The sequence below is a fragment of the Enterococcus avium genome (assembly GCF_002891025.1).
GTDB lineage: Bacteria > Bacillota > Bacilli > Lactobacillales > Enterococcaceae > Enterococcus_A > Enterococcus_A avium.
The window spans coordinates 942501-1000171 of the sequence record NZ_NBSL01000002.1 but is presented as its reverse complement, the minus strand read 5'-3'; the positions used below and the strand labels follow the sequence as shown (position 1 = coordinate 1000171).

Here is a 57671-nt window from a genome sequence, read left to right as displayed (position 1 = left end):
TAACACTGCCCTTTTGATCGAACTCACCAAGATCATAAAGATCGTAAGTTCCATAACCAACATCATTGGCGCCCTCTGATCCCTTATAAGCGGGTGGCATCCAAACAGCATTGATTCCAAAGCTACTTAATTCTTCTGCTTTTTCTGCTAATGTTTTCCAATGGTTGCCATCGTTAGGCAAATACCACTCAAATCCTTGTAAAATCGTTTGTTTTCCCATAACCTTCACCTCTTATATCTATCATACCGAAATTAATGAAAGCTTCAAAATAAGACGAACCATATTATTAAGTTTAAACGTTTTTGAATGTTTTTGGTCGTTTTTGATTGTCTTTTGAAAATATTTATGTTACTATTTCAGTTGAAGGAGGATTGAAAATGCTTACAGAAGAAAGACATAGAAAAATAATCGAGTGGTTGGAACGTGATGGATTAGTGAAATCTCAAGATTTGATTCAATGGTTGGACTCTTCCGAATCAACAATACGTCGAGACTTACAAGAATTAGAAAATTTGCAAATGCTGGAGCGCGTTCACGGCGGTGCTAAACGTCCACAGCATCTTGAACAAGAACTAGGCATGTTCGAAAAATCATCCAAAAACGTTCAACAGAAAAAAATGATCGCTGAATATGCAGCTGAAAGTATTACTGAGGGTGATGTCATTTATTTAGATGCTGGAACGACAACCTCTGAAATGATTCCATTCCTTAAAAATCGCACAATTACGGTTGTTACAAACTCAGTTGGCCTCGCCGCTCGACTAGTTGAAGCACAAATCGCAACAATTGTACTAGGCGGACGCATCAAACTGACAACTGACGCAGTCGTTGGCTCACAGGCCTTAGAACAATTGAAACAGTATCGTTTTAACAAAGCGTTCATGGGAATGAACGGAGTCCACTTAGATAGCGGCTATTCCACTCCTGACCCTGAAGAAGCAATTCTAAAAAGAACAGCTATTCAACAATCTGAAGAAGCATTTGTTTTAGTTGATCACAGCAAATTCAATCAAACAAGTTTTGTCAGTGTCGCTTCATTGTCAGCAGCTTCGATCCTCACCGACACCTGTCCTTTGGTTATCCATGATCAAATCACAGAACAAACTACCTTGAAGGAGGTTTCTGTATGATTTATACAGTGACACTAAACCCATCAATTGACTACATCGTCCATGTCGATCAACTAACTATCGGCGATGTTAATCGGATGAAAAGCGATTTGAAACTGCCAGGAGGAAAAGGCATCAATGTTTCACGTATTTTAAAACGTATTGATAACGATTCTACCGCCTTAGGCTTTGTTGGTGGATTTACTGGACATTTTATTGAGAAATGGCTAAAAAAAGAAAGCATTCAAACAAACTTCACACCAGTTTCCGACGATACACGAATCAATATCAAATTGAAAGCAAATGAAGAAACCGAAATTAACGGACTAGGTCCAATCGTTTCAACTGAAGAAATGCTTGAACTGAAAAAAGTTTTAGGAAGCTTAAATGCAAACGATATAGTGGTTTTATCAGGAAGTAAGCCTGCTAGTGTTCCAACAGGTTTTTATCAAGATTTAATTGAAATCATTAAAGCACAAGGAGCCTCATTTGTTATTGATACCACTGGTGCAGATTTGATGGATGCCTTAGAAAAGAAGCCTTTATTAGTCAAACCAAACAATCATGAATTGGCTGATCTATATCAAACGACTTTTACGTCTGTTGAAGACATTTTTCCATTTGGTCAACGTTTACTAGATGAAGGTGCGCAGCATGCACTCGTTTCAATGGCTGGTGATGGCGCATTATTATTTACTAGCGAAGGAGTCTATCAGTCAAATGTACTAAAGCGGGCAGTGAAAAATTCAGTTGGCGCTGGAGATTCAATGATTGCGGGTTTTGTTGGAAGCTTCACTAAAACTCAAGATCCTGTCGAAGCCTTTAAATGGGGAGTGGCCTGCGGTAGTGCTACCACTTTTTCAGATGATTTAGCCACTGCAGATTTTATTCAAGAATTACTACCAGAAGTTGAGATCACCAAAGTAAAATAATTCAGATCTCCCCTTCTGTTTGAACACATTTTATAACAATTGGAGGAACTATAATGGATATTAAGGACTTATTGATCAAAGATGCCATGATTATGGATTTGCAGGCGACGACTAAAAAAGCCGCTATCGATGAAATGGTTCAAAAAATGTATGATGCTGGGCGAATTTCTGATGTTGATGTCTACAAAGAAGGTATTTTAAATCGTGAGGCCCAAACTTCAACTGGCTTAGGTGATGGCATCGCAATGCCTCATGCAAAAAACAGTGCCGTCAAAGAAGCTACCGTTCTATTTGCAAAAAGTAAAAATGGTGTGGACTATGAATCCCTAGATGGGCAACCTACCTACTTGTTTTTCATGATTGCTGCTCCAGAAGGTGCTAATGATACGCATCTGCAAGCTTTGGCTGCCTTGTCTAGACTGTTGATCAATCCTGACTTCGTCGCTAAATTGAAAGCTGCCGAAACACCTGAACAGGTTCAAGCAACTTTTGATGCAGCAGAAAAAGCGAAGGAAGCTGAAGAAAAAGCAGAAGCTCATTCGGAGGCTGAAGAAAAAAGCAAAGATACTAACCGTCGATATATTGTAGCGGTTACAGCGTGCCCTACCGGAATTGCTCATACTTATATGGCCGAAGATGCTTTAAAGAAAAAAGCAAAGGAAATGGGTGTTGATATCAAGGTTGAGACCAACGGATCTGAAGGAATCAAACATCGCCTCAGTGATGAAGATATTGCTCGAGCAGATGGTGTCATTATAGCCGCTGATAAAAAAGTGGAAATGAATCGTTTTAATGGCAAAGAATTAGTCAACCGTCCAGTTAGTGATGGTATTCGGAAGCCAGAGGAACTAATCAATTTAGCATTAAGTGGAAGTGCCCCTGTCTACCATGGTAATGCTGAAGAATCTTCAGCTACGGAAGAGAAGAGTGATAACGGAACTTTAGGCCAACGTATTTACAAGGATTTAATGAACGGTGTTTCCCATATGCTGCCATTTGTAATCGGTGGAGGAATCATGATCGCTTTATCATTCATGATTGACCAATTTATGGGAGTTCCTCAATCGGAATTGGCAAACCTTGGTAATTACAACCAAATCGCTAGTTGGTTTAACCAAATCGGCGGCGCCGCATTTGGATTCATGCTTCCTGTACTTGCTGGTTTTATCGCATCAAGTATTGCTGATCGTCCTGGCTTAATCGCTGGATTTGCCGCTGGAGCGTTAGCAAATACTGGGGGTGCTGGATTTTTAGGCGCATTAATTGGTGGATTCTTAGCTGGTTATGTCATCATTTTCTTGAAAAAGATCTTTAAAAACTTGCCGAAATCACTTGAAGGTATTAAAGCAATTCTTTTCTATCCGTTCTTTGGTTTGATGATTACTGGATTCTTAATGCTCTTAGTCAATGTTCCAATGAAGGCAATTAATGATGGGTTAAATGGCTTTCTAACTGGGTTAAGCGGATCAAATGCAATTTTACTTGGTGCTTTGCTTGGCGGAATGATGGCTGTCGATCTGGGCGGTCCTATTAATAAAGCAGCTTATGTATTTGGTACAGCAACACTTGCGACAAGTGTCGCTCAAGGTGGGTCAATCGTAATGGCAGCTGTTATGGCTGGTGGAATGGTTCCTCCTTTAGCAATCTTCGTTGCAACTCGTTTATTCAAAAACAAGTTTGAAAAAAGTCAAGTAGACGCAGGATTAACGAACATTGTAATGGGGCTCTCATTCGTAACAGAAGGAGCGATACCCTTTGCAGCTGCCGATCCAATTCGTGTAATTCCAAGTTTCGTAGTTGGTTCAGCTTTAGCTGGTGGTTTAGTTGGTGCTGTTGGTATTAAGTTACTCGCTCCTCATGGTGGTATCTTTGTTGTTCTTTTATTAAGCCACCCACTACTTTATCTTTTGTTTATTATCATTGGAGCGATTGTTTCAGGTGTTATCTACGGTTTAGTAAAAAAACCTATTACTAAATAAAAAGAAATCCACTCTCACAAAAAATTGAGAGTGGATTTTTTTACATCCAGCGATCTTTTCTACGCGCTCTGACTGGCTGAGGTTTTGGTTTGATAGAAAAAAGAATCATCCCAATAAAGAGGACAATAATTGACAAAGGAATTTCTAGTGACGGAAGCGGCAACGCAAAAATTACTCCTACAATCAGTAAGCAACTACCCATAATCTTAATATACCTGTGATCCATAGATAACCTCTCCTTTTCGTATTCGTATGAATGAAATAATTTTTTAAGTTACATACCAACCATTACTTACTAGGAAATTCAAGTTCCTCTATATTTCAAGTATGTCTAATTGATTTTTTGCGGACACTTTCTTTTGATCAATAAAGGAAACAATCAGATGTTTGGCTTCTTTTTCTAACGAGAATGTCAACGAATCATTTTTACGACTAACTTGATGAATCGTCATATCTTTTAGTGCGGATTTCAACTCTTCTAAAGGAAAATCCAAAAAAGCTTTTTTCGGAATAAACAATTGTAAAACAGCAGTATAGTCTTTATAACGCATATCCTGAATTTCAAATTCGATTGAATCACGGATATAATATTCAAAAGCGGCTAAACCCTTATCCAAGGTTAGCTCAGGATATAAAATATGATAATTCATCATTCGTTCACTTTCATCATCAATCCAAGGAAAATAGGCTAGAGCATTTAGACCACCTTTCATTCGATTCACGCGATATTGGTTCGTTAAAAAATTGTAAGTGCGTGTCACAAAATAAGATGCCTCACTCTTCTCAGTTGGTTGAAATTGTTCATTTTGATATTGAACAGTTTGAATCACAGTATCTTCAAAAGCAAATTCAATGTAGGGCTGTTTTAATAACCCAACTCCATTGGTATAGGATAATTGTGAAATTCCAAGTTGATCTCGGAATAATTGTTGAAATTTCAAGTTTGCCTTTTCTTGCCATTGAAAAGGGTCTTTGTACAATTCGAAGAAAACACCAGATCCTAATTCAGCTACTCTTTCCACTTGCTGAATCTCTAGCAATAGTTGCTTAGCGAATAATTTTTTATAAGGTGCTCCTAAAAATAGCCACCAGCAAGCGGTTAAACATACTCCCTTATAAAACACATCATAGCCGGGAAATACGTTACAATCGACGACTATATCTCCATTAAGGCCTTTCATCTTTGGTAGCACATTTGTTTCTTTAGCTGTTTCAAAAGAACGACGTTCAGATAAATCACTTGTATTATGATAAAGATATTCATTATAGGAACGAATGTAAGCAAAAAAACCATGGTCAATCAAGCGGTTCTTCAGGTAATCCAGATACACTCTTTCCCAATAATAAAAATTCTTTTCCTTGATGATATACTTTTCAAATAACGTATCACTTAAAAGATGTAGAGTTGTTTCCTCTTCAGAATTCTTCAACTGCAACCAGAAATCTTCCTTCATGCCAAAGCTCGAAATCACCCGCTTCAATTGATTCTGATCAAATAACTGCTCTTTTCCGTTAATCAACATTTTGTCTGGTTCCAGCAATAGGCGACTCATGACTAACCAATCATTTATCTTTGATTGGATGTCGGCTTGCTTCAAATCGTAAAGCTGGCTGACACTATAAATCTTTTGATTTTTTTCCATTGCTTTCCCCTTTCTCATCACTCTATTATAATTATATCGTAAAGATTTAAAAAACCCTATGAAATTGATTACTAAGTTTTAAAAAATTGTATACTATAGTAGAATATGATAAAACTAAAATGGAGGGGTTCAGATGGGCCTGAAATTTGAAAAAACCGATGATTTAGATAAATTATTTGAATCTTTTGCGGTAGATCCAGACAAAAAAGTTCAAAAAGACGAAGATATCCAAAAATTTCTAAAACCAAAAAATGAACAAACTGATAAAAAAAAGGATTAGGCTTCTTAGGCCTAGTCCTTTTCTAGGCTCTATAATATCTAGTGTTGGTGACGCCTTCTGTTGCCAATACTTTTTCTTTTTTCTAATAAACGCAAACAGACACCTTGAAATCCTTTAGAATAAAGTCGACGAAAACCATTCAAAGGAGTGTTTCAAGATGTCCTATTCAGAGTTTACCAAAGAGTTACTAGATATTCTAGACCTAAATCTTACCTTTCATGAAGATGCCTTTCGCAAAGAGCGCATCAATGACGAAACATGTTTTGTTTTTGATGGCACATTGACCTATCAACCAGAGGAATGCTTTCATTGCCACTATGAAAATGAGCAAACGATCATTAAATGGGGCTGGAAAAAAGTATCCATCTTATTGAATGATGTCAGTAACTACAAGACCATTCTTCGGATTAACAAACAGCGCTTCAAATGTAAACACTGTGGAAAGACTTTTTTAGCAGAAGATTCAGTTAGTGATCGTCGCTGCTCCATTGCTCGCAGAGTCAAACAAGCCATTCTTGAGCTATTAAGCGAACCACTTTCTATGTCTTTGATCGCACGTATGAAGCACATTTCTCCGACCACTGTCATTCGAATACTTCGCAGCCTTCGGCCTAAAACCGTTTCTTTGAACCAGCCGTTACCAGAAGTGGTGTGTTTCGATGAATTCAAATCGGTGAAAAACGTCTCGGGAGCCATGAGCTTTGTCATGATGGACGGCAAGACCCATCAACTGATTGATATTGTGGAAAATCGGCAACTCAATCCTTTACGCGACTATTTCTTGCGCTACCCTAGAAAAGTCCGTGAACAAGTACGTCTAGTGGTTTCAGATTTCTATACACCCTATCGCACATTGGTGAAAGAGTGTTTTCCGAATGCCAGAATCGTCGCCGATCGCTTTCATATTAGCCAACACATCGGTCGGGCCTTTACCAACCACCGAATTCAAGTAATGAAGACCTTTAAAAAAGGGGATCGTCGGTCGAAGCACTTAAAGAAATACTGGAGACTACTTCAAAAGAATGCGTGGGAATTGAATGGTCAGCATCGCTACTGGCGTCCGTCATTTCGAGATCATCTGACAGAAGCGGAGATAGTCGATCGGCTATTATATTATGATGACTCCTTAAAGCGAGGCTACGAAGTCTACCAGGTTTTTCTTTCCGCTATCAGAAGACAAGATGTTCCTGAATTCGTCGCGCTCCTAAAAGAAGACTACAAGGAGTTGCCAGAGCACTACCAACCAGTGTTCACGACCTTCAAGAAATATCGAACAGAAATCAAACGAGCGTTGCGAGTTCCCTATTCCAACGGCCCTATAGAATGTTTGAACAACCATATCAAAGTACTAAAACGAATTGCCTATGGCTTTAGAAACTTTCAAAACTACCGAGAACGAATCTTTTTATATCGAGGAAAATATTTCAAGAAAACTAAGAACACTACCCAACTAACTAAAGCCAGAACAACAACACGGCTAGACAAAATAGCTGTCTAGCCGTGTGAGTATCTCGATTATTCTATTGAATTTCTTCACCAACACTCATTGACGAAGAGCCCTTTTCTATTGCTGCTTCAATTGCTGCCCATGCTTCTTCTTTTCCTTTTTTTGTCTCAGATGAGAAAAGGATGAATGTATCCTCAGGATCAAAATCTAATTTTTTCTTGATTGCACTAGTATGCTTGTTCCATTTACCACGTGGAATCTTATCTGCTTTTGTCGCAACCACAATCACAGGAATATTGTAGTATTTCAAAAATTCATACATTTGAATATCTTCCTTACTTGGATCATGGCGTATATCAACTAAAGAAACTACCGCACGTAACTGTTTGCGGCTGGTAATATAGGTTTCAATCATCTCACCCCACTTCGCTCTTTCTGTTTTCGATACCTTCGCATAGCCATATCCAGGTACATCAACAAAATGTAGCGCATTTTCGATGAGATAAAAGTTTAAAGTTTGAGTTTTCCCTGGTTTCCCTGAAGTCCTCGCTAAATTTTTTCGATCAATCAACGTATTGATAAAAGAAGATTTCCCAACATTTGATCGTCCTGCTAACGCAATCTCAGGTAAATCAGTTTCAGGATACTGTTTTGGCGAGACCGCACTAATAACGATCTCTGCATTATGCACTTTCATTCCTTCACGCCTTTCAAAAAGAGGTGGTGACAGAGGTGGTCAGCTTCAAGAAATAAGAAGGAATTTCCGAAAATTATTTCTCAAATTTTTGTGAAATTTCGACTTATTTCCGAAGAAGCTACTTCTGGAACACCGTTTATTCGGAAAAAGAAGCTATGACAAGACTTTTGTCACAGCTCCTGCTTTACTAACCAGCTTTTTTCTTATTGTTATGGTATTCAATAATCGGTTTACCCGAGCCTTCGACAGAATCCTTCGTAACTATTACTTTTTCGATCGATTCATCAGAAGGAATATCAAACATCACATCCATCATAACATCCTCAATGATAGAACGCAGACCACGAGCACCTGTATTACGTGCAATCGCTTTGTCCGCAATTGCATTCAACGCATCCGCATCGAAAGATAAATCTGTATCATCATAGGAAAGCAATTTTTGATATTGCTTCACTAAAGCATTTTTCGGTTCCGTTAAAATTCGAACCAGATCCTCTGTTGTAAGTTTTTCTAACGCAGTTGTAACTGGCAAGCGTCCGATAAATTCTGGAATCAGACCAAATTTCAATAGATCTTCTGGAATAATCTGCTGCATGATACTTGCATCTTCATCAATTTTTTTATTATTTTTACCAAAACCAATAGTTTTTTCACCTAAACGATTTTTAACAATCGTTTCGATTCCATCAAAGGCTCCACCAACAATAAACAAAATATTGGTCGTATCAATTTGAATAAACTCTTGATGTGGGTGTTTACGTCCCCCTTGAGGCGGAACACTAGCAACCGTTCCTTCAAGAATTTTAAGTAACGCTTGTTGAACACCTTCGCCGGAAACATCACGAGTGATTGAAACATTTTCGCTCTTACGCGTAATCTTATCAATTTCATCAATATAGATGATTCCTTTTTCAGCACGCTCAACATTGTAATCGGCCGCCTGTAACAGCTTCAACAATATATTTTCAACGTCTTCACCAACATAACCTGCTTCAGTTAAACTTGTTGCATCTGCAATGGCGAATGGAACATTTAAGGTTCTTGCCAAAGTTTGTGCCAAAAATGTCTTACCTGAACCTGTTGGTCCAATCAAACAGATATTACTCTTTTGTAATTCAACTTCATCTAGTCCATCGTTTTCAGTATTCACTCGTTTATAATGATTGTACACCGCAACCGACAAGGCCTTTTTTGCCCGATCTTGACCGATAACATATTGGTTTAGAACATCTAATAATTCTTTTGGTTTTGGTACATCAATAAATTCACGAATAGCTTCTTCATGGAATTCTTCATCTATAATCTCTTTACAAAGGTCGATACACTCATTACAAATGTAAACTCCCGGACCCGCAACAACTTTTTTTACTTCTTCTTGGGTCTTTCCACAAAATGAACAGCGGACTGTTTCACCTGCGCCTGTGCTCTCATACATGGCTTTCACCTCTTGCTTCTTTCTCTACAAGTGTTTCCACGATTGCAGTCTTTATCTATAATAACACAAAGCATTAAAAAGACAAAGAATCCAAGTGGAATTAAAAAGGATTTCTAAAGAAAAAAGTTCTCGAAAATCGAGAACTTTCCTTTATTTTGCATACCAAGCTAAGCCTTCATATTTCCAGCCCTTTTGCACTAAGTTATTCTTTTCATTTGTATTCAACGTATAATGGTGAGAACCTGCTTTTGCATTTGGGTTATAAAGACGGTGCAATGCATTTGGTCCCCCAGAATACCACGAAATACCTTCATAACGCCAGCCTTTTTTAATCAAGTTGTCTTTCTCATAAGCATGTAATGTATAATGATGATCTCCCGCGTTCGGATTATACAGACGGTAAACTGGATTCCCTGATGTTGGTCCATTCCAGCCTATACCTTCGTATTTCCACCCTTTTGAAACCAAATTATTTTTTTCTGCGACATTTTGTGTATAAAAGTGCTCGCCACTATTCGGATTATAAAGTCTGTACATCTGAATTGAATTTGCAGGTGGAGTCGTTTCAGGATTACTGAATGTTTTCGTATAATCTGCATTAATATCAAAATTTCCGCTGATACCTGGGAATGATAGTTGTGAAGACCATTGCCATGCTCCATATTGTGTATAGAAATTTGTTGTAGAAAGATTATATGGATACGCAGCGACCCATATATTTTTATTCCCAATTACAGAAGCATTGATTCGTCCTGTTGTTAACCAGTTCAAGCCAATATAGTGACGAACATTTCCATAGCCTAAGCTTTTCAATTGATTCTCAAAAGCTCTAGAATTATTGGTATGATTCCCTTTACCAAGAATTTGAGGTTCTTCAATATCATTAACCATGACAGTACCGCTACTCAAACCAAATTTCTTAGCCGCAGCCGCAAAATAGTTTGCTTCTGCCTTAGCCTGTGCATCAGTAGTAAACCAACTATAATGATAGGCGGAAACTTTCATTCCAGCAGCCATAGCGTTATTGATCTGTGATTGCGCATAAGGATTCGTATAACTGGTTGCTTCCGTTAATTTGACAACCACGCCTGTGACACCGTAACCTTTCATTTTTTGAAAGTTTGCAACAGAAATATTTCCATTATGCGAAGAAATATCTATAAAGCTTTTGCTTGGTGTATTCGTATTTGAAGCTGATACAGACGGTAATGCAGCAAATAGTTGAATCGTAGGATACAGATCAGAACGCCCCTTTGGCAAAGACATCGTCCCTTCAGCCGTTTCAATCTGTGTCTCAGGTACTGTTACCTTTTCTTCAGTGCTCTCTATAGTTTGTTCAGAATTACTTGTCTCAGTTGTTTCGGAACTACTGCTTTCATCTGTACTATTAATTGAGGTCGTCTCACTGATTTCAGTACTATTTACTACTTGACTCTCCTCGGCGAAAACTGTTGTTGATAGATTTAAACATAATACTGATAAAAAACATAGTCCAAGAATCTTTTTCTTCATATTCTCCTCCTCAAGGTTCATAATCCCTTTAACGCTCTTTTTAAAAAACTTCAAAAATAAAAAAACAAGATATAGTATCAATTCATTAATAATTCAATATTACCAAATTTAAGTGTTTTTTTGAAGTTATTCATTATATTTATCGATCAGAAAGTGAAAAACTAAGTTATTGAAAAAAAAAGTATGCAACACAAAATTGTGTTACATACCAATTTACTGCTATTTTTATCCCTTTTGCTAAACAACAAAGAAAATTAAAAAACTATTTTTCTACAGCTGTTCCTGTCACTAATTCAACTGCTTTTTTCATTTTGATGTCATGTTCTAGCATATCTTCTGTCAAAACACGCTTGATTTGTTCTTCTGGCATTTGATACATTTCTGCTAAATCTTTGATTTCTTTAGCAATATCTTCTTCAGATGCTTCAATTTTTTCTGCTTCAACGATAGCTTCCATTACCAAGTTTGTTTTTACTCGTCCTTCTGCTTCGCCTTCAAATTGTGTATGAAGATCTTCTTCAGTAGAACCAGTTAATTGGTAATACATTTCTGGAGAGATTCCTTGACGTTGCATGTTGTTTAAAAATTCGTCCATTGAACGGTGTACTTCATCATGAACCATCACGTGAGGAAGGTCAACGATTTCAGCATTTTCAACGGCTTGTTTAATAGCCGCTTCGTCTTTCGCTTCTTTCGCAGCTTCTTCTTTTTGTTTTGTTAATTCATCACGGTATTTTGCTTTTAGTTCATCTAAAGAATTCACTTCTTCATCAACATCTTTAGCAAAATCATCGTCTAATTCAGGTAATTCCTTTGCCTTTACTTCGTGAATCGTTACTTTGAAGATCGCTTCTTTCCCAGCAAGATCCTCTGCTTGATAATCTTCAGGGAAAGTAACGGTTACATCCAAACTTTCACCTGCTTTGTGACCAACTAATTGTTCTTCAAAGCCAGGAATGAATGAGCCAGAGCCTAATTCAAGTGAATAATTTTCACCTTTTCCACCTTCAAATGCTTCTTCGCCAACAAAGCCTTCGAAATCGATAACAGTTGTGTCACCATTTTCAGCAGCTTCATCTTCTTTGATAACTAATTCAGCTTGAGATTCTTGTTCTGATTTCAAACGTGCATCTACGTCAGCATCTGAAACTTCAACATCTTGCTTAGGAACTTCAAGTTCTTTGTAATCGCCTAATTTCACTTCAGGTTTTACTGTAACTTCAGCTTTGATTACCCAAGCTTCGCCCTTTTCCATGCTATCCACGTCGATTTTTGGTTGAGAAACTGGATCAATACCTGCTTCTTTTACAGCAGTTTCATAAGCTACTGGTAAAACGTCGTTCAATGCATCTTCGTATAGCGCTTCTTCACCGTACATACGATTAAATACTTGGCGAGATACTTTTCCCTTACGGAAGCCAGGTACGTTAAGATTTTTTTTCACTTTGTTGAATGCATTTGTTAATCCTTTTTGAATCTCGGTTTGTTCAATTGAGAAAGTTAACACACCATCATTGGTGCCTGTTTTTTCAAAATTTGCAGTCAAATTTGTTCCCTCCGAATACTAATATACTTGCATTTTGCATACCATTAAATATTACACTACTGATTGTGAAATGTAAATATAAAGCTTTTACTCTAGGCATTTTTTAATGATAAGCGAACATCAGTTGTTTTATCTTTTTTCGAATCGTTTCAATCCTCTCATCAAGCAACTCTGAGCTATTTCGATACCCTGACCAATACTCTGATAAGTAGCTAGCCACCCAAGCTTCAGGTTCCATAAATGATCTTTGCAATGGATATAAGAAGGCCATTTCCAATTTCACTTGCTCCAATATATTTGATAAAAGTATTGGATCTTCGTCGCTTAAGTGCTCATCCAAACGGATTGAGATTTCATTTTGGAGAGTTTCATCTACTCCTGTAATAGCTGGTGACAACTCTGCTATCTCATCTAAGAACGTCAAATAGTGAACCTTCTCAGAAACTCCTATTCGCGCTAAACTTTCAAATAAATAGCTGCGTACTATAGGCGTTACTTTGGGTTCCAGCATAAATTTTTTAGCCCATACTTGCAGACGTTCCTCAGATAATTGCTTGATCGCTCTAACTGAAACCAGTTGTTCCATTGGCGACAATAACGGTAACTGTCGAATCTCTGATTCAAGCTGCTCCATGATAGCCTGTTGCTGTTTTTGATAAAAAAATTCTTGATCCTCAATGCGCATCAACCAAAGATTTCTCTGTTCTTCTGTTAGCTGTTTCATCTTTTGAGCCCGCCATAAAAATTCACGAGCTGCAAAAAATCTGTGTGAGTACAATTGAATTTGCAAATAAAGATCTATTGTCTCTGGTGCTTCGAGATAACTGTCTGGTTCCTCCTCGGAAAACGCTAAAGCCTCTTCAAAATCCCCTTGTTCTAGGGAAAGATTGGCAATTAGATGGTTTAGTTTAGTCGAAGGATTCTCTTGATAGGCAAGTTTGTAGTTTTCCAACGCTTGTAAATAGTTCCCTGCTGAAAAAGCCTCTTCAGCAAGAGTTAAATAGTAATGATCGTTATTAGGAAATTCTATTGGATTCATCCCTGTGTAAAATCCTCTCTAGCTGCAAGTAAATTTAATGTAACAACACTAGTATCTGAGAAATAATCACCGATATGTTGCTTGTTTGGTGTAAAAATTGTTACAAGATAACCTAACATAAAAACCGAGCCTCGCAAAATAAAACGACAAGCACACTCACGCACTAAAACAGTTTGCCAGCTCAATTCTTCTTCTGTAAAGCAGACGACTCGAATCCCAAAAATCATCTTTCCAATCGTTTGCCCGTTGTTTAATTTTGTCAGCAGCACAAAATAAGCTAAATAAATAGCAAGTGTTAATAACCCGTAAATACTGAACAATTCATCATTCTTTGTTAATCCAAACAAATTTGCAGGTAATCCTAATAAAATTCCATTAATGGCTGAAATACACGCTAAATCTACAAGGTATGCAAAAAATCGAATCCAAAAACCCGCATAAAAATAATCTGGATAATGATGAAATTGCGGCTTACGCTCTTTTTTCTGTTCAAGTAATCGTGTTACCGGCCCGACAGCAGGTCTTTGGTCAGTTTCTTCAATCATTTTTACTCACCCCCATAGAGGTACATTGCCTTTGGAGCTTGTGGAGTACCAACGCTTTCGGCAATGTTTCTAACTAATTCTTCTTGTGATGGTTTAATCCCCTGCAACTCCGCCAGACTATTGCCAAGCCAAGTATCCAAGAAATTTGTTGATCCGCTTGTATAAGAAACAACCTTCGCATCGTTCAACCCATTATCTTTCCGCAAGGCTTTCAACGCTTGATCTGGATAACCGATATCATCTACCAAGCCATTTTCAAGAGCTTGAGCTCCATCGTAAATTCTTCCATCCGCTAATTTCCGAACATCTGCTTCATTCATTTTACGACCATCTGCTACAACTTTGACGAATCGGCCATACATACTATCCACAAAAGCTTGCAATACCTCTTTGTCTTCTTTTGTCTGTGGTCTTGATCCAGAACCGATATCTTTTAAAGCACCACTCTTAATCGTAGCATCAGCAATCCCAAGCTTCTCCATCAGACCAGAATAATTCATACTGGACATAATCACTCCAATAGAACCAGTCATAGTATCTTCAGTTGCAAATATTCGATCCGAATTTGCTGCAATATAGTAGCCGCCACTAGCAGCTTGACTTTCCATTGAAGCATAAATCGGAATTTTCTTCTCATTTTGCAATTCCTTCAATGCGCGAGTAATTTCGGCTGTCTCGTAAACTGAACCTCCTGGTGAGTTGATCTCTAACAAAATCCCTTTCACTGAAGAATCCTTTTTAATTGTAGCTAATTGCTTCATAAAGGATTCATGATTGTATCCTCCAGTTGAAAACAATCCACTAGTGCCATCATCAATGATCGTCCCTTCCACAACAAGTTTGACAATCTTTTTGCTGCTAGATCCAGCTTCTTCCACTTTTTCTTGGGGTTCACCGGTTCCATACAGTAGTTCATTAACTTGACTAAGCTCTTTTTTACTTTCATTTTTTCGGCTGATTGTTGTCGAGATTCCTGAGAAAATCAGTAATACTACTGCAATACCAACCGCCACCCAACGTCTTTTATTCATCTATCTTCCTCCTTGTTCATTTTTAAAGTGATAATTTTCCAAGAAAAATTAGTTTGATTCGAATGTCAATATCTTTAACTAAACGTCTAGATAAATTAGCTATTTGATTAACTATCTTATGTTGAAATATGTTGCAAAAAAGTCGAACTGACATTCTTAATTTTACTCAGAATAAAGCTACCACATTAATATAAATTACGGATAATCATTACTTTTTCTGTTGGACCTTCTGCTTTCATTTTTTCAGCTTTTTCCACTAAAGAATATCCGCCAAAAAATTCATGCGTTAAAGGATCTTCAATTTTGAAGGCTTGGGCTTCCTCAATGCTTAACGCATCTGGATTGATTTCTTGAATACTATCCCAGCCGGTATCTAAGAAAATCTTCGTTTCATCGTTAATCTCTGGATTATCAACAAGTTGCGCTAAATATTTACGTAACTCGCCGACTGTTAGATTTTCTGGTTGGTTCATTCTATTTTCCTCCTTATATATTTTCTGCGAAAAGAGTCTTCACAGAAATATCTTTTTTACAAACGAATAGTCGCTACAAGTAACAAAAAGATTTGCGCTAAAACTATTCGATAAATGATACTTCTCTATTCTACCTTATTCTTCTTACAGATGAAACGTAGAAGATTCTTTGTTATCCCTCTCTTTTTTTCACTAATTTCATATATACCAATTACTAAAAAATAAAAAAATGTTTGACTATACTGAAAGTTTGTATTATATTATTCATTGTTTCCGAGAGTAAAACAAAAAAATCTTAAATGTACCAATAAGATAGCGCCAGACCTCTTCTAGAGGTGACGAGGAAGAAGCTAATCGAATGATTCGGCGGGTGGCTTCAGGGTTGCTGTGCTCTACAGATCATTACAAAAACTTTATAAAAGAACAAAAAAATGATCGGACAGCTCGGGAACATATAATGACAGGAAAGTAGGAAGACATTATGTGTGGAATCGTAGGAATTGTAGGAAATGATCAAGCAACAAGTATTTTAGTGAATGGTTTAGAGAAATTAGAATATCGCGGGTATGACTCAGCAGGCATCTTTGTAGCAGATCAAAATGATGATTTTTTAGTAAAGTCTCAAGGTCGAATTAAGGAACTGGCCGACAAAATTGGTAAAGACGTACACGGCACAATCGGAATTGGTCATACACGTTGGGCTACCCATGGCGAACCAAGTGAAGAAAATGCTCATCCACATACTTCACAAAGTAAACGCTTTGTGTTGGTTCATAACGGTGTAATCGAAAATTATGATGAGCTAAAAGAAAAATATTTAACAGATGACATTTTTTATGGTGAAACGGACACTGAAATTGCTGTTCATTTGGTCGAGTACTTTTCGGAACAAGGTCTTTCAACAAAAGAAGCATTTCGTAATGCACTAAAAGAGATTCATGGATCATATGCTTTCGGTTTAATCGACAAAAAAGATCGTGAAACAATTTATGTTGGCAAAAACAAGAGCCCACTTTTGATTGGTTTAGGAGATGGTTTCAATGTAGTCTGCAGCGATGCGATGGCAATGTTAGAACAAACGAATCAATTTGTTGAAATCAATGATGGGGAAATGGTCATCGTTATAAAAAATCGTATTGAAATTGAAGACGAGTCTGGAAATGAAATCCAACGTGCTCCCTATGAAGCAAAAATTGATCTTTCTGATATGGAAAAAGGTACCTATCCTTACTATATGTTGAAAGAAATCGATGAACAGCCTGCAACGATGCGTCGGATCATCAGTGAGTACACAGATGAAACAGGAACCGTCGTTATCGAAAATGAGTTGTTGCAAAGTTTATTAAACAGTGATCGTATTTATATTGTTGCTTGTGGTACAAGTAATAATGCTGGTTGGGCAAGCAAGCAGATTATCGAAGGCTTGGCCAATATTCCAGTTGAAATCCATTTATCAAGTGAATTTGGTTACAATATGCCTTTACTTTCAGAGAAACCGTTCTTTATTTACTTGACACAAAGTGGTGAAACTGCGGACAGTCGTCAAGTGTTAGTAAAAACTAATGAACTTGGATACCCTTCATTAACTGTGACCAACGTTGCCGGATCAACCTTATCTAGAGAAGCAAGCTACACAATGCTACTACATGCAGGACCAGAAATTGCTGTTGCTTCAACTAAGGCCTATACCGCTCAAATAGCAGCATTAACCGTTTTAGCAAAGGCTGTTGGCGAAGCAAAAGAAATTACTGCTGCAAAAGAATTTGATTTAACAAAAGAACTTGGAATCGCAGCGAACGCAATGGATGTGATGATTGCTGAAAAAACGATGATCGAGGAAATTGCACCTGAATATTTGGCAACGACTCGAAACGCTTTCTACATCGGACGTTCTGAAGATTACTATGTTTCAATGGAAGTCGCACTAAAACTAAAAGAAATTTCTTATATTCAAGCAGAAGGCTTCGCAGCTGGTGAATTGAAGCACGGTACGATAGCTTTAGTCGAAGAGGGTACGCCGGTTATTGGAATCATTACTGAGGCTGTAACCGCTCCTCACACGCGCGGAAATCTAAGAGAAGTGGAAAGTCGTGGAGCCCATACTTTAGTAATTGCATCTGAAGAATTAAGCAAAGATGGTGACCAAATCATTTTACCGACCGTTCATCAATTTTTACGTCCGCTTGTCTCTGTAATTCCAGGACAATTAATTGCCTATTATGCAACTTTATTGCGTGGATACGATGTTGATAAACCTCGTAACTTAGCTAAGTCTGTGACTGTTGAATAAACAAACTAGAGGGAGTGACAAAAGTAATAGTCACTCCCTCTTTTACATGTAAAACGCCCGAACTTAAGAAATCAGGCGTTTTTGTTCTCTAATCTAATCCAATTTCTTCACGAACAACTGCTGCGATTTTATCGACATAGTAGTCGACCTTTTCATCTGTAGGCGCTTCAGCCATAACTCGCAATAACGGTTCTGTTCCTGAAGGACGAACTAAGATGCGTCCGTCTCCATTCATTTCTGCTTCTGCTTCTTCAATTGCTTGTTTGATGGCTGGTACGTCCATGGCACCGTACTTGTCGCTGACACGAATGTTTACCAATTTTTGAGGATAGATTGTTACCTCGCTAGCAAGTTCTGAGAGCTTTTTACCGGTTTGTTTCATAATGTTTAATAATTGAACCCCCGTCAGCATACCATCACCTGTTGTATTGTAGTCTAAGAACAATACATGACCTGATTGCTCACCGCCAAGATTATAATCATTCTTACGCATTTCTTCAACCACATAACGGTCCCCGACCTGTGTAATGACATCATCCAAACCAATATCCTCAATAGCCTTATGAAAACCTAAATTACTCATAACGGTTGTGACAACCGTATCTTTTTTTAGCCGTTTACGTTCGGCTAAATATTTCGCACAGATAAACATAATGCGATCCCCATCCACGATATTTCCAAGCTCATCTACCGCAATCACTCGATCGCCATCACCATCAAAAGCCAAACCAGCATCTGCGCCCTTTTCAACGACCATTTTCGCTAAAGCTTCTGGATGAGTGGAACCAACACCCGCATTGATATTTAGTCCGTTCGGAGAAGTTCCCATTGTGTAAAAATCAGTTTCTAAATCGGCAAATAAGCGATTAACACTTGTTGAAGTTGCACCATTAGCTGCATCTACACAAACTGTTAACCCTGATAAATCGCCTGAAATTGTCTGCACTAAGAACTGAGAATATTTTAATAACCCTTCATGGAATTCGTCTAATGTCCCTAATCCTTCAGCAGATGGACGCGGCAATGTATCCTCCTCAGCATCAATCAACGCTTCGATCTCAGCCTCTTGTTCATCAACTAATTTAAAGCCGTCTCCGCCGAAAAATTTAATTCCATTATCTTCTGCTGGATTGTGTGACGCAGAAATCATAACACCTGCAGAGGCTTTTTGTAATCTCGTTAAGTAGGCCACCCCTGGGGTTGAGATAACACCAAGCTGGAAAACTTCGATACCAACAGATAATAACCCTGAAATCAAAGCTGTTTCTAATAGTTCGCCTGAGATACGAGTATCACGTCCTACTAAAACACGTGGACGTCCTTCACTCTCATGATGTTGACTTAAAACGTAGCCACCACAACGGCCCAACTTAAATGCTAGCTCAGGTGTTAGCTCCTTATTCGCGATTCCGCGTACTCCATCTGTTCCAAAATATTTACCCATTAAATTATATTTCCCTTCTTCATCTAGTTAGCTGATTGATTTGTCGACTCTTCTTGACTGCTAGTCGCTTGAGTATCAGTGCTCATTTCCGAAGATCTTGAACTGTCACTTGAGTTCCCCGCGGCTCCTGTTGTCGACGAACTAGAATGATTTGTACTACTTGTTTCTGAGTCTTGTGATTTTTTAAATACTGGTGTTACTTGTGCACTTACTGTTTTCGGAATAACCTGATAATTTCCAGAGATTGGGACATCGATAAATTTTTTTACCGTCCCTTGAATTTGACTTACGTCAACCGGAATACCAATACTGTCTATTTGATCAATTACTGACTGCACGCCAGTAATTGTTGCCTTTGTTCGATTCAGATCGATTTTGACACTTTCAACCGACGAAGGCAAATCTCCTTCTTGAATCGGATAAAGCGAAACTTCTTTACTTGGTGTTTGAATTTCAAAATTGACAGTTACATTTTGCGGATCTGATTGGATCGGCAATACTTCGCCGCTGGCATTTAAAGCCTGTACAGGTGCTTGGATACTTTCCTGATCCGAAGAAAGTTTACTACTATCTACTGAAGCGACAACACGATCGATTTCTTTCATTGTGGTTTCTCCAGTTGTGATTTCAACCTTCTCTGGTTGAGTTGACAGTTCTCCGACTTTCAATCCATTATTACTGGTCGTACTGCTTAAAATTGGAGACACATCAAATTTCTTTTTGACCTTTTTTTCAATCGTAACTGAAATTGTTTCTGGTTCAATCGTTGCAAAAAGTGAACTAGATAAATTTTTCGTTTTCAATCTAACTTCATGCGTTCCAGATCCAAGCTTAGATAAATCAGCAACTACACTGAAATTGCGAGTATCTGGATCGATTTCTCTATTCAATTGAATCCTATTAGCACCGCTCAATTTGACTGTTACATTTGATGAAAACCCATGAACAAAATAATCATCAGAATCGTAAACAACATTAATCGGTACATTCTGTATAGATTCTTCATAGTTCGTATCAGATGAAATTAATCTGCTGAAATTTGAACTATTTACATTAAAAAATAAGATTAAACTAAATAGCAGGGAGATCAACATATAAGGTACGTTGTCTTTTTTGAACTTAATTCTCATTTTTTGCCTCCTTTAGTCAAACCTTCCAAAAAGGTTTGCAAGAGACTCTTTCTCCCTACAATTTTCTCATCCGGTAGTAATTCTCGTCGCATTACAGCCAAGTATTCTTCTTGGGTCAAGTCGTGCAGGAAGTCATTGCTTAACGTAATGCTTACACCACCTGTCTCTTCTGAGACGATGAAAGTCAGAGCATCGCTGACTTCACTAATACCAACTGCCGCTCGATGTCTGGTTCCGAATTCTTTTGGAATTAGCATACTATCCGAAAGAGGTAAATAAGCAGAGGCAACTGCGATTTTTCCATCTTTGACGATAACAGCGCCATCGTGCAGAGGTGTATTAGGAATAAAAATATTGATCAATAACTCGCCGGTAATATCCGCATCTAGATCAATTCCGGTTTCAATATACTCGTCTAAGCCTGTTGAACGTTGAATTGTGACTAGAGCCCCGATTTTTCGTTTTGACATGTATTGAATGGCTTTATCGAAGGCCAAAATCATCCGTTCATCATCCAGCTCTTCTTTCTTCGATGTTTTAAAGAAAGCACTGCGTCCTAGATGCTCTAAACCACGTCGAACTTCCGGCTGAAAGATAATAATTGCCGCAATCACGCCATAAGTGATGACCTGATTCATCAGCCACGATAACGTATGCAGACCAATTAACTCGGCAACAATCCGGATACCGATAAAGATTGCGACACCTTTAAGCAATTGAACAGCCTTTGTTCCGCGAACAAGTTCAAACAAACGATAAATCAGAAACCAAACAACAAATATATCTAAAAGGTTGACGATAATATCCCAGGTTGAAAGATTCTCAGAAAAAAAGCTAAGCCAATAATCTGGTTTGAATAATTCAATTAAACGATTAGGCATGAATAACCTCTCTTTCTATCCAAAATTCTCTACAATTATACCACAATGGTACAGCTCTAGCATAAAATTTAAGAGAGAGCCTTAGCAAGCTAAGACTCTCAAATATAACTATTTTTTACGTTTCTCAGCTCGTGCTGCTCGGCGTGCAGCGCGTCTAGCTTCTGCTTCTGGATCAACTTTACGCTCACGTTTTAGTTTAACATTGACTGCTTCATCAGTATTTTCCAACTTAGTTCCAGCTAATTTCGCACGAATCTTTTCTTCTTGTCCGGCTAACCGGGCGTAATTATAGAAACGAGTCTGTGCATCATTTACTGTCTTTTGGTATAGACGCTGTGCATCTTCAGGTTGAATTCTTTCCAACGCAGAAAAACGTGTTTGTTGTTTCATGAATCCGATCATTTCATCAAAATTTGGTTTCTTATAGTCCAATGTCATCGGATTTTTACCTTTTTCACGTTGTAAAGGATTGTAACGATACAGTGACCAATAGCCTGAATTAACAGCATCTTTTGCTTCTTGCAGCGTTTTGCTCATTCCACCGCGTAACCCGTGATTAATACATGGCGTATAAGCAATTACAAGCGAAGGTCCAGGGAATTTTTCTGCTTCTTCTAGAGCTTTGATGGTTTGCATTTGGTTTGCTCCAGAGGCAATTTGAGCCACATAGACATTGCCATAGGTCATCGCCATCATACCTAAGTCTTTTTTAGACTGATATTTTCCACCCGCAGAAAATTTCGCAATAGCAGAAGCTGGGGTCGCTTTAGACGTTTGACCGCCTGTATTAGAATAAACTTCATTATCCATTACCAAAATATTTACGTCAGCACCGCTGGCTAAAATATGATCTATCCCGCCAAAGCCGATATCATAAGCCCAGCCATCACCACCAAACATCCACTGACTGGTTTTCACAAACAAATCACGATTATCATAAATATCAGCAAGCTTTGGATCAGATAAATCCGCCACTTCTAAGGCCGCCGCTAGTTTTGTGGCTCTTTGTTGCGTCCCTTCTGATTCAAACATATGATCCATCCAGTCTTCCAACAACTCTCGTAAATCATCTGAAACGTAATCTAGTACATCATTGATTTTATCAGCTAGCTCTTTACGACGTGTTTGGTTTGCTAAAAACATACCGTAGCCATACTCCGCATTATCTTCAAACAACGAATTCGACCAAGCGGGTCCTTGTCCTTTTTCATTCGTTGTATATGGACTGACTGGAGCCGCCGCACCCCAAATAGATGAACAACCAGTTGCATTAGCAATCATCATACGATCACCAAACATTTGTGTCATTAATTTGACATAAGGTGTTTCTCCACAGCCAGCACAAGCGCCTGAGAATTCAAGCAATGGTTGATTAAATTGAGAGCCTAAAACAGAATTTGTTTTTGCAGGATTTGCCTTTTGCTTTAAAGTCATTGAGAATGCCCAGTTGATTGCTTGTTCTTTTTCCTCTTCGTAAGGCTTCATGACCAAAGCTTTACCTTTCGCCGGACAAGCCTCCACACACAAGCCGCAACCTGTACAATCTTCAACGGAAACCTGAATACGGTATTTCTGTCCATCAGCACCACGCATCTCTCTTACAATGTATCCTTCAGGTGCTGCCTCCATTTCTTCCTCATCGGCTAAGAATGGTCGAATTGCAGCGTGAGGACAAACAAATGAACATTCATTACACATCGTGCAGCGGTCACTAATCCAGTGCGGAACTTCTAAAGCTACACCACGTTTCTCAAACTTCGCTGTACCTGTTGGTATAGTTCCATCTGTCATCCCATTTATAACTAAATCATTCACTGTCAAGCTATTTCCTTGTTGTGAATTTATCGGTTCGACGATTTGTTCCACATATTGAGTAACCGGTGTTTGCCGGATTTTTTTTGGAATCTCTACTTTAGCCCAAGTTTCAGGTACTTGAACTTGATGTAAAAGTTCAACTGTTTGATTAATCGCAGCTATATTTTTTTCGACGATCTCTAATGATTTCCGTCGATAGCTCTTATCTGCTTCCGCTTTTAAAATATCTAATACTTCCTCAAAAGGAATGATCCCAGTTAAACGGAAAAACGCCGTTTGCATAACTGTATTGATTCGTGAACCTAAACCAACATCCATTGCTAATTTCGCGGCATTGATGGTATAAAATTTAATATCATTTTCTGCAATATAACGCTTCATCTTAGCTGGCAGTAATCGATCAATCTGCGCATCATTCCACATAGTATTCATTAAGAAGACTCCGCCTGGCTTCAGACCTTTTAATAGATCATAAGTGTGAATATAAGCTGGTGTATGACAAGCGATAAAATCTGCACTCTCAACAAGATACGTCGAACGGATCGGCGTATCACCAAATCGTAAATGAGAAACAGTTAATCCGCCCGATTTTTTTGAATCATAACTGAAATATCCCTGTGCGTATTTATCTGTATGGTCCCCAATAATCTTAATAGCCGACTTATTCGCACCAACGGTTCCATCTGACCCAAATCCCCAGAATTTTGCTTGAAATGTTTTAGGATTTGTCAGGTCAAGAATACCCTTTGTTTCTAATGACATATTTGTTACATCATCAACGATTCCAATCGTAAAACGTTTTTTTGCTTCTTTTTTATTCTTGGTCAATTCATCGTAAACAGCAATAATTTGATCTGGAGTCACATCCTTAGAGCCTAAACCAAAACGACCGCCAATGATTTTAGGACGAACATCCGCTTCATACATTACTCCTTGAACGTCTAATAAAAGTGGTTCCCCATCTGCCCCCGGCTCTTTTGAACGATCCAATACAGCAATTGATTTAACAGTATCCGGCAGTTTGTCCAAAAAATTTTCAGTCGGGAACGGACGATACAAATGAATGTTTAGAAATCCAACCTTACGTCCGTTTGCATTTAAATAGTCCACCGTCTGCTCAATAGTTTGGGCTACGGAACCCATCGCTACAATAACCTCTTCAGCATCTTCAGCACCATAATAGGTTACTAAGTCGTAGTTTGTTCCACGTAATTTATTAATTTCAAACATATATTTTTGGACAATTGCTGGCAGTTCATCATAATAGCGATTGACTGTTTCCCTTTGTTGAAAATGTACATCTGGATTTTGATTGGTTCCGCTGATGGTAGGATGATTGGGATTCATACTACGTTTACGGAAAGCTCTTAATTTTTCTTGGTTAATTAACGGCGCCAGCTCCTGATAATCAAGCACCTCGACCTTTTGAATCTCATGGCTCGTCCGGAAACCATCGAAAAAATTCATGAAAGGCAAACTACCTTCAATCGCGGCCAAATGTGCGACAGCAGATAAATCCATTACTTCTTGCACACTACTTTCTTGCAGCATAGCGAAGCCTGTTTGACGAGCTGCCATTACATCTCCGTGATCACCAAAAATATTCAATGCATTTGTCGTAACGGCACGACTAGCAACATGAAAAACGCCTGGTAACAATTCACCGGCGATCTTATACATGTTAGGAATCATCAAGAGCAATCCCTGAGAGGCAGTATAAGTCGTAGTTAATGCGCCGGTTTTCAGCGCACCATGTACGACACCAGCGGCACCGGCCTCTGATTGCATTTCCGTAATTGATACGGGTTGACCAAATATATTTTTCTTTCCTTGTGAAGCCCACTGGTCTACAAGTTCGGCCATTGTTGAGCTAGGAGTGATCGGGTAAATTGCGGCTAATTCTGTAAATGCGTATGAAATATAAGCAGCAGCTGTATTTCCATCCATCGTTTTTTTCTTACGCATGTGTCTCCTCCTTTTTCAATTAATTGTTGTCATTTCTAATGTAGAAAAACAACCTATATTTCTGTAATATCTCTACAAGATACTTGGATTCTTGAGATACCAATTTTAGAATTTTTATAACAACGGATTTATTATAAACTAACATACCTTAATTTCAATATGTCTTGTAGGCTTTTTAACTTAATTTATATGAAAAGAGTTTGTATTCTTATAAATATTCTGTACACTAATAGATGAAAGGATGTGTTTTCGTATGGATATTTCAGTTATTAAAGGAAAGCTAGTCAATGATTTTAATGGGATTAAAATTGGATCTGATACAGCACCAAAACGCTTGATTGAATTTATCAACCTCCGTTGCCCTTACTGTAAACAGTGGTTCGAAGAATCTTATGACACGTTAAATCAAGCTGTCACAGAAGGGAAAATTCAACGCGTCATCAAATTACTAGACAAGGATAAAATTAGTTTACAACGCGGCAATGTTATGCATGAATACATTGATACTGACCCTGAAAAGGCATTAACACAAATTCAACAGGCGTTCGAAACCCAAACAATTTGGCAAGATTTCGAACTCGAAGCTGTCGCTGAGTACGCCGAAAAAACACTGCGTTTCAACCAGCAAGCAAACCAAATATTGCAAAGCGAGATACGCAACGAAGCCGAACAAGCCAATATCAAATTTGTACCAACAATTGTTTTAGGCGAACATATTTTTGACGAATCTATTGATGAAGCCACATTAAAATCATATATTGCTGAATAGATAAAAAAACCGTTTGGAATTGAACTGACCTCCGAATGTTAGATCAAAAATCTAACATTTGGAGGTCGCTTCACTTCAAAATCAAACGGTTTTTTTGCGTAAATTATCTGCAAAGTCATTGATCTTACGAATTCGATGATTGATTCCCGATTTGGAGATTGCACCTGATGGAATCATTTCTCCTAATTCTTTTAAACTAATTTCTGGATTTTGTATTCTTAATTCTGCGATTTCCTGCAACTTCTCAGGTAAAGACTGCAAACCGACAGTAGCTTCAATAAAATGAATGTTTTCAATCTGCTTTGAAGCAGCATCAATTGTCTTATTCATATTCGCTGTCTCGCAATTAACCAAACGATTAACCGAATTGCGCATGTCACGTACGATTCGAACATCTTCAAATTTTAACATCGAGTTCGTCGCGCCAATCAACGTTAAAAAGTCGGCAATTTTCTCGGCCCCTTTTAGATACGTGATGTACCCATTTCTGCGCTCCAGGGTACGTGCATTTAAGTCGAACTGGTTGAGTAAATCACAAATATCTTGATTATGCTCCTCATAGATCGACGAAATCTCTAAATGATAGCGACTAGTTTCTGGATTATTAACTGAACCAGAAGCCAAAAAAGCCCCTCTTAAATATGCGCGAGTTTTTTTCTCTGATTGTTTGATCTCATTAGAAATATGCGATTGAAACATCGCACCGTCCATGATATCCAAATCTAGTAATATTTTCTGAGTTTCCTGTTTCAGCCGTACAATATAAACATTATTTTTCTTCAATTTCATTTTACGCCGTACCAGCAATTCGCTGCGAACACCGTAATGCTCTTTCAACAGCGTAAAAATTCGACGAGCAATTGCGGCATTTTCCGTTTGAACGTTCAAAACAAATTGATGATTGTTCAAACTAAGCGAACCGTTCATTCGTATCAAAGCAGCTAATTCAGCTTGCGCGAGATTCTTTTGGACCGCCAGACCCGTTAATTCCTTTTTTACCTCTGCTGCAAAAGACATGGCGAGCCCTCCTTATTTCTACTTAATATTAAATTTTTGCCCCAAAAACAATTCGGAACAATTCATCAACCACCTTATCACCATCGTGGAATACACCGCCATCACGTAATTTCAAGAAATCAGTGGAAACAACTCGACAACCTTGTTCTCGTAAGCCGTTGAAATCGTGAGTCACTTGCACTAAATATTCATCATAGATTTCAGGATCCATGTATCCCTCTGGTACGTGCTCGGTATTAACTAAGACCGTATCAATAAAATTACTTTTAAGATGCTTATGTAAAACACGAATATGATCTGCATCACTGAAATGCTCGGTTTCACCTTTTTGAGTCATGATATTACAAATATAGACAACTTCCGCGTTTGTCGTGCGAACGGCTTCGCCTAATTCTTCGATCATCAGATTAGGTAAAATGCTCGTAAATAACGACCCTGGACCTAGTACGACCATATCTGCTTCATTGATCGCATTAACAACTTTACGAGCCGCGTGGACAGCCTTTTCTCCGCTTTTATCAGTAACGTAAACCTTTTCGATATTTTTGCGATCAATAGCAATTTTGGACTCTCCTACTGCACTGGTTCCATCATCAAAATCAGCGTGCAACACTAACGGCATCTCTGACGATGGATAAATATGTCCATCAACATGCATCATCATAGAAAGTAATTGAATCGCTTCATAAGTACTATTGCGCATTTCAGACAATGCAGCAATCAACAGATTGCCAATCGTATGATTTGCTAAAAACTTATCACTTTCATGAAAACGATACTGAAATAAATCTTCATAGAGTTTTGGCATATCAGATAACGCTGCTAATACATTTCGCAAGTCCCCGGGTGGTGCCATGTCAATTGAATCACGTAATTCACCGCTGCTTCCACCATCGTCGGCAACAGTGACGACAGCAGTGATATCCGCACTTTGGTTGCGCAAGCTTTTCAAAATGACCGGCAGACCAGTTCCGCCGCCTATTACGACAATCTTAGGTTTGCGGATACGATATGTTTTCATTTTCATGAACGATTCACCGTCTCTTTCCGCTTATCCTTATCACGATGCGTAATATTGACTTTATAATCTGCATCTTTAATCGCCTTGCCTACCCGTTCAGTCAATGCAACCGAACGATGTTGACCACCTGTGCAGCCGATCGCAATTGTTAAAGAGCTTTTTCCTTCTTTGATGTAGCCTGGCAGAATATCCATGATCATTCGTACAAAATTCGTATAAAAGCTTTCTGTTTCAGGAAATGACATAACATAATCGTAAACAGGCTTATCTAATCCCGTTTGCGGTCGTAATTCTGGGATATAGTGTGGATTTGGTAAGAAGCGAACATCCATCACGATATCCGCATCAATCGGCAAACCATACTTGAAACCAAATGAAACAACCTCCACATGGAAGCCTAAATCATCCTGCTGTTTAAATGATTGATTAATTTTTTCGCGCAATTGACGCGGAGTTAAATCAGTCGTGTCAATCATTAATGTTGCACGATTTTTTAAATCTTCCAAAATTGCCCGTTCCTTGCGGATTCCCTCGGTGATCATGCCCTCCATTGCAAGGGGATGTGCACGGCGAGTCTCTTTGTAACGAGAAACTAACTCCTCATCAGAGCAATCTAAAAATAGAATACTCGTATCAATAAAACCTGTATTTTCAATTTCTACCAACATATTTTGAATATCTTCGAAAAATGACCGTGAACGCAAATCAACCACTAGGGCGATTTTTGTTACCTTTCCTGATTCACGGATTAATTCCCAGAATTTCGGAATTAAACCTGGAGGCATGTTATCCACGCAAAAATACCCCATATCTTCAAAGCTTTGAATCGCCACGGTTTTCCCCGCACCACTCATACCAGTAATGACAACTAAATGTAAACTCTCAGTCATTTGTGTCTCTCCTCTCTTTTTTAAGGAAATTATTTCAAAATAATCTATCAGACTATCTAAGTGACTAAATCTTCATATGAATACTCTTTTTATATGTGCGCTAAAAAAAGGCAAAAACTCCTTTGCCTTCTAAAAAAATTATAACATTCCTGGCGTGTCTTTGCTACTTTTTTATAATTCTTTAAATTTTCGTAATAACACGACCAAAAAAACAAACCTTCCTACTTGGAAGATCTGTTTTTTAGCGCTAGTTCAATTGTCCGATCTGCTAAAATTGATTGGGCATCGATCACAGAATATGGTACATCTTTCGTCAATTCTTGGACTAAAGACAGCTCTGTACAGCCTAAAATAGCGTTTTGACATCCATGCTTTTCAAAAACGTCTGAAAGAATTTCTAAATACAGCTCACTATTTATAAAGTCATTTTCCTTCACATCATGATAAATCAGATGATTGACCTTGTCTTGCAACTCTTTTTCAGGGACCAGAACTTCATATCCCTTTATTTCCAGTTCGCTTTGATAAACTTTAGCGGACATAGTTCCAGCAGTAGCCAGAACAGCAATTTTATCCCCTTTTTGATGATTCTTCGTTACTTCATTAACAGCTTCTCGCGGCATATGCAATAGGGGGATCTTCGTTGCACCTTGCAATTGCTCGAAAAAATAATGAGCCGTGTTACAAGTCAAGACGATAAAATCTGGCTTTAATAAGTTTTGTTTCTCGATATCATCTAGCAGAAAAGGTAGGGGATTCGCTGCCTTATTATCTAAAATGTAAGCAGTTCGATCGGGAACTGTCGCATGATTGAACATGACGTAGTTTAGATATTCTTGATCGTTATGAGCCTGAGTCCGTTGATTAAGAATTCGAATGAAACTCTCCGTTGCCATCGTCCCCATACCGCCAAGTATACTAAAGAAATTTTCCATGTTTATCCTTCTTTCTCTTTAAAGAATAAATCAAAACGGCCTTTATATTGGCTAAACATATATTTCATTAATACCCATCGCATCAAGGACATATCTTTCTTGTAAAAGACAGTTGTCCCCCATTGATCCTTTTTAATCATTTCTAGGGCTCTATCTTTATCTACATTGTTACGAGCATATTTTTCAAAAACACTCTTAGGAACACCCATCCATAATTTTGAATTAGCTGGTTCAGCTTTGCCGTAAATTGTTTCATCAAAAGGTTTCTCAAAAACACGATCCTCTGTTACATATTGGGCTAAGTTGAAGCCGTTTAATGTCACAAAGAAACTGCTACGCCCTTGACGTAAGTTGATTTCGAATAACTTATACTCACCATCTCGCGGATCATATTTCATATCGAAGTTAGCAAAGCCAGTATAATCGATTTTTTCTAAAAAGCTCTTGATGGTTTGATAGATTTTTTCATTGTATTCAGGCATGATGGCTACATAATTTCCGATTGCTTCAGGAGAAGGATCTTCTAGCAATGGATGCCCCAAACACATCATGCGAACTTGATGATTTTGATCCACGTAAGCGTTTAGTACGCGCATATTGCTATCGTCACCTGGGATGAAATCTTGGGCAATCATCTCACTTGTATAGCCGGCTTGATAAATTCGTTCAATGATCGTATCGAATTCGTCACGTGTATCTAGGATAAAGGCCTTTTTGCGTCCTTCAAAATCAATTGATAACCACTCGACACTATTAGCAGGTTTCAAGGCTACTGGAAAGTCAAAGGGCAAATCTTGTTTCAATTTTCCCGCTTCAAGCATATCCTCTGTAATAATGAAGGTTTTTGGGTAAGGTAAATCATACTTTTCACAGATTTCATAAAAGCTGACTTTACTGATCAAACGTTGCAACAAGTCAAAATCAATATAAGGGCAAATAAACCATTCAGAAAGCTCTTCCTTGTGTTGTGAAACCAACTCCGCATACCCATCTCCGCAGGCAATCAGCAAATATTTTGTTTCGGGGTTATTATAGGTAGTCTTTCCTAATTCGCGCATTTTATCCATGAACACAGGATCTTTATCGAATCCTGGTACAACATGGACATTCACGATTTTACTGTATTTTGTCGGCGCCAACTGTAAACCAGCATAAGCTTCAGAAACGATTCCATATGCTTCATGGAAAGAACGAGACATTCCATATACATTGATGTCGCTTCCTAACAGGATCGGTACAAATTTTTGTTTTTCATTCATATTCTCTTACACCTTCTCATTCTAAATCAACGATAATCATACCATAAAGAAAAATGCAAGCAAAGGAGAATCCTTTACCTGCATTAAGCTTTATCAGTTACTTATTTTTTAAGAACGCGTTTTAAATAATGTCCGGTGTAACTCTCCGGTACTTCAGCAATTTCTTCAGGTGTACCTGTCGCTAAAACAGTACCGCCGCCATCGCCGCCTTCTGGTCCCAAATCAATCACATAGTCAGCTGACTTAATCACATCTAAATTATGTTCAATTACCAGAACTGTGTTACCAGCGTCAACGAAGCGTTCAAGCACCTTCAATAAACGTGCAATGTCATCTGTATGCAACCCAGTAGTTGGTTCATCCAGGATATAAAAATTCTTACCATTCGAATTCTTGTGCAGTTCGCTGGCAAGCTTCATCCGTTGCGCTTCACCACCAGATAGCGTCGTTGCTGGTTGCCCCATAGTAACATAACCTAAACCAACATCAACAATCGTTTGCAATTTTCGATGAATTTTAGGTATATGCTTGAAGAACTCTACGGCATCTTCGACAGTCATTTCTAAAATATCCGCAATATTCTTACCTTTGTAGTGAACTTCCAACGTTTCTGAGTTGTAGCGTTTGCCATGACAAACTTCACACGGAACATACACATCTGGTAAGAAATGCATTTCAATTTTGATGATTCCATCTCCGCGACAAGCCTCACAGCGGCCACCCTTAACGTTAAAACTGAATCGTCCTTTTTTATAGCCACGAATTTTTGCTTCATTTGTTTGAGCAAATAAATCACGAATGTCATCAAACACACTCGTATAGGTTGCCGGATTGCTTCGTGGTGTCCGTCCAATTGGACTTTGATCAATATCAACTAATTTTTCAATATTATTGTAACCAGTGATCTTCTTGAATTTGCCTGGTTTATTGGAATTACGGTTAAGCTTTTGCGCTAGAGCTTTCTTCAATATTTGATTAACCAGAGTTGACTTTCCTGAGCCAGAAACACCTGTAACCGCGACAAACTTACCTAATGGGAACTCTGCATCAATATTTTTTAAATTATTCTCAGCAGCACCGGTGATTTTGATCTTCTTGCCATTTCCTTTCCGGCGTTCCTTAGGTACAGCAATTTCTCGTTTACCAGATAAATATTGACCAGTTAACGATTTAGGATTCTTTTCAACTTCTTTTGGTGTCCCAGCAGCCACGATTTCTCCGCCCTGATCACCTGCTCCTGGACCTACATCAATCAGATAATCCGCAGCGCGCATTGTGTCTTCATCATGTTCAACAACGATCAACGTATTTCCAAGATCGCGCATTTTCTTTAAAGATTCGATCAAACGGTCATTATCTCGTTGATGCAAACCAATTGATGGCTCATCTAAAATATAAAGCACACCAGATAAATTTGAACCAATCTGAGTTGCTAATCGAATTCGTTGCGCTTCTCCTCCAGATAATGTTCCAGATGCACGGCTTAAGGTCAGATAATCCAGACCGACATTTCGCAAAAAGCTTAGCCGATCCTTAATTTCTTTCAAAATGGGTTTAGCAATAACTTTTTCTTGTTCGCTCAAAGCAATTGTTTCGAAAAAGTCTAGTGCGCTATTAATTGAATCTTCACTCACCTGTCCTATATTCGTATCATTGATCTGAACTGACAAGGCTTGAGGATTCAAACGATACCCATGACAAGTTTGACAGGTCAACTCAGTCATATACAAACGCATTTGATCTCGAGTGAAATCACTATTTGTTTCAGCGTATCGACGATTAATATTGTTGATAATTCCTTCAAATGGCACCTCTACGTCACGAACACCGCCAAAATCATTTTCATAATGGAAATGGAAGTTCTCCCCGTTAGAACCATTTAAAATAATATCCTGATGTTCCTTCGGTAAATCTTCAAAAGGTGTATCCATGTCAATGCCAAAGCTCAAGCAGGCCTGTTCCAACATTTGTGGATAGTATTGCGAACTGATTGGATTCCAAGGAATCAAGGCGCCTTGACGTAATGTCTTACTTTGATCGGGAATCACTAGATCCATATCGACTTCTAGTTTCACCCCTAAACCATCACAATCTGGACAAGCGCCAAATGGTGCGTTGAATGAAAACAGACGAGGTTCAAGCTCGCCAACAGTAAATCCACAATAAGGACAAGCATAATGTTCACTGAATAGCATTTCTTTTTCACCGATCACATCAACAATCGCATAACCCTCTGCTAAACGCAAAGCTGCTTCAAAAGAATCAAATAAGCGCGATCGAATGCCATCTTTTACAACGATCCGGTCAACGATAATTTCGATATCATGCTTTTTATTTTTGGTTAGTTCAGGAGCTTCGGTTACATCATACAATTCACCATCAACACGCATGCGGACGTAACCTTCCCGTTGAATCATTTCAAAAACTTTTTTATGCTGCCCTTTTTTCTTAGCAACTACAGGAGCTAGAATTTGAATTTTCGTCCGTTCGGGTAATTCCAAAACTTTATCGACCATTTGCTCCACTGACTGTGAAGTGATTTCAATATGATCATTAGGACAAATTGGATGGCCTACGCGGGCATAAAGCAATCGTAAATAATCATTGATTTCAGTTACAGTTCCCACAGTCGATCGAGGATTCTTGCTTGTTGTCTTTTGGTCGATAGAAATCGCTGGGCTTAAGCCATCAATACTATCAACATCCGGCTTATCCATTTGACCTAAGAATTGACGGGCGTATGCAGATAGACTCTCCACATAACGACGTTGGCCTTCCGCATACAACGTATCAAAGGCCAATGAACTCTTTCCAGAACCAGATAAACCAGTAACAACCACCATTTTATCACGAGGAATCGTGACATCTACATTTTTCAAATTATGAGCGCGCGCTCCGTGAATAACTATCTTATCATTTGCCATTTATATCTCCTATTTCATTGATTTACTGTAATTTTTTTATGCTTAGCTGCCTTATTAATTTTATTTCACTAAGATTAGCAAGGCAGCAAAGCGGAATCATACTCTTACTAATTAGATTTGTCTATTCTGCTGCTTTTAGCTCTAGAATCGTATCTCGTAAGGTTGCAGCAGTCTCAAAATCAAGTGTCTTAGCAGCTTCACGCATTTCGTCTTCCATTTTAGCGATAAGTTCTTTTCGTTCGGATTTAGAAAGCTCGTCAAATGAAGTGGCGTCATATGACTCAGTATCATCTGCGACTTTACTGATCGAGATCAAATCACGAATTTCTTTAATGATTGTCTTCGGCACGATTCCGTGTTCTTCATTATACTGTTCTTGAATACTGCGACGTCGTGACGTTTCATCCATTGCTCGTTGCATCGAATCCGTCACTTTATCAGCATACATAATAACTTTACCTTCTGAGTTACGGGCTGCTCGACCAATCGTTTGAACGAGCGATCGTTCACTTCGCAGGAATCCTTCCTTGTCAGCGTCTAAGATTGCAACCAACGAAACTTCCGGCACATCCAACCCTTCACGCAGTAAGTTAATTCCCACAAGTACATCAAACTTCCCTAAACGCAGATCTCGAATGATCTCAGTCCGTTCCAGTGTTTTAATATCACTGTGAAGATACTTGACTTTGATTCCTAGCTCTTTGAAATAGTCTGTCAAATCTTCGGACATTTTTTTCGTTAAGGTCGTAACAAAAACACGCTCATTTCGTTCAGAACGCTCATTAATTTCACCAACAAGATCATCGATTTGCCCCATAATCGGGCGCACTTCAATGACCGGATCCAATAACCCGGTTGGACGAATAATTTGTTCTACCACAGTATCTGTTTCTTCATGTTCATAAGGTCCTGGTGTCGCTGAAACATAAACAATCTGATTGACCCGTTCTTCAAATTCTTCCAGACGTAAAGGACGATTGTCTAATGCTGATGGTAAGCGGAATCCATAATCTACAAGCATTTGCTTCCGCGCACGGTCACCATTATACATTCCGCGAACTTGAGGCATCGTCACATGTGACTCATCGACTACAAGTAAGAAATCTTCAGGGAAGAAGTCTATTAAGGTATAAGGCGGTTCCCCTTCTTTACGACCATCCATATGTCTAGAATAGTTTTCGATTCCTGATGTATAGCCCATTTCTCGCAGCATTTCGATATCGTAATTCGTTCGTTGTTCTAGGCGCTGTGCTTCTAGTAATTTATTATCATTGCGTAATACTTCTAAGCGATCTTCTAATTCTTTTTGAATATTGCTGATGGCTACTTCCATATGCCCTTCATTCGTTAAGAAGTGAGTTGCAGGAAATATTGCGACATGCTCCGTTTCTCCCGTAATTTCTCCAGTTAGAGCATCAACTTCACGGATACGTTCGATCTCATCACCAAAAAATTCCACACGTAAAGCACGCTCGTCACGTGATGCGGGGAATATTTCTACTACATCACCACGAACGCGAAAGCGTCCACGTTGAAAATCAATATCGTTTCGCTCAAATTGAATATCGATTAAATTTCGCAACAGTTGATTTCGATCCATTTCCATTCCCACCCGCAATGAAACTACTTGTTCTAAATATTCCTTCGGCGAACCCAAACCAAAGATACAAGAAACCGACGCCACTACAATCACATCATTTCGTTCCAGCAAAGCGCTAGTTGCCGAGTGACGCAGCTTATCGATTTCGTCATTGATACTCGAATCCTTTTCAATATAAGTATCACTTGATGGTACATATGCCTCCGGCTGATAGTAATCATAATAGCTGACAAAATACTCCACCGCGTTGTTAGGAAAGAATTCCTTAAACTCACCATATAATTGTCCCGCCAATGTCTTGTTATGGGCAATAATCAAGGTTGGTTTATTGACTTCTTTAATGACATTAGAAATTGTGTATGTTTTCCCAGTACCGGTAGCTCCTAAAAGTATTTGTGCTTTTTTTCCATCGACGATTCCTTCGGCTAACTGTGTAATGGCCTCGGGCTGATCGCCAGCAGGCTGATATTTTGAATGAAGATCGAACGTGTTGTCCGTTACTCTTTCAATCATACAAAAATCCCCCTTTTCTATTAAATAAACAAAGATTTTCCATTTCAAAATTATAGCATACCGAACATATTTTCGCCATTTTTTATTCTTGCCATAAAAAGTTCTTAACAATCGATATGTTACCTTTTCTTACATTTCATGTTATAAAAATTTTGCTTTTTTTCTTTCCACCAATGAACCCTCTTGTATTTTATCCTTAAACTAACATATAATAAACAAATGATAAGTATATAGGAGGATTATTATGAGAAAAAACAAATTAATTCCATTCGTCGTTTTTTTGATGGCAAGTATTTTTACACTTGGCTTTGCCAATAAGACCGACGCCGCGGAAAAGACATATAAAATCGGAACGGACTTAACATTTGCGCCTTTCGAATTTCAAAACTCCGATGGCGAATACATAGGAATCGATGTTGATTTAATCAACCAAATCGCCAAAGATCAAAATTTCAAAGTGGACTTACGCCCCTTAGGTTTTGACAGTTCAATCCAAGGAGTTCAGTCAGATCAGCTTGACGGTATGATTGCTGGAATGAGTATTACAGATGAACGGAAAAAAACTTTTGACTTTTCAGAACCATACTTTGACAGCGGTATCCAGATGGCTGTCAAAAACGACAACAATGATATCAAGGACTACAAGGATTTAAAGGGTAAAACCGTTTCTGCAAAAATCGGTACAGAAAGTGCGACTTTCTTAGAGCAGAATAAAGACAAATATGGTTATGAAATTAAACTATATGAAGCGGCTGACGCAATGTACAACGCCTTAACCAATGGAAATTCCGTTGCGATCTTCGATGACTATCCCGTTTTAGGTTATGCTGTAACTAATGGACAGCCCTTCAAATTGGTAGGAGAGCCAGAAAAAGGCAGTTCTTATGGTTTTGCTGTTAAGAAAGGTGAAAACAAAGAATTATTAAAGAAATTTAATCAGGGATTGAAGGATTTAAAGAAAGACGGCAGCTATGATAAAATCGTTGCAAAATATATTTCAACTGGTTCTGGTGATCAAGCCGCAGCTTCAGATGAAATGAAGAAAATTGAACCGAAAAAAGATGTTTACGTGGTTGCTAGCGATTCTGCTTTTGCACCATTTGAGTACAAAGATAGTGATGGAAAATACAAAGGAATCGATGTCGATTTGCTAAAACGAGCAGCTGAACTGCAAGGTTTTAAATTAGATATGAAGTTTATCGGCTTCTCTTCTGCTATGCAGGCTCTTGAATCGGGGCAAGCTGATGGCATGATTGCTGGGATGACTATTACAGATGAACGTAAGGCCAACTATGATTTCTCCGATCCTTACTTCCAAAGTGGGATTCAATTAGCCGTTGCAAAAGACAATAAAGATATCAAATCTTACAAAGATTTAAAAGATAAAACAGTTGGGGCCAAAGTTGGTACTGAAAGTGCTGATTTTCTGGAAGCACACAAGAAAGAATATGGGTATAACGTCAAGAGCTTCGATGCTGCCGATCAATTATATGATGCATTGAAGGTTGGATCAATTGATGCCATGATGGATGACTACCCTGTTATCGGTTATGCCGTAAATCAAGGGCAAAACTTGAAAACACCGATCAAACGTGAAATTGGCGGGGAGTATGGTTTTGCAGTTAAAAAAGGGCAAAATGCTGAGCTTCGTGAAATGTTCACCGAAGCTTTAAAAGAGATGAAACGAACTGGCGAATACGATGAGATCGTGAATAAATACATTGGTACTGAAAAGGAAGAGAAAAAAGATGCTGTGGATGAATCAACGATCACCGGCTTATTAAAAAACAACTATAAATCATTGTTGGATGGTTTATGGAAGACGATCGTTTTAGCTTTAGTCTCATTTGCTCTCGCATTGGTATTAGGAGTAATCTTCGGACTGTTCCGTGTCTCACCTGTTCGAGGTCTACGCACTTTTGCAGGTATTTATATCGACATTATTCGTGGTATTCCAATGATGGTATTAGCCTTCTTTATTTTCTTCGGCTTACCTGGGATTACAGGCATCAAAATTCCTGATTTCGCAGCTGGGATTATTACTTTAACCTTGAACGCAAGTGCATACATCGCTGAAATTGTTCGTGGTGGTATCAATGCTGTTCCAGTTGGGCAAATGGAGGCTTCGCGCAGCTTAGGTCTATCGTACAATCGCACCATGCAGAAAATTATTTTACCGCAGGCTGTGAAAATTATGATCCCTTCTTTCATCAATCAATTTGTTATCAGTTTGAAGGATACAACGATCATTTCCGCAATTGGTGTGGTAGAATTACTGCAAACTGGTAAGATCATTGTAGCTCGAACCACACAAAGTTCTTACGTTTACTTGATCATTGCGATTATGTACTTGATCTTGATCACGATCTTGACTAAGTTAGCGAACCGTTTAGAAAAGAAGGTGAAATAGATGGAAAAAATGATGGATAATAAAATCGTCGTCAATCATTTAGTTAAAAAATTCGGAGACAATACTGTTTTAAATGACTTAAATATCACTATCAGTGAAGGTGAAGTGGTCTGCATCATCGGACCATCTGGTTCTGGGAAAAGTACGTTCTTACGTTGTATGAACCACTTAGAAGAACCTACTTCAGGTGAGATCATTATTGATGGACAGGATCTGACAGATAAACATACAGATATCAATTTGGTGCGTCAGCACATTGGAATGGTTTTCCAACATTTCAATTTGTTCCCTCACCTGACTGTATTAGAAAACATCACATTAGCCCCTCTTGATTTAAAGGGGGAATCAAAAGAGTCTGCTGACAAACGTGGCGTTGAACTACTAACACAAGTTGGGCTTGCAGAAAAGAAAAATGACTATCCAGACAGTTTATCAGGTGGTCAAAAGCAGCGTGTGGCGATTGCGCGTGCGTTAGCCATGAATCCTGATATTATGTTGTTTGACGAACCTACTTCGGCGCTTGACCCAGAAATGGTTGGGGACGTACTAAAGGTTATGAAGGATTTGGCCTTACAAGGGATGACCATGGTGATCGTTACCCACGAAATGGGCTTTGCTAAAGAAGTAGCGGACCGTGTAATCTTTACAGATGGCGGAAAAATATTAGAAGATGGCACGCCAGAACAGGTCTTCAATAATCCTCACAATCCAAGAACACAAGATTTCTTAAATAAAGTGTTGAATATTTAACAAAAACCCGTGAAATCATTTTAGATTTCACGGGTTTTTCTAAATGTCAGCAGATTTTTATAAACATTAGTTTTTGTAGCTGGCGAGTGACTGCGAAGGATTCCATCTTCTGGTGAAAAAGCAAGCTCAGTGACTTTCTTTAACTCTTCAGCTGCTGGAAAAATTGATAGCTCCTCATAAAAGTTCGGCAGTGCTAATTTTTCAAATAGCGTTTGATAGCGTGCAAGCTCTTCTTCTCGTCCCTCAATTCGTAATTGCTGCAAAGTGGTCAACGCGATGATTTGACCGTGACTTCCCTTTATCTCGTTTCCCCACAGACTGACCATCGCATTATGCAGTGCATGAGCGATACTTAATCCGCCAGATTCAAAACCGATTCCACTTAATAATGTATTCGCTTCAACTACAGCTTCGAAGGCCGGTGTAATTATATGTTTTTCATTTGCCTCCACTGCCTCCTCAGCAAATTCAAGCAACACCTCGCGACATTTTTCCGCAATTGCTTCAGCTGCCAATGTCGGCGCAGCACCTAAAGTATTCACACCACTATTTTCTCGTACTGTTCTTGCTTCAATTGAAGTCGATAACCCATCTGCGATTCCCGCCGTCAAAAAATGAACCGGACTATTGATTAAAATTGCTGTATCAATTAAAACAAGATCAGGACTTTTAGCATAATAGGAATATTTCTCGAAATAACCGTTATGGTATTTCACCGAGATACGTGATGTTGGCGCGTCGGTTGCTGCCGATGTAGGAACAACGATACAGGACGCATTTGATTCAAAAGCCAACGCCTTTCCTAAATCAATCGCCCGACCACCGCCTAAAGCAACAATATAATCGAACGTTTCACTTGGTCTATCTTCTTCTATTACCCATACAAACATTTCTCCGCCTAGCTTCGTTAGTTTCTGGTACAATCGTTCTCCCAGCATTTGATAAACAAAACCATCAGTTACAATTAAACCTTTTTGACCAAAAGCTAGAATATCTTCTAAGTGATTCCACAGAACATTTTCTCCCTGACGATAAGTCATAGGACTAACAAACACTTTTTCCATAGGCTCTCCTTTTTATCCCGTTTAAAAATATCATAGCAATCAAATAAAATAGGCGCAAGGCGAGTTTTAAAGAACACAAAAAACACGCAACGACTAGCGTTGCGTGTTAATCAATTCTATTTATGCTTCGATTTCAGTTACGATACCTGAACCAACGGTACGTCCGCCCTCACGAATAGAGAAAGTCGTTCCTTTTTCTACCGCAATTGGGTGAATCAATTCAACGTCGATTGTAACGTTATCCCCAGGCATAACCATTTCAGTTCCTTCTGGCAATGCGATGTTTCCGGTAACGTCAGTTGTACGGAAATAGAATTGAGGACGATAGTTGTTGAAGAATGGTGTATGACGTCCACCTTCTTCTTTCGTCAATACGTAAACTTCTGCACTGAATTTTGTATGTGGTGTGATTGAACCTGGTTTAGCTAAGACTTGACCACGTTCGATTTCATCACGTGTAATCCCACGTAATAGAACCCCAACGTTATCGCCAGCTTCACCATAATCTAAAGTTTTACGGAACATTTCAAGTCCAGTTACGACTGCTTTTTGAATTTCAGGTTTGATCCCGATGATTTCAACTTCATCGCCGACTTTAACTTCACCACGATCAATCCGTCCAGACGCTACAGTCCCACGACCAGTGATAGAAAATACATCTTCGACTGGTAACAAGAATGGCTTGTCAGTGTCACGTTCTGGAGTTGGGATATATTCGTCAACTGTATCCATTAAATCAAGGATTACTTGTTCTTGTTCAGGATCGCCTTCTAATGCTTTCAAAGCTGAACCTTTGAGAACTGGAATATCGTCACCTGGGAAACCATATTCAGAAAGTAATTCACGGACTTCCATTTCAACTAGATCGATCAATTCTTCATCATCGACTAAATCAACTTTGTTTAAAAATACGATTAAGTGTTTAACACCCACTTGCCGTGATAGCAAAATATGTTCACGTGTTTGCGGCATTGGACCATCAGTAGCTGATACTACTAGGATTGCACCATCCATTTGAGCCGCACCGGTGATCATGTTTTTCACATAGTCCGCGTGTCCTGGAGCATCAATATGAGCATAGTGGCGTTTTTCAGTTTCATATTCAACGTGTGCAGTGTTGATAGTGATTCCACGTTCACGTTCTTCGGGTGCAGCATCGATACTAGCATAGTCTTGAGGGTTTGCTAGACCTTTCTTACCTAATACCGTTGTGATTGCTGCCGTTAAAGTTGTTTTCCCATGGTCGACGTGACCAATGGTACCAATATTAACGTGTGGTTTACTTCTATCGTAATGTTCTTTTGCCATAATAAACAAACCTCCTAATAAGTGTAAAAATTCTTACGGATATAGTGTAAAACATTTTGAGTTAAATGAAAAAGATTTACACTTTTTTACTTTTTGTAAGTAACTATCCGAAATCATAATACATCAGAATTGGTCAAACTCCAAATGATATGTTTTGCTTTTTATCAAAAAAAGAAAATTACTAGAAAAAACTCTGAAAACGCAAGAAACTCAATCTCACCTACTTTTCAGGAAATTAGTAAGTTATAATAGGCTCAATAAGTGTACAGAAGTAAAAAAGACTGGTTTAATAGAATTGGCTTTTTTGATGATAGGACTTTGAAGAGAAATAATGAATGGAGGATATTCATGGAAAATTTTCAAGAAAAACTAGCTCAGCTTCCAACTGAAATAAAAAGAGCTTGGAGTGTTGGCTTTGTTTTTATTAAGGAAAATGATCACTACTGGCATTTTCCAGCAAGACAATGGAGCGAACAACAGATTCAAGACTATTTTTTAGATCGTTTTGGAAAAACAAGTACCTTTAAACTTTATCCTAAACTAAAGCTAAAACATTTAATCGTGAAGAATATGCCTGCACTTTTGGTAGTCGTTCCTTATGAACCTAGAAAGGAAAGTATTTGATATGGTTTTATTAAAACTGGATGCTGTCAGTTATCAAAGTGATCAGCGAATCATTTTAGATCAGATTTCTTTGATAGTAGAACAAGGAGCTTTCTTAACAATTTCGGGTCCTTCAGGAGGAGGAAAAAGTACATTACTTCGATTGATTGCTTCGTTGCTAACTCCAACCAGTGGCGAAATTCTTTTTCAGGGAAAGTCTCAGCAACAATACGACTATACCGAATACCGTCAACAGGTCTCCTATTGTTTTCAGCAACCTTCATTATTTGGTGAAACTGTACTGGACAATTTAACTCTGCCTTATACTATTAGGAACCTTACTCCTGATCAAAGCAAAATGATGGAACATTTAGAAATGGTCGATCTGCCAAAGGAATATCTGACTAAAAATATTTCTGAGCTATCTGGTGGTGAACGTCAACGAGTAGCACTGATCCGCAACATTTTATTTTTGCCGCAGATTTTGTTATTGGATGAGGTAACGACAGGTTTGGATGAACAAACAAAGAGAATCATTCATCGCTTAATCAAAAACATTCAACAAAAGGGCTGTACGATCTTACAGGTGACGCATGATGAAGCAGAGATCCAAGAAGCAGAAAAATTACTACTTATCCAAGGAGGGAAACTTAAACAATGAATCAATTAGCTGTCAATGATCTTTCTTTAGTCTTAGCTTTTGCATTAGTACTAATCGCTGTTGTCATTAGTTCCAAAGAAAAATTGAATTTATCGAAAGACATCTTTCTTAGTATTATCCGAGCTATCATCCAATTAGTTATTGTTGGTTATTTATTAAAATATATTTTTCAAGTTAACAATGATCTTTTGACAATCGCAATGAGTTTATTCATTGTATTCAATGCTGCTTGGAATGCCCATAAGAGAAATCCCAGTCTTCATAAAAAATATCTTCATTCATTAGCAGCAATTTTTATTAGCACTTATACTACTCTTGGCGTATTGATTTTCGCTGGAGCTATTAAATTTATTCCTTCTCAAATCGTTCCTATCACTGGAATGATCGCCAGCAACTCAATGGTAGCAATCGGTCTATGCTATCGGGCGTTGAATACTCAATTTCACGACTTAAGACAACAGGTGTTAGAAAAATTGGCGCTGGGAGCTTCAATCAAGTTGGCTTCTAAACCGATCCTACAGCAAAGTATCAAAACCGCCATGCAGCCTACCATTGATTCTGCTAAAACAGTAGGTCTCGTTAGTTTGCCAGGCATGATGTCAGGATTGATTTTCGCTGGACTAGATCCAGTCCACGCAATCAAATATCAAATTATGGTCACCTTTATGCTGCTTTCGGCTACAAGTTTAGGCTCTATAATAGGCGGTTATACTGCCTATAAAAATTATTTTAATTCTAATCATCAATTGATCATATAAAAAAAGGAACTCCGAAAATTATCTCTTTCGGGTTCCTTTTTTAATCAAACCAATAAATTATAAAGGGTCTTATGTTGACTTAATTCGATATAGGTCGAATCAAATTCTTTTAACCGCTTCAATAAATCTGGCAAGGTTTCAGGCTTCTTCAATAGCACACCAATTACCACTGGTCCAGTGCCACGATTACTTTTCTTCGTATATTCGAAACGTGTAATATCATCGCCCTCACCTAAGACCTCTGATACAAATTCCTTCAATGCTCCTGGACGTTGCGGAAAATTCACGACAAAGTAATGCTTCAAGCCTTCATAAATCAACGAACGCTCTTCGATCTCAGCCATTCGGTTAATATCGTTGTTTCCACCACTGATAACACAGATCACTGTTTTCCCTTTGATCTGGTCTTTCATCAAATCTAAAGCAGCCACACTCATAGCGCCCGCTGGTTCAACTACTATGGCTTGTTTACCATACAAATCTAAGATAGTTGAACAGATTAAGCCTTCATCAACTGACATCAGTTCGTCAACATATTCCCTACTATGAGAATATGTGATTTCACCGACACGTTGAACTGCTGCTCCATCGACGAATTTATCGATCTCGGTTAGTTTAACTGGCTGCTCTTCCTCAAAGGCTGCCTGCATCGAAGCCGCTCCTTTAGGTTCAACACCTATCACTTTGGTTGTTGGTGAGGTGTTCTTCACATAAGACGCCACACCACTGATTAAGCCGCCTCCACCAATTGCTGTGATCACGAAATCAGGTTTATAACCTTCGCTTTCTGCATCAGTCATCATTTCCAAAGCCAGCGTTCCTTGACCGGCAATAATATTTTTATCATTAAAAGGATCGATAAAGGTCATGCCGTTTTCTTCGCAGTATTTTTTTGCGGCAGCAGCAGAAGCGTCAAAGGTATCGCCGACTAAATGAATATCCGCAAATTCACCACCAAAAAATCTTACTTGCGAAACTTTTTGTTGCGGTGTGGTGGTAGGCATAAAAATTGCTGCCCGCGTCTTTAATTCATGACACGTGTAAGCAACTCCCTGCGCGTGATTTCCCGCACTCGCACAAACCACACCTTTCTTCAAATCCGCCTCTGGAAGTTTCTTAATGGCATAATAAGCACCGCGTAATTTAAATGAACGAACTTTTTGCAGGTCCTCTCGCTTTAATAAAACAGTCGCTTGATATTTTTCAGATAAATAACGATCATATTGTAACGGCGTGTGGTTGACAGAGTCCTTCAATAATTGATAGGCACTGCGAACCTCAGTATCTTTGATCAATTCCATCGCTGCATCCCCCATTAATCTTTACGACTTACAAATGGCATCATTTTCCGTAACTCGCCGCCCACTTTTTCAATTTGATGTCCAGCACTTTCCTCACGCATTTTCTTGAATTCAGGGAAGCCGTTCTTATTATCGTCAATAAAGCCTTTGGCAAATTTCCCATTTTGGATATCGGTTAAAACTTCCTTCATGCCAGCTTTCGCTTGGTCGGTGATCACACGTGGTCCAGAAACATAATCGCCGTATTCCGCTGTGTTAGAAATCGAATTACGCATTTTCGCGAATCCACCCTCATAAATCAAATCAACGATTAATTTGATTTCATGACAAACTTCAAAGTATGCCAATTCAGGTTGGTAACCTGCTTCGACTAATGTTTCAAAACCAGCCTCGATCATACTGGTTAAGCCACCGCAAAGCACTGCCTGTTCGCCAAATAGATCAGTTTCAGTTTCTTCCTTAAAGGTAGTTTCCAAGACACCTACTCGTGTAGCGCCAATGCCCTTCGCATAAGATAGTGCTAAATCGCGAGCAGTTCCTGTTGCATCTTGGTGAACAGCAAACAATGCTGGTACTGCAAAGCCTTCAGTAAAGGTACGACGAACTAAATGACCGGGACCTTTTGGAGCTACTAAGAAAACATCCACATTTTTCGGTGGGTTGATAACATCAAAGTGAATATTGAAACCATGTGCGAAAACTAAAGCATCGCCATCTGCTAAATTCGGTGCGATTTCATTATCGTATAAAGCACCCTGGATTTCATCCGGAGCTAAAATCATGACTACTTCGGCTTTTTTGGTTGCTTCAGCTACCGGCAACACATCAAATCCATCTTCACGAGCAGCCTCAGCGGATTTTCCTTCTCGTACACCGATCACGACTTGATGACCCGTGTCACGTAGATTTTGTGCATGAGCATGTCCTTGAGAACCATAGCCCACCACAGCAATTGTTTTTCCTTCTAAAGCATCCTTCGCTACTGCATCATCATAATAAACTTTAACCATAATTTTTCCTCCAATTTTATAAACTATATTAATAGCAAAATCTAAAAATAGATCTTGCGTTTAACCTCTGCTAAATCCGGTTACACCGGTTCGTGCTAATTGCTTAATTCCATAAGGTCGTAAGACGTCGATACACGCGTTGACCTTTTCTGTCGAGCCAGCAACCTGTACCACGATTGTTTTCAGCCCAACATCCACGACATCTGCTCGAAATGGATCAATCATCGCTTGAATTTCTGAACGTGTTGCTGCTGGGGCGCTGACCTTGATCAACGCCAATTCTCTTTCTAAATGTGGCTCATCGGTTACATCAGAAACCTTAACCACATCGATTTGTTTATTTAATTGTTTCGTTACTTGTTCAACATCCGCTAACGTGTCAGCTTGAATGATAATCGTCATTCGGGATTCGCCGTCTCTTTCTGTCCGACCTACCGAAACACTATCCATATTTACTTGTCGGCGATTCAAAACACTCGTGATTCGACTTAACACCCCTGCTTGGTCATGAACCATTGCTGTAATCATCCGTCTCATTTTAATCAACTCCCAACATCTGATCATTCGGCATGCCAGCCGGAATCATTGGTAATACATGCTCCTTGTTGCAAATCATTACTTCAATCAGCATTGGTCCAGCAGTGGCAAACGCTTCTTGCAAATCCTTTTCTAAGGTGGTGGGATCAGTAATTTTTTTACTACCAATTCCATAGGCCTCAGCCATTTTCATGAAATCTGGCTGCTCGTGGAAAACAGATTGTGAGCGACGTTCATTGAAGAATTTCTCCTGCCATTGGCGAACCATCCCAAGTGATTGGTTGTTCAATAGAACAAACTTAATATCGAGATTATTTTGATTCAAAATTGCCAATTCTTGATTTGTCATTTGGAAACCGCCATCTCCAACGAACACAACCACAGAATCATTTGGTTTTCCGAATTTTGTTCCAATACCTGCTGGGATACCGTACCCCATCGTCCCCAAACCGCCGCTAGTAATCAATTGTTTAGAAAATTGAAAAGGATAAAACTGGGCTACCCACATTTGATGTTGGCCAACATCCGTTACAATATAGGATTTGCCTTCTGTAATGCGTCCGATAATTTCAATCACAGCTTGTGGCTTGATGACTTTTTCATTCCATTCATACTTTAAGGGATATCTTTGTTGACGCGCTTTACAAACCATGCGCCACTCTTCACAATCAGGTGCAGGAATCTCAATTGACAGCATTTGTTGAAGAGCAACTTTTGCATCCCCTACAATTGGAATATCAGTATGAATAATCTTGCCTATTTCAACTGGATCAACATCTATATGAGCAACTTTCGCGTGTGGGGCGAAAGCTTCAGGCGAACAGGCCAGACGATCATCAAAGCGACTGCCGATATTAATCAATAAATCCGTCTCCATCAGCGCCATATTTGCTGCATAGGTACCATGCATTCCGCCCATTCCTAAGAAATACGGATGGTCCTGCGGTAGCAGCCCTAAGCCTAGCAAAGTAGAAACAGTAGGTAACTGATATTTTTCAACAAACTGCCGTAATTCTTCGGCACCATCGGCAGCTACCACACCGCCGCCAACTAATACAATCGGTTTCTCAGCTTTCTTCAATAAGTTCATTAGACGTTCGATTTGTAAAATTGATGGTGTCACCGTTGGCTGATAGCTTTCTAAATGAATAACTTCATCAATCTTAGGATTTGCCTTTAACGTCGTGATATCTTTTGGCAGGTCGATTAAGACCGGGCCTTTTCTGCCTGTCGTTGCAATGTGGAAGGCTTCATTGACGATTCGTGGAAGCTCTTCAATATCCCGAACTTGATAGTTGTTTTTGGTTATTGGTACGGTAATCCCTAACATATCTGCTTCTTGGAAAGCATCTTTTCCGATTCCCGGCGTCGTTACTTGTCCTGTAATGACAACTAAAGGTACAGAATCAATCATTGCATCCGCTATCCCAGTCACTACATTGGTTGCACCTGGTCCGCTGGTAACGATTACTACTCCTGGTTTTCCTGTAGCTTTGGCATATCCTTCCGCTGCGTGGACAGCACCTTGTTCATGACGTGTGAGAATATTTGGAATCGGTTCATCGTAAAGTGAGTCATATAAGGGTAAAACGGAGCCTCCAGGATAGCCAAAAATCAATTCGACTCCTTGATTTTCCAAACACTTGATTAATAAATCCGCTCCTGAATATAGGTGTTCAACTTCTACTTCTTGTTTCATTTCTTCCACCCCCATTCCTCCTTTTAATGTATTTATTTTTCTTTCAGAAAAATAAGTCTCAAGTTCATGCCGTATATCATTCCACTAGCTTTTTTCAACTTATCTTTCTTCCTTTTTTGATTATTTCATATTGGCAACTGTGATAATCATGATGGCATTCGCTTTATTCTTCTTCTGGTAATTCCATAACGCCGCCAGTGTGCGCTGAAGTTACCATTGCTGAGTAACGAGCTAACCAGCCTTTTTTGACTTTTGGTTGGAATTTTGGTAATTTTTCTTTTCGTTTAGCCAACTCTTCCTCCGATACAGCCACATTTAGTGTGCGGGCAGTCAAATCAATCGTGATTTCATCACCATCTTGAACTAAAGCGATTGGTCCGCCTGCTGCAGCTTCTGGTGAAATATGTCCTACAGCAATTCCACGCGTTGCTCCAGAGAAGCGTCCATCAGTGATTAGTGCAACATCTTTCCCTAAGCCGCGTCCAACAATACTTGATGTCGGTGCCAACATTTCCGGCATTCCTGGTCCACCCTTCGGTCCTTCGTAACGAATAACCACGACATGTCCCTTAGTAACGGTATGATTATCGATTGCTTCAACCGCTTCGTCGTGAGAAGCAAAACAAATCGCTTTTCCTTTAAATACTTTGATACTTGGATCAACGCCGCCAACCTTGATCACACTGCCTGCTGGCGCGATATTCCCATAGAGGATTGAAAGACCTCCGACTGGACTATAAGGAGCTGTTTTCGGATGAATCACTTCTTCATTCATGATCTTGGCAGAAGCAACATTCTCTCGTAAAGTTTTGCCAGTGACTGTGATCCGATCTGAATGAATCGCACCGTCAATCGAAACTAATTCATTAATGATTGCTGGTACACCGCCTGCTTCATGAACATCGTGCATCGAATAGCTGGAAGAAGGAGCGATTTTAGATAAGTAAGGAACTCTTTTCGCAATCACATTAATATCTGATTGATCGTAATCGATTTCCGCTTCATTTGCGATGGCCAATGTGTGAAGGACTGTATTGGTTGAACCACCCATCGCCATGTCTAAGGCAAAGGCATCATCAATTGCTTCCTTGGTTACGATATCCCGTGGTTTGATTTGCTTTTTGACCAAATTCATCAAATGCTTCGCTGATTCTCGAACCAATTCACGACGCTCGTCAGAAACGGCTAGAACAGTTCCATTTCCGGGTAAAGCCAAACCTAACATCTCCAATAAACAGTTCATAGAATTTGCGGTAAACATGCCTGCACAAGAACCACAGGTCGGACAAGCATTTTGTTCCATGAACAAGAAATCTTTTTCCGTCATCTGTCCTTCTTTATATGCTCCCACAGCTTCAAACATTGAAGATAGTGTCGTTTGATGGCCTCTCGGATCAATTCCAGCTTTCATGGGACCGCCGGAACAGAAAATCGATGGTACGTTTGTTCGCATCGCGGCCATGATCATCCCTGGTGTAATCTTGTCACAGTTAGGAATGTAGAACACACCATCGAACCAATGAGCATTGATCACTGTTTCTGCTGCATCTGCAATCAGCTCACGACTTGGTAAAGAGTAGCGCATACCGATATGTCCCATTGCAATTCCGTCGTCTACACCAATCGTGTTAAATTCAAAAGGAATTCCTCCTGCTTCACGAATGGCCTCTTTAGCTACATCAGCTAGTTCTCGCAGGTGAACGTGCCCCGGTACAATATCGATATAAGAATTACAAATAGCTATAAATGGTTTATCCATATCATGGATATTTTTTACTTGGCCAGTCGCATATAATAAACTTCTGGCGGGTGCTGCATCAATTCCTTTTTTAATCTGATCACTTCTCATAGTCACATCTCCCTGCTTTTAGCCAACCCATTTTTCCAACTCAAGAAAAATGAGCTTATTTTCATGCGCATATCTTTGTACTAAGTTCTTTGCTTGATAAATTGTTATCCATCATTAGTTTTACTTTTACGCTAAATATCCTGTGAAAAGTACAACTGACAAAAAGAGCATCCCATCAATAAATGGGATGCTCTTGCAAGAATCCCATTTCTAACGCAAATAGGACTCAAACTAACGGTTGATACTACTTCCGCGTTCTAAGTCCTGGACTCAATAATTAATAAGACGATGCCATCAAAATTATTGTATTTACTCTTGCGCATAAAAATCGGCCCCTCGTTTTTCTAATAGTTTCTTAATCATTTTTTTATACTATACATTTCATAAGATTAAAAGTCAATGAATTTTCAGAATATTTTCTAACTTAGTAATTTTTTGGTTCCTCACATATCTTTCTAAAATCTATAAAAAACAAGCTCAACGATGATCGTTGAGCTTATCCGGCGAATTGACTATTATAAAGATTTGCATAGAAATCGCCTTTTTTCATTAAACTGCTGTGATTTCCCTGCTCGATAATCGAGCCGTCTTTCATCACTAAAATTAAATCGGCATTCTTAATCGTAGATAAACGATGGGCGATAACAAAGCTGGTTCGTTCAGTGGTTAATTGATCCATCGCCTGCTGAATCATCCCTTCTGTTCGTGTATCTACACTTGAAGTTGCCTCATCTAAGATCAGCAATTGCGGATCTGCCAAAATTGCCCGAGCAATTGTTAAAAGCTGTTGTTGTCCTTGTGAAATCTGAGTTCCATCGGAAGAAATGATCGTGTCATAACCATTAGGCAATGTGCGAATAAAGTGGTGACATTGAGCATCTTTTGCTGCCTGAACGATTTCTTGTCTTGTAGCATCCGGTTTCCCGTAAGCGATATTATCTGCCACTGTTCCTTCAAATAGCCATGTATCTTGCAAAACCATTCCGAATTTTTGACGAATCTCCGCACGTGAGAAATGACTGATATTCTTGCCGTCTACTTCGATTTGACCATTGGTTAGTTCGTAGAAGCGCATTAACAGATTAATCATCGTCGTTTTCCCAGCGCCTGTTGGGCCAACGATTGCGACCATTTGCTTCGGCTTCACCTTAAAATTGACATCTTCCATCAACAGCTTGTCAGGCGAATAACCAAATGCCACGTGTTTGAAGGCTACTTCACCACGCACATTTTCTGGAACCGAAAGATTCAATACTTCCTCAACCTCTTCCTCCTGATCCAAAATCTCAAAAATCCGCTCTAATGCTGCAAAAGCACTCTGCAGGCTGTTGATTACATACGAGACCTGTGTGATTGGCTCAGAAACTTGATTCACGTATTGAAGATATGCTTGAACTAAACCAATGGATAGCTGACCATTGATTACCATGATCCCTCCCACGACGGCACTAGTAACGAATCCTAACTGATTAATCAATCGAATCAACGGATTAATCGCGAAACTTACGAACTGAGCCTTTTTAAAAGCTTGAAACTGTGCTTCATTCAATTTATCCAACTCATCCGCTGTTGCTTGCTGACGATTGTAGGCCTTGATCAGTAAATTTCCTGAATAATTCTCTTCGGCCTTGGTCCCTACAGCGCCCAAAGCCGCTTGATTTTCGGAAAAATACTCTTGATTTTTGTGAGCTAAACGGTTTGTAAGAAATAGACTCACTAATAAGATGATGACAATACCCAATGTCAATAACGGACTTAAATAGATCATCACTCCCAGTCCAATTACAATCGATAAAATTGCCGAAATCATTTGCATCAAACCAACCTGTAAAACTTCTGATACCTTATCCAAATCAAGTGTCGCCCTCGTTAAGATATCACCAGTCTTATATTGATCAAAGAACTTCATAGGCAAATGATTCAGCTTTTCTGTTAGCTTTGTTCTTAAACGCAAGGTCAATGTCTCCGCGACGCTGGCCATCGTATACTCCTGTAATAAGGAGAACAGTGAAACGCCGCACCAAGCTATGAAGAGCCAGACTACGGGCTGTATCAGAGCAGCAAATAGATTTTCCATAGTTACTTGCTGTGTACGAATTAACGTGATAATCGCGTCTAATCCCCAGCCTAATATCAGTGGTGTAATAGCCATTAATGCAGCAAAACAGATGGCCGAAGCAATAATGACCGCAAAGCGCGTTTTCTGCTCAATTAATAATTTAAACAGACGAATTCCGGTCTTTTTAAATTCCTTCGGTGTTTCTGTCTCTACCTTTTTTTCATCAACTTGCTTGATGCTCATGTTTTTTCCCCTCCATTCCTTGAGACTTGGCAAATTCTTGGTAAACATGACAGGTACGAAGCAATTCTTCGTGGGTGCCTTTACCAACAATCTTTCCTTCCTCCAAAACGATAATCTGATCGGCATCTTTGATCGTCGATAGACGCTGAGCCACAATCACGATCGCAGCTTCAGCTAGATAACTTTTCAATGCCTTTCGCAGTTTGGCATCCGTTTGATAATCCAGTGCTGAAAAACTATCATCGAAGAAATACAAATCAGCTGGTTTAATTAAGGCTCTTGCGATACTCAACCGCTGCTTCTGACCTCCTGAAAAGTTGTTGCCTTTTTGTGCGACAAACGCATCGAATTGTCCATCTAAATCAGCAATAAAATCTTCGGCCTGCGCCACTTTAGCCGCCTGTTTCATTTCTTCTTCCGTCGCATATGGATTTCCAAAAAGAAAATTGTCCTTAACCGTACCGCTGAATAGAAAAGCCTTTTGCGGAACATAACTGATTCGTGCTCTCAACGATTCTTGGGTGACATTTTTGATGGTTTCCCCATGAAAACGAATTTCTCCCTTCGTCGTATCTCTCAACCGAAGCAGCGCCTTAGCAATCGTACTCTTACCCGATCCAGTACCGCCGACAATAGCGGTCACACCTTTAGGGATATCAAAGGTGATATTGGACAAGACGGCTTCCTCTGCTCCACTGTATGCAAAGTCGACATGATCAAAAATAGCAATCGGCTGATTTTCTCTTAACTCAAAAGCTGCTTTTGACCCATCAATGATTTCTTCTTGTGTATCTAATACCTCGCCAATCCGCTCTAACGAAGCCAATGCTTTTGGAATCATCACAATTACCATCGCCGCCATCGTCAAGAACCAGAGACTTAAAATTGTGTATTCGCTGATAGCTGTTAAGCTCCCAATTGGCACACTTCCTTGAAGCACCATGACGCCGCCAAAAGCCAGAACAGCTGTCATCCCTACTCCCATTACTAAATTGACTGTAGGATTCAAGACAGCAAACAGCTTATTGACCCGAATCATGACTTCTGCATAATTACTGAAGGTTTTATCCGTGCGTTTCTTTTCAAAATTATTCTTGTTAAATGCGCGAATTACTCGAACACCTGTGTAGAATTCTCTTAAAATCTGCATCATTTTATCCATTCGCTGCTGCATCACATCCGCTAAAGGAATAGCCTTTTTGATAACAGCTAGCGAAACAAGTGAAAATAGCACAATCGAGACAATCGGAATCCAGACAAAGCGCCAGGAAATTGCTCCTGTCAACACAATCGAAGCAAGACAAATCAACGGTGCAGGGATGATCATTTGAAAGACCATCATCATGATTTGTTGGATATTTGTTATATCACTCGTCGTTCGAGCCAGTAATGTCGGCGTTCCAAACTCATCCATATCCGCCATTGATAAGCGTAGTGTCTTATCTACTAAACGTTTTCGCAAAAAGTAACCAAAACGACCGGCCAAAATTGCCGAATAATAGCTGGCAATAATCGAGACAATCCCTGTTAAGACCGCAATTCCTAGCATAAATGCACCATTTCGCCAAATCGCTCCTTGATCTTGAGTTAAGATGCCTTCATCAATAATTTCAGCGACATAGTAAGGAATCATCAGTGTTCCGACCGCTTGCACAATCATTAAGATGAAGGTGCCTAAGAACATCCTTTGATATTCTTTGAAAAAGATTTTGAATAGTTTCATCTTTTTTCCCTCCTTCTCCTATGGTAGAATAAACTGTGACGTAACGTTACAGTCAAGCGAAAATGAGGATTAGTTATGAAAAAATTTTTAACGATCAGCGAGATGGCAAAATATGCAGGCATTAGCCGCCGGACTTTGATTTATTACGATCAAATCGACCTTTTCAAGCCAGCCAAGGTCGGTGAAAACGGCTATCGCTACTATGGGATTGATCAATATTTTGAATTAGACGTTATTCTCTTATTAAAAAATCTAGACGTTTCTTTGGAGGATATACATGTCTTCTTAAAAAATCGGAATGTGGATTACGTTCTTGATGGATTTATGCGACAGAAACAGAAGATTGATGAACAAATCCAAAAATTAGGTGGGATTCGCAGCGCACTAGATAGCTACATTGAACGCTATATTACATTAAAAAACTTTGATTTAGAATCCATCACTTATTCTTATCGCGAAGCGGAATCTTTCGTCATTTCTGATATCATCGAAAGCTACGACGATATTGACGCTGCCCAGATTTACGGACGTTTTTATTCCTCTGTTGACAGCAGTGATTTATTCAGTGGCTATCCGATTGGCTTTTTAGTAGATGGTTCCGCCTTTTACGAGAAAAATTTTCATGCTGCTCCCTATCGAGCTCTCGTAAAAATACCTGAAGAGCGCTTGCACATCTATAATCGGCAACGTGTTGTTAAACGACCAGCTGGAGATTATGTTTCTGGGTTTATGAAGGACGAGATTCACCATATTAATACTTTTAATAATCGCTTCAGAAATTACCTGAAGGAGAATAACTTGGAGTTAAACGGTGATATCTGGGAATTGCTATGGCAGGATGAAACGACCTCGGAACATCCCGAAGATCAAGTTTTTGAAGTTTTAATTCCGGTGAAACCTAAAGAGTAAGACTAAATAGCCTTGACACTCGATATTTAAGAATGATAGGATGAAAAAGAATTTAAGGAAGGGAGAGAGCAAGATGAGTAAGACTATCAAAATAAACCAAATACAATCGATTGATCTGTTTGATGCGTTTTATCCGAACAGAGAGTCTTCATCCATAGACTCTCTGTATTCGTAAATAAAGCCTATTTGTGAAACTGTCAATCCGATGATTGGCAGTTTTTTTGCATGTTCTGCTTTTTGCAGTTTGTAAAGTATGAGTGTTTAATCGTCGCTTTTCAACAAATATTGAGGACAAAATATCTAGCAGAATGATATGCGCACAAAAGTGAACTTCCCTGCCGTTGAGTTATCGACGACCTACAAACATGAATAATCAACAACATTGATGGAGGTGTTTCCTATGAGTGGAAAAAGAAGAAAATCAGAGAATAATACAAATTAACTGAGGGATCGATTGATTCCTCAAAGAGAGGATTCAATATGTTAACAATTAAAGGAAAATACAATACAGCAACAGTCTATACCGACATTTTAACTGACAGTACAGTCGGTCAAATCATGACTCTATGCAATCAAAAATTCGCACAAGATGCCAAAATTCGAATCATGCCAGATACTCACAGCGGCTCAAGCAGCGTTATCGGGACGACGATGACAATAAAGGATCAGGTCGTTCCCAACCTTGTCGGCGTAGACATCGGCTGCGGACTAAATGTAACTAAATTTAGAAAAGGTGTCAAACTGAATTTCGATAAATTAGATAGAATAATTCGTAATCGGATTCCCAGTGGACACCATTCTCACAGCAAGCCTTTATATAGTTTTCCCTTAGAAAACATTCAGGCGCCGATTCATCGCGGATGGGCCCTACAAAGCTTAGGAACATTAGGCGGTGGCAATCATTTCATCGAGGTCAATGAAGGCAGTGATGGATTTTATTTGGTTATTCGCAGTGGCAGCCGCGTTTTAGGCAAAGAGATCGCCGAATACCATCAGGAAATCGCCTATCAAAAGCTGACACAAATGCGGCAAGATTTAAAACTGCAAGCAAAAGCAGCGAATGAACCTGATGAAAAAGCGGATTTGATTCAGCAACGGGAAGAAATAAAAATTCCCTATGATTTATCTTATGTGTCAGATCAAGATTTGGAGAATTACCTGTCAGATATGCAGATTGCACAGCAATACGCGGTATTTAATCGTCAAAGCATGGCGCAGACGATTTTAAAAGCAATGAAATGGGAAAAGCAGGTTATTGAAAGCTTTGACAGTCCCCATAATTATATTGATTTGAAGCATATGATTTTACGTAAAGGGGCGGATTCTGCTAGAAAAAACGAGAAAATGATTGTTCCTTTAAATATGAAGGACGGTTCTATTATTGGTGTCGGAAAAGGCAATGACGAATGGAATCAATCCGGGCCCCATGGAGCTGGTCGCACAATGAGCCGCTCTCAAGCTAGAGCATCAATCAGGCTGGAAAACTACCAGCGTATGATGCGGCATGTTTGGACGACCTCTGTTTCTAAAAAAACGCTAAACGAAGCACCTAAAGCGTATAAATCAAAGAAACAGATACTGACTGATCTGCACGAAACAATGGAAGTAAAAGAAATCATCCGACCATTGTATAATTTTAAAGGTTAATTAATCGTCGGTTAAGTCCGTGGAAAAAAATTTACAAAATAAAAATTGATTAGCGTTTTCAAATTCAAAGTTGCTAAACTTTAGGTGAACGCGGAGGTAATCGGAAATACCGGATAAGCGAAATTTTTTTAAGATGATTTATCATCACGAAAAAGGATTCGCTTATCCTTTTTTGTTTGGCATTGTCATCTAAGAGGTTTTCATATGCCAAAAACTCGACACGTCACTCCCAACATCCGCAAAGAATTCGCCCGCTTTGCTATACCTGCCGTTATCGGTATGGTCGTCTCGTCCCTGTACAATATCGTTAATGGTATTTTCGTTGGACAAGGCGTTGGCGAAATGGGATTAGGCACCATCAATATCGTCTATCCCTTTATCATGCTGGAAATAGCTATCACAATGACGACTTGCCGTTTACTCGGGACCAATGACTGGCTCCTGACTTATGCCAAAGAATACATTTGGTGGATCGCTTTATTCGGGATCATCTATATGCCAGGATTGGGATTAAGTATTTTCGTTCGGAACAATAATGCGCCTTTGACTAGTTGATCACTACTCATTAATAGTTAAGCCTAAGAAAGCATTTTTGTCACATTATAATCTAGTTTATCCGTTTGTATTATTAAGAAGACCCGGAGAATAAGCCTTCGTGAATGTCGAACGTCTCAAGTCAATGACATTGTTGATTTATTTTTTTGCAGTACTGAGTTTTGCTAATCGTTTGCCAATTGTTCTATTGCTTCATGGGTTTTCGACACTTCAATACCCGCTTCAGCTAATTTTTGATTCCATGAATCAATTACTTTTTCGGCATTCTTAACAAACGTACTATGAGCATCTTCTAATAGAAACGTTTCAAAACCTCTCGATTGACTCTCTAGACAAGCGGCCTGCACACAGCCATTTGTAACAAATCCACATATGTATATCGTTTGTATATTCAGCCTTTTTAATAATTCTATAAAATTCTCCTCCGCAAAAATATTGCTTCTTTTCTTATTAAAGTAAATCG

Annotated in this window: 47 protein-coding genes (2 of these 47 cut by a window edge); 15 read left to right on the top strand and 32 right to left on the bottom strand. The window is 39.0% G+C overall.

Features of this window, described 5'->3' with window-relative positions:
* A protein-coding gene (locus tag AUF14_RS05270; protein WP_016179165.1) for an alpha-amylase crosses the window boundary here: on the bottom strand, window positions 1-220 show its 5' portion. It extends 1241 nt beyond the left edge of the window; 220 of the gene's 1461 nt are visible here — the first part of the coding sequence; the start codon lies at window positions 218-220; the stop codon falls past the left edge of the window.
* Between the two features lie 158 nt (window positions 221-378).
* Between AUF14_RS05270 and AUF14_RS05265 the strand changes: the two genes are divergently transcribed.
* Genes AUF14_RS05265 through AUF14_RS05255 form a run of 3 tightly spaced genes read left to right on the top strand, consistent with a single transcriptional unit; the run spans window position 379 to window position 4021 of the window.
* A complete protein-coding gene (locus tag AUF14_RS05265; RefSeq protein WP_016179166.1) occupies window positions 379-1131 on the top strand; it encodes a DeoR/GlpR family DNA-binding transcription regulator in 753 nt (250 codons plus the stop codon).
* Window positions 1128-2042 (top strand): 1-phosphofructokinase, encoded by a 915-nt coding sequence (pfkB, locus tag AUF14_RS05260; protein ID WP_016179167.1) that lies wholly within the window; start codon window positions 1128-1130, stop codon window positions 2040-2042. Before AUF14_RS05265 ends, pfkB begins: the two co-directional genes overlap by 4 nt.
* A gap of 53 nt (window positions 2043-2095) precedes the next feature.
* Window positions 2096-4021, top strand: coding sequence for a PTS fructose transporter subunit IIABC (locus AUF14_RS05255; RefSeq protein ID WP_016179168.1), 1926 nt, complete (start codon window positions 2096-2098; stop codon window positions 4019-4021).
* 40 nt (window positions 4022-4061) lie between these two features.
* On the opposite strand, the gene AUF14_RS05250 is transcribed toward AUF14_RS05255, so the two are convergent.
* A complete protein-coding gene (locus tag AUF14_RS05250; protein ID WP_016179169.1) occupies window positions 4062-4247 on the bottom strand; it encodes a hypothetical protein in 186 nt (61 codons plus the stop codon).
* An 88-nt stretch (window positions 4248-4335) separates the two neighbouring features.
* Window positions 4336-5664, bottom strand: coding sequence for a hypothetical protein (locus AUF14_RS05245; RefSeq protein ID WP_102865937.1), 1329 nt, complete (start codon window positions 5662-5664; stop codon window positions 4336-4338).
* Between the two features lie 133 nt (window positions 5665-5797).
* Here AUF14_RS05245 and AUF14_RS22485 point away from each other — a divergent pair, with 133 nt between their 5' ends.
* Both AUF14_RS22485 and AUF14_RS05240 read left to right on the top strand, forming a co-directional pair.
* Window positions 5798-5944, top strand: a complete 147-nt coding sequence (locus AUF14_RS22485; protein ID WP_016179171.1) for an SPJ_0845 family protein — start codon at window positions 5798-5800, stop codon at window positions 5942-5944.
* Between the two features lie 157 nt (window positions 5945-6101).
* Window positions 6102-7442, top strand: coding sequence for an ISL3 family transposase (locus AUF14_RS05240; RefSeq protein WP_016179001.1), 1341 nt, complete (start codon window positions 6102-6104; stop codon window positions 7440-7442).
* Between the two features lie 22 nt (window positions 7443-7464).
* Here AUF14_RS05240 and yihA read toward each other — a convergent pair whose 3' ends face one another.
* The 8 genes from yihA to AUF14_RS05200 all read right to left on the bottom strand — a co-directional run bounded on the left by yihA (window position 7465) and on the right by AUF14_RS05200 (window position 15669).
* Window positions 7465-8088, bottom strand: a complete 624-nt coding sequence (gene yihA / locus AUF14_RS05235; RefSeq protein ID WP_102865936.1) for a ribosome biogenesis GTP-binding protein YihA/YsxC — start codon at window positions 8086-8088, stop codon at window positions 7465-7467.
* Window positions 8089-8275: 187 nt separating this feature from the next.
* Window positions 8276-9523, bottom strand: coding sequence for an ATP-dependent Clp protease ATP-binding subunit ClpX (gene clpX, locus AUF14_RS05230; RefSeq protein ID WP_016179173.1), 1248 nt, complete (start codon window positions 9521-9523; stop codon window positions 8276-8278).
* A gap of 150 nt (window positions 9524-9673) precedes the next feature.
* Window positions 9674-11035, bottom strand: a complete 1362-nt coding sequence (locus AUF14_RS05225) for a GH25 family lysozyme (RefSeq protein WP_016179174.1) — start codon at window positions 11033-11035, stop codon at window positions 9674-9676.
* A gap of 262 nt (window positions 11036-11297) precedes the next feature.
* Window positions 11298-12581 carry a trigger factor gene (tig, locus tag AUF14_RS05220; protein WP_016179175.1) on the bottom strand — a complete coding sequence of 428 codons (1284 nt, stop codon included), beginning with the start codon at window positions 12579-12581 and terminating at the stop codon, window positions 11298-11300.
* Window positions 12582-12684: 103 nt separating this feature from the next.
* Entirely contained in the window at window positions 12685-13620 is a 936-nt protein-coding gene (locus AUF14_RS05215) for a tetratricopeptide repeat protein (protein WP_016179176.1), read from the bottom strand.
* Window positions 13617-14165, bottom strand: coding sequence for an RDD family protein (locus tag AUF14_RS05210; RefSeq protein WP_016179177.1), 549 nt, complete (start codon window positions 14163-14165; stop codon window positions 13617-13619). Before AUF14_RS05210 ends, AUF14_RS05215 begins: the two co-directional genes overlap by 4 nt.
* A gap of 2 nt (window positions 14166-14167) precedes the next feature.
* A complete protein-coding gene (gene sppA, locus AUF14_RS05205) occupies window positions 14168-15196 on the bottom strand; it encodes a signal peptide peptidase SppA (protein WP_016179178.1) in 1029 nt (342 codons plus the stop codon).
* 185 nt (window positions 15197-15381) lie between these two features.
* On the bottom strand, window positions 15382-15669 hold the full coding sequence (locus tag AUF14_RS05200) for a hypothetical protein (protein WP_016179179.1): 288 nt from the start codon (window positions 15667-15669) through the stop codon (window positions 15382-15384).
* 481 nt (window positions 15670-16150) lie between these two features.
* Here AUF14_RS05200 and glmS point away from each other — a divergent pair, with 481 nt between their 5' ends.
* The gene (gene glmS, locus AUF14_RS05195; RefSeq protein WP_102865935.1) at window positions 16151-17959 is read left to right on the top strand and encodes a glutamine--fructose-6-phosphate transaminase (isomerizing); all 1809 of its coding nucleotides are present in this window, start codon (window positions 16151-16153) and stop codon (window positions 17957-17959) included.
* An 88-nt stretch (window positions 17960-18047) separates the two neighbouring features.
* On the opposite strand, the gene glmM is transcribed toward glmS, so the two are convergent.
* From glmM to nifJ, 4 genes are all read right to left on the bottom strand, one after another.
* On the bottom strand, window positions 18048-19403 hold the full coding sequence (glmM, locus tag AUF14_RS05190) for a phosphoglucosamine mutase (protein ID WP_016179181.1): 1356 nt from the start codon (window positions 19401-19403) through the stop codon (window positions 18048-18050).
* Window positions 19404-19426: 23 nt separating this feature from the next.
* Complete coding sequence (locus AUF14_RS05185) at window positions 19427-20533, bottom strand: CdaR family protein (protein ID WP_016179182.1); 1107 nt, start codon at window positions 20531-20533, stop codon at window positions 19427-19429.
* Window positions 20530-21414, bottom strand: coding sequence for a diadenylate cyclase CdaA (gene cdaA, locus AUF14_RS05180; RefSeq protein ID WP_016179183.1), 885 nt, complete (start codon window positions 21412-21414; stop codon window positions 20530-20532). Before cdaA ends, AUF14_RS05185 begins: the two co-directional genes overlap by 4 nt.
* A gap of 108 nt (window positions 21415-21522) precedes the next feature.
* Entirely contained in the window at window positions 21523-25194 is a 3672-nt protein-coding gene (nifJ, locus tag AUF14_RS05175; RefSeq protein ID WP_016179184.1) for a pyruvate:ferredoxin (flavodoxin) oxidoreductase, read from the bottom strand.
* A gap of 253 nt (window positions 25195-25447) precedes the next feature.
* Here nifJ and AUF14_RS05170 point away from each other — a divergent pair, with 253 nt between their 5' ends.
* Window positions 25448-25963, top strand: a complete 516-nt coding sequence (locus AUF14_RS05170) for a thioredoxin domain-containing protein (RefSeq protein ID WP_016179185.1) — start codon at window positions 25448-25450, stop codon at window positions 25961-25963.
* Between the two features lie 81 nt (window positions 25964-26044).
* Here AUF14_RS05170 and whiA read toward each other — a convergent pair whose 3' ends face one another.
* From whiA to uvrB, 7 genes are all read right to left on the bottom strand, one after another.
* A complete protein-coding gene (gene whiA / locus AUF14_RS05165) occupies window positions 26045-26980 on the bottom strand; it encodes a DNA-binding protein WhiA (protein ID WP_016179186.1) in 936 nt (311 codons plus the stop codon).
* 28 nt (window positions 26981-27008) lie between these two features.
* The gene (locus AUF14_RS05160) at window positions 27009-28007 is read right to left on the bottom strand and encodes a gluconeogenesis factor YvcK family protein (protein ID WP_016179187.1); all 999 of its coding nucleotides are present in this window, start codon (window positions 28005-28007) and stop codon (window positions 27009-27011) included.
* Entirely contained in the window at window positions 28004-28891 is an 888-nt protein-coding gene (gene rapZ / locus AUF14_RS05155) for an RNase adapter RapZ (RefSeq protein WP_016179188.1), read from the bottom strand. Before rapZ ends, AUF14_RS05160 begins: the two co-directional genes overlap by 4 nt.
* 221 nt (window positions 28892-29112) lie before the next feature.
* Window positions 29113-29826, bottom strand: a complete 714-nt coding sequence (locus AUF14_RS05150) for an amino acid racemase (RefSeq protein WP_016179189.1) — start codon at window positions 29824-29826, stop codon at window positions 29113-29115.
* 2 nt (window positions 29827-29828) lie between these two features.
* Window positions 29829-31085, bottom strand: coding sequence for a carboxylate--amine ligase (locus AUF14_RS05145; protein ID WP_016179190.1), 1257 nt, complete (start codon window positions 31083-31085; stop codon window positions 29829-29831).
* A gap of 101 nt (window positions 31086-31186) precedes the next feature.
* On the bottom strand, window positions 31187-34009 hold the full coding sequence (gene uvrA / locus AUF14_RS05140; RefSeq protein WP_016179191.1) for an excinuclease ABC subunit UvrA: 2823 nt from the start codon (window positions 34007-34009) through the stop codon (window positions 31187-31189).
* 121 nt (window positions 34010-34130) lie between these two features.
* A complete protein-coding gene (uvrB, locus tag AUF14_RS05135; protein WP_016179192.1) occupies window positions 34131-36122 on the bottom strand; it encodes an excinuclease ABC subunit UvrB in 1992 nt (663 codons plus the stop codon).
* 244 nt (window positions 36123-36366) lie between these two features.
* On the opposite strand from uvrB, the gene AUF14_RS05130 reads away from it, so the two are divergent.
* A complete protein-coding gene (locus AUF14_RS05130; protein ID WP_048718852.1) occupies window positions 36367-38532 on the top strand; it encodes an amino acid ABC transporter substrate-binding protein/permease in 2166 nt (721 codons plus the stop codon).
* A gap of 12 nt (window positions 38533-38544) precedes the next feature.
* Window positions 38545-39282, top strand: a complete 738-nt coding sequence (locus AUF14_RS05125; protein WP_034877127.1) for an amino acid ABC transporter ATP-binding protein — start codon at window positions 38545-38547, stop codon at window positions 39280-39282.
* A 20-nt stretch (window positions 39283-39302) separates the two neighbouring features.
* On the opposite strand, the gene AUF14_RS05120 is transcribed toward AUF14_RS05125, so the two are convergent.
* On the bottom strand, window positions 39303-40346 hold the full coding sequence (locus AUF14_RS05120) for a glycerol dehydrogenase (protein WP_016179195.1): 1044 nt from the start codon (window positions 40344-40346) through the stop codon (window positions 39303-39305).
* A 120-nt stretch (window positions 40347-40466) separates the two neighbouring features.
* On the bottom strand, window positions 40467-41654 hold the full coding sequence (gene tuf, locus AUF14_RS05115) for an elongation factor Tu (RefSeq protein WP_016179196.1): 1188 nt from the start codon (window positions 41652-41654) through the stop codon (window positions 40467-40469).
* Between the two features lie 348 nt (window positions 41655-42002).
* Between tuf and AUF14_RS05110 the strand changes: the two genes are divergently transcribed.
* From AUF14_RS05110 to AUF14_RS05100, 3 genes are read left to right on the top strand one after another with little or no spacing between them, the layout of a single operon-like run.
* Window positions 42003-42278 (top strand): hypothetical protein, encoded by a 276-nt coding sequence (locus AUF14_RS05110; RefSeq protein WP_016179197.1) that lies wholly within the window; start codon window positions 42003-42005, stop codon window positions 42276-42278.
* 1 nt (window position 42279) lies between these two features.
* Window positions 42280-42918, top strand: a complete 639-nt coding sequence (locus tag AUF14_RS05105) for an ABC transporter ATP-binding protein (protein WP_016179198.1) — start codon at window positions 42280-42282, stop codon at window positions 42916-42918.
* Complete coding sequence (locus tag AUF14_RS05100; RefSeq protein ID WP_016179199.1) at window positions 42915-43676, top strand: ABC transporter permease; 762 nt, start codon at window positions 42915-42917, stop codon at window positions 43674-43676. The genes AUF14_RS05105 and AUF14_RS05100 overlap by 4 nt, the downstream gene beginning before the upstream one ends.
* Before the next feature lie 44 nt (window positions 43677-43720).
* Here the strand turns inward: AUF14_RS05100 and ilvA are convergent, their stop codons facing one another.
* The 7 genes from ilvA to AUF14_RS05065 all read right to left on the bottom strand — a co-directional run bounded on the left by ilvA (window position 43721) and on the right by AUF14_RS05065 (window position 54097).
* Window positions 43721-44977 carry a threonine ammonia-lyase IlvA gene (ilvA, locus tag AUF14_RS05095; protein WP_016179200.1) on the bottom strand — a complete coding sequence of 419 codons (1257 nt, stop codon included), beginning with the start codon at window positions 44975-44977 and terminating at the stop codon, window positions 43721-43723.
* Between the two features lie 14 nt (window positions 44978-44991).
* Entirely contained in the window at window positions 44992-45987 is a 996-nt protein-coding gene (gene ilvC / locus AUF14_RS05090) for a ketol-acid reductoisomerase (protein WP_016179201.1), read from the bottom strand.
* Window positions 45988-46047: 60 nt separating this feature from the next.
* On the bottom strand, window positions 46048-46524 hold the full coding sequence (gene ilvN / locus AUF14_RS05085) for an acetolactate synthase small subunit (RefSeq protein WP_016179202.1): 477 nt from the start codon (window positions 46522-46524) through the stop codon (window positions 46048-46050).
* A 1-nt stretch (window position 46525) separates the two neighbouring features.
* Complete coding sequence (gene ilvB / locus AUF14_RS05080; protein WP_172702658.1) at window positions 46526-48238, bottom strand: biosynthetic-type acetolactate synthase large subunit; 1713 nt, start codon at window positions 48236-48238, stop codon at window positions 46526-46528.
* Window positions 48239-48386: 148 nt separating this feature from the next.
* Window positions 48387-50072 carry a dihydroxy-acid dehydratase gene (gene ilvD, locus AUF14_RS05075; RefSeq protein WP_016179204.1) on the bottom strand — a complete coding sequence of 562 codons (1686 nt, stop codon included), beginning with the start codon at window positions 50070-50072 and terminating at the stop codon, window positions 48387-48389.
* Between the two features lie 496 nt (window positions 50073-50568).
* Window positions 50569-52374, bottom strand: coding sequence for an ABC transporter ATP-binding protein (locus tag AUF14_RS05070; protein ID WP_016179205.1), 1806 nt, complete (start codon window positions 52372-52374; stop codon window positions 50569-50571).
* Complete coding sequence (locus AUF14_RS05065; protein ID WP_016179206.1) at window positions 52355-54097, bottom strand: ABC transporter ATP-binding protein; 1743 nt, start codon at window positions 54095-54097, stop codon at window positions 52355-52357. The genes AUF14_RS05070 and AUF14_RS05065 overlap by 20 nt, the downstream gene beginning before the upstream one ends.
* Before the next feature lie 75 nt (window positions 54098-54172).
* Here AUF14_RS05065 and AUF14_RS05060 point away from each other — a divergent pair, with 75 nt between their 5' ends.
* The 3 genes from AUF14_RS05060 to AUF14_RS05050 all read left to right on the top strand — a co-directional run bounded on the left by AUF14_RS05060 (window position 54173) and on the right by AUF14_RS05050 (window position 57208).
* Entirely contained in the window at window positions 54173-55006 is an 834-nt protein-coding gene (locus AUF14_RS05060; RefSeq protein WP_016179207.1) for a MerR family DNA-binding transcriptional regulator, read from the top strand.
* Window positions 55007-55486: 480 nt separating this feature from the next.
* Entirely contained in the window at window positions 55487-56653 is a 1167-nt protein-coding gene (locus AUF14_RS05055; protein ID WP_016179208.1) for an RNA-splicing ligase RtcB, read from the top strand.
* A 204-nt stretch (window positions 56654-56857) separates the two neighbouring features.
* A complete protein-coding gene (locus AUF14_RS05050) occupies window positions 56858-57208 on the top strand; it encodes an MATE family efflux transporter (protein ID WP_016179209.1) in 351 nt (116 codons plus the stop codon).
* Window positions 57209-57372: 164 nt separating this feature from the next.
* Here AUF14_RS05050 and AUF14_RS05045 read toward each other — a convergent pair whose 3' ends face one another.
* Window positions 57373-57671, bottom strand: partial view of an isochorismatase family cysteine hydrolase gene (locus AUF14_RS05045; protein WP_016179210.1) — the 3' portion only. The gene runs 220 nt beyond the window's last position; 299 of the gene's 519 nt are visible here — the last part of the coding sequence; the start codon falls outside the window, past its right edge; its stop codon occupies window positions 57373-57375.

Coding starts and splice junctions, on each gene's coding strand:
- AUF14_RS05265 (WP_016179166.1), top strand. CDS start 379: ATGCTTACAGAAGAAAGACATAGAAAAATAATCGAGTGGTTGGAACGT.
- pfkB (WP_016179167.1), top strand. CDS start 1,128: ATGATTTATACAGTGACACTAAACCCATCAATTGACTACATCGTCCAT.
- AUF14_RS05255 (WP_016179168.1), top strand. CDS start 2,096: ATGGATATTAAGGACTTATTGATCAAAGATGCCATGATTATGGATTTG.
- AUF14_RS05250 (WP_016179169.1), bottom strand. CDS start 4,247: ATGGATCACAGGTATATTAAGATTATGGGTAGTTGCTTACTGATTGTA.
- AUF14_RS05245 (WP_102865937.1), bottom strand. CDS start 5,664: ATGGAAAAAAATCAAAAGATTTATAGTGTCAGCCAGCTTTACGATTTG.
- AUF14_RS22485 (WP_016179171.1), top strand. CDS start 5,798: ATGGGCCTGAAATTTGAAAAAACCGATGATTTAGATAAATTATTTGAA.
- AUF14_RS05240 (WP_016179001.1), top strand. CDS start 6,102: ATGTCCTATTCAGAGTTTACCAAAGAGTTACTAGATATTCTAGACCTA.
- yihA (WP_102865936.1), bottom strand. CDS start 8,088: ATGAAAGTGCATAATGCAGAGATCGTTATTAGTGCGGTCTCGCCAAAA.
- clpX (WP_016179173.1), bottom strand. CDS start 9,523: ATGTATGAGAGCACAGGCGCAGGTGAAACAGTCCGCTGTTCATTTTGT.
- AUF14_RS05225 (WP_016179174.1), bottom strand. CDS start 11,035: ATGAAGAAAAAGATTCTTGGACTATGTTTTTTATCAGTATTATGTTTA.
- AUF14_RS05215 (WP_016179176.1), bottom strand. CDS start 13,620: ATGAATCCAATAGAATTTCCTAATAACGATCATTACTATTTAACTCTT.
- AUF14_RS05210 (WP_016179177.1), bottom strand. CDS start 14,165: ATGATTGAAGAAACTGACCAAAGACCTGCTGTCGGGCCGGTAACACGA.
- sppA (WP_016179178.1), bottom strand. CDS start 15,196: ATGAATAAAAGACGTTGGGTGGCGGTTGGTATTGCAGTAGTATTACTG.
- AUF14_RS05200 (WP_016179179.1), bottom strand. CDS start 15,669: ATGAACCAACCAGAAAATCTAACAGTCGGCGAGTTACGTAAATATTTA.
- glmS (WP_102865935.1), top strand. CDS start 16,151: ATGTGTGGAATCGTAGGAATTGTAGGAAATGATCAAGCAACAAGTATT.
- glmM (WP_016179181.1), bottom strand. CDS start 19,403: ATGGGTAAATATTTTGGAACAGATGGAGTACGCGGAATCGCGAATAAG.
- AUF14_RS05185 (WP_016179182.1), bottom strand. CDS start 20,533: ATGAGAATTAAGTTCAAAAAAGACAACGTACCTTATATGTTGATCTCC.
- cdaA (WP_016179183.1), bottom strand. CDS start 21,414: ATGCCTAATCGTTTAATTGAATTATTCAAACCAGATTATTGGCTTAGC.
- nifJ (WP_016179184.1), bottom strand. CDS start 25,194: ATGCGTAAGAAAAAAACGATGGATGGAAATACAGCTGCTGCTTATATT.
- AUF14_RS05170 (WP_016179185.1), top strand. CDS start 25,448: ATGGATATTTCAGTTATTAAAGGAAAGCTAGTCAATGATTTTAATGGG.
- whiA (WP_016179186.1), bottom strand. CDS start 26,980: ATGTCTTTTGCAGCAGAGGTAAAAAAGGAATTAACGGGTCTGGCGGTC.
- AUF14_RS05160 (WP_016179187.1), bottom strand. CDS start 28,007: ATGAAAATGAAAACATATCGTATCCGCAAACCTAAGATTGTCGTAATA.
- rapZ (WP_016179188.1), bottom strand. CDS start 28,891: ATGACTGAGAGTTTACATTTAGTTGTCATTACTGGTATGAGTGGTGCG.
- AUF14_RS05150 (WP_016179189.1), bottom strand. CDS start 29,826: ATGGAAAATTTCTTTAGTATACTTGGCGGTATGGGGACGATGGCAACG.
- AUF14_RS05145 (WP_016179190.1), bottom strand. CDS start 31,085: ATGAATGAAAAACAAAAATTTGTACCGATCCTGTTAGGAAGCGACATC.
- uvrA (WP_016179191.1), bottom strand. CDS start 34,009: ATGGCAAATGATAAGATAGTTATTCACGGAGCGCGCGCTCATAATTTG.
- uvrB (WP_016179192.1), bottom strand. CDS start 36,122: ATGATTGAAAGAGTAACGGACAACACGTTCGATCTTCATTCAAAATAT.
- AUF14_RS05130 (WP_048718852.1), top strand. CDS start 36,367: ATGAGAAAAAACAAATTAATTCCATTCGTCGTTTTTTTGATGGCAAGT.
- AUF14_RS05125 (WP_034877127.1), top strand. CDS start 38,545: ATGGATAATAAAATCGTCGTCAATCATTTAGTTAAAAAATTCGGAGAC.
- AUF14_RS05120 (WP_016179195.1), bottom strand. CDS start 40,346: ATGGAAAAAGTGTTTGTTAGTCCTATGACTTATCGTCAGGGAGAAAAT.
- tuf (WP_016179196.1), bottom strand. CDS start 41,654: ATGGCAAAAGAACATTACGATAGAAGTAAACCACACGTTAATATTGGT.
- AUF14_RS05110 (WP_016179197.1), top strand. CDS start 42,003: ATGGAAAATTTTCAAGAAAAACTAGCTCAGCTTCCAACTGAAATAAAA.
- AUF14_RS05105 (WP_016179198.1), top strand. CDS start 42,280: ATGGTTTTATTAAAACTGGATGCTGTCAGTTATCAAAGTGATCAGCGA.
- AUF14_RS05100 (WP_016179199.1), top strand. CDS start 42,915: ATGAATCAATTAGCTGTCAATGATCTTTCTTTAGTCTTAGCTTTTGCA.
- ilvA (WP_016179200.1), bottom strand. CDS start 44,977: ATGGAATTGATCAAAGATACTGAGGTTCGCAGTGCCTATCAATTATTG.
- ilvC (WP_016179201.1), bottom strand. CDS start 45,987: ATGGTTAAAGTTTATTATGATGATGCAGTAGCGAAGGATGCTTTAGAA.
- ilvN (WP_016179202.1), bottom strand. CDS start 46,524: ATGAGACGGATGATTACAGCAATGGTTCATGACCAAGCAGGGGTGTTA.
- ilvB (WP_172702658.1), bottom strand. CDS start 48,238: ATGGGGGTGGAAGAAATGAAACAAGAAGTAGAAGTTGAACACCTATAT.
- ilvD (WP_016179204.1), bottom strand. CDS start 50,072: ATGAGAAGTGATCAGATTAAAAAAGGAATTGATGCAGCACCCGCCAGA.
- AUF14_RS05070 (WP_016179205.1), bottom strand. CDS start 52,374: ATGAGCATCAAGCAAGTTGATGAAAAAAAGGTAGAGACAGAAACACCG.
- AUF14_RS05065 (WP_016179206.1), bottom strand. CDS start 54,097: ATGAAACTATTCAAAATCTTTTTCAAAGAATATCAAAGGATGTTCTTA.
- AUF14_RS05060 (WP_016179207.1), top strand. CDS start 54,173: ATGAAAAAATTTTTAACGATCAGCGAGATGGCAAAATATGCAGGCATT.
- AUF14_RS05055 (WP_016179208.1), top strand. CDS start 55,487: ATGTTAACAATTAAAGGAAAATACAATACAGCAACAGTCTATACCGAC.
- AUF14_RS05050 (WP_016179209.1), top strand. CDS start 56,858: ATGCCAAAAACTCGACACGTCACTCCCAACATCCGCAAAGAATTCGCC.